Annotated in this window: 41 protein-coding genes; 20 read left to right on the forward strand and 21 right to left on the reverse strand. The window is 59.3% G+C overall.

Going from position 1 to position 43425, the window contains the following annotated elements; all coding sequences use genetic code 11:
* Nucleotides 1-415: 415 nt before the first annotated feature.
* The 7 genes from AC1D2P_RS15440 to AC1D2P_RS15470 all read left to right on the forward strand — a co-directional run bounded on the left by AC1D2P_RS15440 (nucleotide 416) and on the right by AC1D2P_RS15470 (nucleotide 8332).
* Nucleotides 416-2074 (forward strand): Na/Pi cotransporter family protein, encoded by a 1659-nt coding sequence (locus tag AC1D2P_RS15440; RefSeq protein WP_046031036.1) that lies wholly within the window; start codon nucleotides 416-418, stop codon nucleotides 2072-2074.
* A gap of 55 nt (nucleotides 2075-2129) precedes the next feature.
* A complete protein-coding gene (locus tag AC1D2P_RS15445) occupies nucleotides 2130-3518 on the forward strand; it encodes a M16 family metallopeptidase (protein ID WP_109786882.1) in 1389 nt (462 codons plus the stop codon).
* Nucleotides 3519-3737: 219 nt separating this feature from the next.
* Nucleotides 3738-4766, forward strand: coding sequence for a DUF5924 family protein (locus tag AC1D2P_RS15450; protein WP_046031039.1), 1029 nt, complete (start codon nucleotides 3738-3740; stop codon nucleotides 4764-4766).
* Nucleotides 4767-4820: 54 nt separating this feature from the next.
* On the forward strand, nucleotides 4821-5969 hold the full coding sequence (locus AC1D2P_RS15455) for an ABC transporter permease (RefSeq protein WP_109786883.1): 1149 nt from the start codon (nucleotides 4821-4823) through the stop codon (nucleotides 5967-5969).
* Entirely contained in the window at nucleotides 5966-6769 is an 804-nt protein-coding gene (locus AC1D2P_RS15460; RefSeq protein WP_109786884.1) for an ABC transporter ATP-binding protein, read from the forward strand. The genes AC1D2P_RS15455 and AC1D2P_RS15460 overlap by 4 nt, the downstream gene beginning before the upstream one ends.
* 1 nt (nucleotide 6770) lies before the next feature.
* On the forward strand, nucleotides 6771-7709 hold the full coding sequence (locus AC1D2P_RS15465) for an MlaD family protein (RefSeq protein ID WP_109786885.1): 939 nt from the start codon (nucleotides 6771-6773) through the stop codon (nucleotides 7707-7709).
* Complete coding sequence (locus AC1D2P_RS15470; protein ID WP_109786886.1) at nucleotides 7706-8332, forward strand: ABC-type transport auxiliary lipoprotein family protein; 627 nt, start codon at nucleotides 7706-7708, stop codon at nucleotides 8330-8332. The genes AC1D2P_RS15465 and AC1D2P_RS15470 overlap by 4 nt, the downstream gene beginning before the upstream one ends.
* Before the next feature lie 56 nt (nucleotides 8333-8388).
* Here AC1D2P_RS15470 and AC1D2P_RS15475 read toward each other — a convergent pair whose 3' ends face one another.
* The 4 genes from AC1D2P_RS15475 to AC1D2P_RS15490 form a co-directional block, all read right to left on the reverse strand.
* The gene (locus tag AC1D2P_RS15475; protein ID WP_046031044.1) at nucleotides 8389-9618 is read right to left on the reverse strand and encodes a nucleoside recognition domain-containing protein; all 1230 of its coding nucleotides are present in this window, start codon (nucleotides 9616-9618) and stop codon (nucleotides 8389-8391) included.
* 199 nt (nucleotides 9619-9817) lie between these two features.
* Nucleotides 9818-11149, reverse strand: coding sequence for a glutamate/aspartate:proton symporter GltP (gene gltP / locus AC1D2P_RS15480; protein WP_046031045.1), 1332 nt, complete (start codon nucleotides 11147-11149; stop codon nucleotides 9818-9820).
* 859 nt (nucleotides 11150-12008) lie between these two features.
* Nucleotides 12009-12173 carry a DUF1328 domain-containing protein gene (locus tag AC1D2P_RS15485; protein WP_003177151.1) on the reverse strand — a complete coding sequence of 55 codons (165 nt, stop codon included), beginning with the start codon at nucleotides 12171-12173 and terminating at the stop codon, nucleotides 12009-12011.
* A gap of 83 nt (nucleotides 12174-12256) precedes the next feature.
* A complete protein-coding gene (locus tag AC1D2P_RS15490; RefSeq protein ID WP_109786887.1) occupies nucleotides 12257-12544 on the reverse strand; it encodes a hypothetical protein in 288 nt (95 codons plus the stop codon).
* Nucleotides 12545-12978: 434 nt separating this feature from the next.
* Between AC1D2P_RS15490 and algB the strand changes: the two genes are divergently transcribed.
* Nucleotides 12979-14325 carry a sigma-54-dependent response regulator transcription factor AlgB gene (gene algB, locus AC1D2P_RS15495; RefSeq protein WP_046031047.1) on the forward strand — a complete coding sequence of 449 codons (1347 nt, stop codon included), beginning with the start codon at nucleotides 12979-12981 and terminating at the stop codon, nucleotides 14323-14325.
* Between the two features lie 11 nt (nucleotides 14326-14336).
* Nucleotides 14337-16127 carry an ATP-binding protein gene (locus AC1D2P_RS15500; RefSeq protein ID WP_046031048.1) on the forward strand — a complete coding sequence of 597 codons (1791 nt, stop codon included), beginning with the start codon at nucleotides 14337-14339 and terminating at the stop codon, nucleotides 16125-16127.
* A gap of 7 nt (nucleotides 16128-16134) precedes the next feature.
* On the opposite strand, the gene AC1D2P_RS15505 is transcribed toward AC1D2P_RS15500, so the two are convergent.
* The 7 genes from AC1D2P_RS15505 to AC1D2P_RS15535 all read right to left on the reverse strand — a co-directional run bounded on the left by AC1D2P_RS15505 (nucleotide 16135) and on the right by AC1D2P_RS15535 (nucleotide 23396).
* Nucleotides 16135-17748 carry an EAL domain-containing protein gene (locus AC1D2P_RS15505; RefSeq protein WP_109786888.1) on the reverse strand — a complete coding sequence of 538 codons (1614 nt, stop codon included), beginning with the start codon at nucleotides 17746-17748 and terminating at the stop codon, nucleotides 16135-16137.
* Nucleotides 17749-17823: 75 nt separating this feature from the next.
* Entirely contained in the window at nucleotides 17824-18600 is a 777-nt protein-coding gene (locus AC1D2P_RS15510) for an N-acetylmuramoyl-L-alanine amidase (protein ID WP_046031050.1), read from the reverse strand.
* A gap of 103 nt (nucleotides 18601-18703) precedes the next feature.
* Nucleotides 18704-20698, reverse strand: coding sequence for a GGDEF domain-containing protein (locus AC1D2P_RS15515; RefSeq protein WP_477811494.1), 1995 nt, complete (start codon nucleotides 20696-20698; stop codon nucleotides 18704-18706).
* Entirely contained in the window at nucleotides 20695-21573 is an 879-nt protein-coding gene (locus AC1D2P_RS15520; protein ID WP_477811495.1) for an endonuclease/exonuclease/phosphatase family protein, read from the reverse strand. The genes AC1D2P_RS15515 and AC1D2P_RS15520 overlap by 4 nt, the downstream gene beginning before the upstream one ends.
* A gap of 14 nt (nucleotides 21574-21587) precedes the next feature.
* Entirely contained in the window at nucleotides 21588-22229 is a 642-nt protein-coding gene (locus AC1D2P_RS15525) for a thiol:disulfide interchange protein DsbA/DsbL (protein WP_109786890.1), read from the reverse strand.
* Between the two features lie 200 nt (nucleotides 22230-22429).
* The gene (locus tag AC1D2P_RS15530; RefSeq protein WP_109786891.1) at nucleotides 22430-23059 is read right to left on the reverse strand and encodes a c-type cytochrome; all 630 of its coding nucleotides are present in this window, start codon (nucleotides 23057-23059) and stop codon (nucleotides 22430-22432) included.
* A gap of 46 nt (nucleotides 23060-23105) precedes the next feature.
* The gene (locus tag AC1D2P_RS15535) at nucleotides 23106-23396 is read right to left on the reverse strand and encodes a c-type cytochrome (RefSeq protein WP_046031055.1); all 291 of its coding nucleotides are present in this window, start codon (nucleotides 23394-23396) and stop codon (nucleotides 23106-23108) included.
* 191 nt (nucleotides 23397-23587) lie between these two features.
* On the opposite strand from AC1D2P_RS15535, the gene yihA reads away from it, so the two are divergent.
* Nucleotides 23588-24229: a ribosome biogenesis GTP-binding protein YihA/YsxC gene (yihA, locus tag AC1D2P_RS15540; RefSeq protein WP_033049579.1), complete on the forward strand. Its 642-nt coding sequence runs from the start codon at nucleotides 23588-23590 to the stop codon at nucleotides 24227-24229.
* A gap of 297 nt (nucleotides 24230-24526) precedes the next feature.
* Here the strand turns inward: yihA and polA are convergent, their stop codons facing one another.
* Entirely contained in the window at nucleotides 24527-27298 is a 2772-nt protein-coding gene (gene polA / locus AC1D2P_RS15545; protein ID WP_477811496.1) for a DNA polymerase I, read from the reverse strand.
* A 74-nt stretch (nucleotides 27299-27372) separates the two neighbouring features.
* On the opposite strand from polA, the gene AC1D2P_RS15550 reads away from it, so the two are divergent.
* Together AC1D2P_RS15550 and AC1D2P_RS15555 are read left to right on the forward strand one after the other, a co-directional pair.
* Nucleotides 27373-27663, forward strand: a complete 291-nt coding sequence (locus AC1D2P_RS15550; protein WP_046031057.1) for a DUF2782 domain-containing protein — start codon at nucleotides 27373-27375, stop codon at nucleotides 27661-27663.
* Nucleotides 27664-27720: 57 nt separating this feature from the next.
* The gene (locus tag AC1D2P_RS15555) at nucleotides 27721-28671 is read left to right on the forward strand and encodes a homoserine kinase (RefSeq protein WP_046031058.1); all 951 of its coding nucleotides are present in this window, start codon (nucleotides 27721-27723) and stop codon (nucleotides 28669-28671) included.
* Between the two features lie 119 nt (nucleotides 28672-28790).
* Here AC1D2P_RS15555 and AC1D2P_RS15560 read toward each other — a convergent pair whose 3' ends face one another.
* Nucleotides 28791-29711: a zinc ABC transporter substrate-binding protein gene (locus tag AC1D2P_RS15560; RefSeq protein ID WP_109786893.1), complete on the reverse strand. Its 921-nt coding sequence runs from the start codon at nucleotides 29709-29711 to the stop codon at nucleotides 28791-28793.
* A 66-nt stretch (nucleotides 29712-29777) separates the two neighbouring features.
* On the opposite strand from AC1D2P_RS15560, the gene zur reads away from it, so the two are divergent.
* From zur to AC1D2P_RS15580, 4 genes are read left to right on the forward strand one after another with little or no spacing between them, the layout of a single operon-like run.
* Nucleotides 29778-30260 (forward strand): zinc uptake transcriptional repressor Zur, encoded by a 483-nt coding sequence (zur, locus tag AC1D2P_RS15565; protein WP_046031059.1) that lies wholly within the window; start codon nucleotides 29778-29780, stop codon nucleotides 30258-30260.
* Nucleotides 30260-31045: a zinc ABC transporter ATP-binding protein ZnuC gene (znuC, locus tag AC1D2P_RS15570; protein ID WP_477811497.1), complete on the forward strand. Its 786-nt coding sequence runs from the start codon at nucleotides 30260-30262 to the stop codon at nucleotides 31043-31045. Before zur ends, znuC begins: the two co-directional genes overlap by 1 nt.
* Nucleotides 31038-31826, forward strand: coding sequence for a zinc ABC transporter permease subunit ZnuB (znuB, locus tag AC1D2P_RS15575; RefSeq protein ID WP_046031061.1), 789 nt, complete (start codon nucleotides 31038-31040; stop codon nucleotides 31824-31826). The genes znuC and znuB overlap by 8 nt, the downstream gene beginning before the upstream one ends.
* Nucleotides 31827-31863: 37 nt before the next feature.
* Complete coding sequence (locus AC1D2P_RS15580; RefSeq protein ID WP_109786895.1) at nucleotides 31864-32580, forward strand: PA5502 family lipoprotein; 717 nt, start codon at nucleotides 31864-31866, stop codon at nucleotides 32578-32580.
* Between the two features lie 80 nt (nucleotides 32581-32660).
* Here AC1D2P_RS15580 and katE read toward each other — a convergent pair whose 3' ends face one another.
* On the reverse strand, nucleotides 32661-34799 hold the full coding sequence (katE, locus tag AC1D2P_RS15585; RefSeq protein WP_109786896.1) for a catalase HPII: 2139 nt from the start codon (nucleotides 34797-34799) through the stop codon (nucleotides 32661-32663).
* Nucleotides 34800-35061: 262 nt separating this feature from the next.
* On the opposite strand from katE, the gene AC1D2P_RS15590 reads away from it, so the two are divergent.
* From AC1D2P_RS15590 to AC1D2P_RS15600, 3 genes are all read left to right on the forward strand, one after another.
* Nucleotides 35062-36069 (forward strand): methionine ABC transporter ATP-binding protein, encoded by a 1008-nt coding sequence (locus AC1D2P_RS15590; protein WP_109786897.1) that lies wholly within the window; start codon nucleotides 35062-35064, stop codon nucleotides 36067-36069.
* Complete coding sequence (locus tag AC1D2P_RS15595) at nucleotides 36069-36743, forward strand: methionine ABC transporter permease (RefSeq protein WP_046031065.1); 675 nt, start codon at nucleotides 36069-36071, stop codon at nucleotides 36741-36743. The genes AC1D2P_RS15590 and AC1D2P_RS15595 overlap by 1 nt, the downstream gene beginning before the upstream one ends.
* A gap of 77 nt (nucleotides 36744-36820) precedes the next feature.
* Entirely contained in the window at nucleotides 36821-37591 is a 771-nt protein-coding gene (locus tag AC1D2P_RS15600; protein ID WP_046031066.1) for a MetQ/NlpA family ABC transporter substrate-binding protein, read from the forward strand.
* Between the two features lie 150 nt (nucleotides 37592-37741).
* On the opposite strand, the gene AC1D2P_RS15605 is transcribed toward AC1D2P_RS15600, so the two are convergent.
* Genes AC1D2P_RS15605 through AC1D2P_RS15625 form a run of 5 tightly spaced genes read right to left on the reverse strand, consistent with a single transcriptional unit; the run spans nucleotide 37742 to nucleotide 41650 of the window.
* On the reverse strand, nucleotides 37742-38377 hold the full coding sequence (locus AC1D2P_RS15605; RefSeq protein ID WP_046031067.1) for an SCO family protein: 636 nt from the start codon (nucleotides 38375-38377) through the stop codon (nucleotides 37742-37744).
* Nucleotides 38374-39273, reverse strand: coding sequence for a heme o synthase (gene cyoE / locus AC1D2P_RS15610; RefSeq protein ID WP_046031068.1), 900 nt, complete (start codon nucleotides 39271-39273; stop codon nucleotides 38374-38376). Before cyoE ends, AC1D2P_RS15605 begins: the two co-directional genes overlap by 4 nt.
* The gene (locus AC1D2P_RS15615; RefSeq protein ID WP_046031069.1) at nucleotides 39261-40340 is read right to left on the reverse strand and encodes a COX15/CtaA family protein; all 1080 of its coding nucleotides are present in this window, start codon (nucleotides 40338-40340) and stop codon (nucleotides 39261-39263) included. The genes cyoE and AC1D2P_RS15615 overlap by 13 nt, the downstream gene beginning before the upstream one ends.
* Nucleotides 40341-40350: 10 nt before the next feature.
* Nucleotides 40351-40944 (reverse strand): hypothetical protein, encoded by a 594-nt coding sequence (locus AC1D2P_RS15620; protein ID WP_109786898.1) that lies wholly within the window; start codon nucleotides 40942-40944, stop codon nucleotides 40351-40353.
* Nucleotides 40910-41650, reverse strand: a complete 741-nt coding sequence (locus AC1D2P_RS15625; RefSeq protein WP_046031121.1) for an SURF1 family protein — start codon at nucleotides 41648-41650, stop codon at nucleotides 40910-40912. The genes AC1D2P_RS15620 and AC1D2P_RS15625 overlap by 35 nt, the downstream gene beginning before the upstream one ends.
* Nucleotides 41651-41720: 70 nt before the next feature.
* Between AC1D2P_RS15625 and AC1D2P_RS15630 the strand changes: the two genes are divergently transcribed.
* Nucleotides 41721-41924, forward strand: coding sequence for a twin transmembrane helix small protein (locus tag AC1D2P_RS15630; RefSeq protein WP_046031071.1), 204 nt, complete (start codon nucleotides 41721-41723; stop codon nucleotides 41922-41924).
* A gap of 3 nt (nucleotides 41925-41927) precedes the next feature.
* Here the strand turns inward: AC1D2P_RS15630 and AC1D2P_RS15635 are convergent, their stop codons facing one another.
* Entirely contained in the window at nucleotides 41928-42815 is an 888-nt protein-coding gene (locus AC1D2P_RS15635; protein WP_109786899.1) for a cytochrome c oxidase subunit 3, read from the reverse strand.
* A gap of 25 nt (nucleotides 42816-42840) precedes the next feature.
* Complete coding sequence (locus tag AC1D2P_RS15640; protein WP_477811498.1) at nucleotides 42841-43392, reverse strand: cytochrome c oxidase assembly protein; 552 nt, start codon at nucleotides 43390-43392, stop codon at nucleotides 42841-42843.
* Nucleotides 43393-43425: the final 33 nt, after the last annotated feature.

A 43425-nucleotide genomic window follows, 5' to 3' on the forward strand; every position in this document is an offset into this window, starting at 1 on the left:
AATGCTAATGCTCGCTTCCTGTTGCGTCAACTGGAGGGCGCGAGAGCGGAAATGGCCTTGGCAGTGAGTGCCTACAACCTAAAACGCGCAATTAGTGTGCTCGGGGCCCGCCAATTGATGGCGTTAATGGGCTGAAAGGCTTTTTTCGCCTGTCGCCCGCACCAAAACAAACGCCCCGAACAAGTCGGGGCGTTTGTTGGGCCGGCCTTCAGCGCGTTTTCACACAGTCTGTTCGGGCCCCTTTTTCACGCCTGCATAAAACCGTTTTCATGACACTTTTGTTTCAATCACTTCCTTGGCTATGTAATGCTGGCGCTCAGACCGTTAGCCAACTACAGCTTAAGTACAGAACGTAGAAAAACGCGCGGTACCGTCAACTTGCCCCGCTGGGGCGCGACCATCACAGGGGGCCTTTATGCTCACCCTGCTCAATTTGTTATCGGCCGTGGCCTTGTTGATCTGGGGCACGCACATTGTCCGAACCGGCATTTTGCGGGTCTACGGGTCCAACCTGCGCCATGTGATTGGCCAGAACATGTCCAAGCGCTGGCTGGCGTTTCTCTCCGGGATCGCGGTGACCGCGATGGTCCAGAGCAGTAACGCCACCGCCATGCTGGTCACCTCGTTTGTCGGCCAGGGCCTGATGGCGCTGACTCCGGCACTGGTAACCATGCTCGGGGCGGATGTTGGTACGGCGCTGATGGCGCGGGTGCTGACCCTGGACCTGTCGTGGCTGTCGCCGCTGCTGATCTTTGTCGGGGTGATTTTATTTCTGTCGCGCAAACAGACCCGACTCGGGCAGATGGGGCGCGTGGCGATTGGCCTTGGGCTGATCATTCTGGCGTTGCAACTGATTGTGGAGGCTGCTGCGCCGATCACCCACGCCAAAGGGGTAAAAGTGATCTTCGCCTCGCTGACCGGCGACATTTTGGTCGATGCCCTGGTCGGCGCATTGTTCGCGATGATCTCCTACTCGAGCCTGGCCGCCGTGCTGCTGACCGCGACCCTGGCCGGTGCCAAGGTGATCAGCTTGCCGGTGGCCATCGGCCTGGTGATTGGCGCCAACATTGGCAGCGGCGTCCTCGCGTTCCTCAGTACCAGCATGCAGAACCCCGCCGGGCGCCAAGTGGCGCTGGGCAGCCTGTTGTACAAACTGATCGGCCTGTTGTTGATCATTCCGGTGCTGAACCCATTGGTACACTGGCTCGATAGCCTGGACTTCAGTCCCCAGGAAACAGTCATTGGCTTTCACTTGCTCTACAACAGCGTCCGCTGCTTGATCCTGCTGCCGACCGTCGGTCCGATGGCCAGGCTGTGCGCCTGGCTGTTGCCGGAGCGGCCGGAAGTCAACGGAACCGCCAAACCCCGCCATCTCGATCTCACCGCGCTGGTCACACCGAGCCTGGCGCTGGCCAATGCGGCCCGGGAAACCCTGCGCATGGGCGATCTGATCGACAACATGCTGGAAGCGATGCTCGATGTGTTGAATGGCAAGCAAACGGCCGTTACCCAGGAAGTGCGTCGTCTGACCGATGATGTCGACGCACTCTACAGCGCGATCAAGCTCTATCTGGCGCAAATGCCCCGCGAAGACCTCAGCGACCAGGACAGCCGGCGCTGGGCAGAAATCATTGAGTTGACGATCAACCTCAAGCTCGCCAGCGACCTGATTGAACGCATGCTGCGCAAGGTTCAGCAGCAGAAAACCTCACACCGCCGGTCCTTTTCCGAGGTCGGGCTGGAGGAGTTGTCAGGATTGCAACGTCAGTTGATCTCCAATTTGCGGCTAGGATTGTCGGTGTTCCTGAGCGCTGACAAGGAAAGTGCTCGCCAGTTACTGCGTGAGAAACGCCGTTTTCGCGCACAGGAGCGGCGTCTGGCCCATGCCCATGTCAGCCGGTTGCAGCTTAAGATTGTGCAAAGTATCGAGACCAGCTCGTTGCATCTGGAGCTGATCGCCGACATGAAACGTTTGAATTCGCTGTTCTGCAGCAGTGCGTACGTGGTGCTTGAAACGTCCGACACCGGCGCGCTGGCGGTCGATGATTTGGCTGACATCACGCATTCACCCTGAACGTCCACCGTTGTCTGAAGTCTGTTGAACTGCGCTCGCCGTATGGAAGCTCGTTATGCGTTGCCTGTTGTTTGCCTGTTTGTTGCTTGGCTCACTCCCTTCGTTTGCCCTGGATCGCTTTCAGGTCGAGGGTTATACGCTGCCCAATGGCCTGCAATTGCTGCTCAAGCCGGGCACCGAGCGCGGGCATGTGGCGATTCGTCTGGTCGTCGGCGTCGGTCTGGATGATTTCAGCTGCGATGACAAAGAACTGCCCCACCTGCTGGAGCACTTGCTGTTCAGTGGTATCGATGCCACCGGCGAAGGCGGCCTGGAAGAGCGCATGCAAGCGCTGGGGGGTGAGTGGAACGCGTTCACCAGTAACGCCGACACGACATTCGTCATCGAGGCACCGGCGAAAAACCAGCGCAAGGTCCTCGACCTGTTGCTGGCGCTGTTGACCCAGACCCGAATCGACGACAACGCCATCAACGCTGCCAAGCAAGTGGTCGAGCGCGAAGATGGCGGTCATTACACACACCTGCAACGCTGGCTCGATCGACAGGACCTCGGTCACACGGCCAGTAATCAACTGGCGGTGGAGCTGGGCCTCAAATGCCCGCAGCGCGCCGAAGTCGATCACCTGACCCGCGAGCAACTGGAGAAAGTCCGCAAGCTTTGGTACGCGCCCAACAACATGACCCTGATCATGGTCGGCGACCTCGACCGATTGCTGCCGGCCTATCTGGAGCGGGCATGGGGTGAGTTGAAAGCGGTCGACCCGAGCGAACACCTGCCCCTGCCGGAAATTCGCGCCAGTGCCGCTCACGAGCGCACGCTGAGTAGCGGTTTCCTTGGCGGCGCGGCCAAGCTGCACTGGCTGGTGCCGGAGCCTGTACTGGACGATCAGCAAGACGAAACGTTAGACCTGCTCAAGGACTATCTGGACTGGGCGCTGTATCGCCAGATGCGCCTGGTCCACAGTTTGTCCTACGGGCCTTCCGCCGAGCGCGAGCTGTTTGGCGGTGTGGGCTTCATGAGCCTGAACGCCGACCTTGAACGTGACAATGTGCCGGAGGCTGAACAAGTCCTCGATGAGTTGAAAGCCCGGTTGCTCAAGGACGGCCTCGACAGCGACACATTCAACCGCCTCAAACAGGCGGCTATTGCCCGCCAGGCCTGGGCCGTGCAGGGCAATAGCGCGTTGGCCGATTATTACTGGAGTGCCCTTGGAGATTACGAGGACGGACGCTTCGCTGACCCGGCCAAAGAACTGCAAGGCGTAACACTGGAGGAAGCCAACAAGGCGTTGCGCGAGTTGTTGCTGCAACCGGGGTATTTGCGGATCGAGAAGCCACTGATGAGTGATGACCAGTTGGTTTTGGTGATTGGCGGGGTGTTGGCGCTGATTGCGCTGATACTGCTGAGCTGGCGCTTGCACCGAAAATCGCCGCCGCCGGTGTAGCAGCTGCCGAAGGCTGCGTTCGGCTGCGAAGCAGTCGTTAAACCCTTCACCACGGTGTATCAGGAACATTTGACACAATAGATTTGCGACTGCTGCGCAGCCGAACGCAGCCTTCGGCAGCTGCTACACGGGTTCCGGCTCCGGCCGCGGGCCTCGCCACACCGCCCCCCGGCGGGTAACCTGTCGAGGATTTTTCCTACGACGAATGTGAACCGCCAAATGCCGACCCTGACCCTTTTCGTCCAGCGCATCCTGGAATTGATGAAGCGCTATCCTGGGGTCATTGCGCTCGGCGGGTTCATTTCCGGTGTCGGCAGCTTCATCCTGGTGGATCGCCAGCAAGGCCTGGCGACCTGGATCACCATCATTATGGTGCTCAGTTGGGTCTGGCTGATGCTGGAAAACAGCCTGACCAAGCTGTTCGCCAAAATCTTCAAACGCGAAATTCCCCAGCCGCTGCTGCGTTACGCCACGCAGATGATCCACCAGGAAAGCCTGTTCTTTGTCCTGCCGTTCTTCTTCATCACCACCACCTGGAACAGCGGCCAACTGTTCTTCACCGGCCTGCTGGGTATTGCGGCGCTGATTTCCATCACCGACCCGCTCTACTACAAATGGCTGGCCCCCCGGCGCTGGGCGTTCCTGGCGCTGCACACGCTGACCCTGTTTGCCGCGTTGCTGACCGCCCTGCCCGTCATCATGCACCTCACCACGTCCCAGAGTTTCAAGTGGGCGCTGGGTATCGCCGTGCTGCTGTCGTTCCCGAGCCTGGCGTCGATCTTCCCGATCCGTACCGTGCGCAACGCCTTGGCGATTCTGAGTATCACGCTGGGCATCGGTGGCCTCGGCTGGGTCATGCGTTCATGGGTGCCGCCGGCGACCCTGTGGATGACCGACGTGGCGATCAGCACGCAAATGCAGGACCGCACCCCCGGCAAGAGTCTGGATCAAGTCAGCGCCGAGCAGATCCGTGGTGACGGGTTGTACGCCTACACTGCGATCAACGCCCCGCGCGGCCTGGATGAGCGGATTTATCACGTGTGGCAGTTCAACGGTAAAGAAGTCGACCGCATCCCGCTGGATATCCACGGTGGACGCAAGGAAGGCTACCGCGCCTGGACGCATAAGCAGAACTTCCCGGGCAACCCGGCAGGTAAATGGCAGGTCCGGGTGCTGACCGAAGACGGTCAGCTTATCGGTGTGCTGCGCTTCACCGTAACGGACAGCACACCGACCAAAGAAAAGTAACGCGGTTCGTGCTATTACGTAGCTCTACGCATTTACCGAACAAGCACGGAGTTTATGACCAGCAGCACAATGGCCGGCAATGCCCAACTGGACGCTTCTCACTCCCCTGCACAGCTGCGGGTTACGGGTGACTGGACGCTCGCCCATTACGCTGATCTCAAGCACCTGTGCGAAAAACTTCGCGACCAATACAACGACGACACCCACATCGACCTCAATCATCTGGGCGCCCTCGATACGGCCGGCGCCTCGTTGTTGGTGGAGTTGCTGGGGGCCGAGCGGCTCGGTCGCTCCGCCGAACATCCCGATTGCACGCTCTCCACTGCCGATCGCGCGTTGCTGCAAACCATCTACTGCTCAATGACCAATTTCTGCGTACCGATCAAGGAACCGGAAGTCAGCGTCAGTATTCAATTGTTGACCCGAATTGGCCGCGCCGTGGACACGGTCTGGCAGGACACCCTGCAACTGTTGGGCTTCGTCGGGCTGATTATCGAAACCATCGCCCGCGGCCTGTTTCAACCCAAGCGCTGGCGCATCACGCCGATGGTGGCGCACATCGAACAAACCGGTCTCGATGCCGCGCCCATCGTCGCCCTGCTGACGTTTCTCGTGGGCGCGGTGGTGGCGTTTCTCGGGGCGACCGTGTTGGCCAATTTCGGCGCGACGGTATTTACCGTGGACCTGGTGGCCTTTTCATTCCTGCGTGAGTTTGCCGTGTTGCTCACCGCCATCCTGATGGCCGGGCGCACTGCCAGTGCGTTCACCGCGCAGATCGGCTCGATGAAGGCCAACGAAGAAATCGACGCCATCCGTACCTTGGGCCTCGACCCGATGGAATTGTTGGTGGTGCCGCGCGTCCTGGCGTTGCTGGTGTCGTTGCCGATGCTGACCTTCCTGGCAATGGTCTCGGGGATTGTCGGCGGCGGCGTGGTGTGTGCGGTGGCGCTGGATATTTCACCGGCAATGTTTCTGTCGCTGCTGCAATCGGACATCGGCGTTCAGCACTTTCTGGTCGGGATCGTCAAAGCGCCGGTTTTCGCCTTTCTGATCGCCTCGATTGGCTGTCTCGAAGGCTTCAAAGTCAGCGGTAGCGCCGAGTCGGTGGGCGCTCACACCACGTCCAGTGTGGTCCAGTCGATTTTTGTGGTGATCGTGCTCGACGCCGTGGCAGCGCTGTTTTTCATGGAGATGGGCTGGTGAGTCGTTTACCCCGAGCGCCTTCTGAGGCGGTGATCGAAGTCCGTGGGCTGTGCAATCGCTTCGGCAGTCAGAGCGTGCACGAAAATCTCGACCTCGATTTATACAAAGGTGAAATTCTTGCCGTGGTCGGCGGCTCCGGCAGCGGCAAATCGGTGCTGCTGCGCAGCATTATCGGTTTGCGGCAGCCCAGTGAAGGGGTGGTGAGGGTTTTCGGGAAAAACCTGCCGACATTGTCCGAACATGAACGCTCGATGATTGAACGACGCTTCGGCGTACTGTTCCAGCAAGGCGCCCTGTTCACTTCGCTGACCGTGACCGAAAACGTCGCCCTGCCCCTGATCGAACACGCCGGCCTGAGTCGTGAAGATGCCGAACACTTGGCGGCGGTCAAACTGGCACTGGCCGGGCTGCCGCTGTCGGCAGCTGACAAGTACCCCGCTGCGCTGTCCGGCGGCATGATCAAGCGGGCGGCGCTGGCCCGTGCGCTGGCGCTGGACCCGGACATCCTGTTTCTCGACGAACCCACCGCCGGCCTCGACCCGATTGGCGCGGCGGCATTCGATCAGTTGATCCTGACCCTGCGTGACGCGCTTGGGCTGAGTGTTTTTCTGGTGACCCACGACCTCGACACGCTCTATACCATCACCGACCGCGTGGCGGTGCTGGCGCAGAAAAAAGTGCTGGTGGCGGACGCCATCGACAAGGTCTCGGAAACCGACGATCCGTGGATTCACGAATACTTCCATGGCCCTCGCGGCCGCGCGGCGCTGACAGCCGCTCAACAGTTGAACGAGGTCTGACATGGAAACCCGAGCCCATCATGTATTGATCGGCCTGTTCACCGTGATTGTGGTGGCGGGCGCCCTGCTCTTCGGCTTGTGGCTGGCCAAGTCCAGCGTCGACACCGAGTTCAAGGATTACGAAGTGGTCTTCAACGAGGCGGTCAGCGGCCTGTCCAAGGGCAGTTCCGTGCAGTACAGCGGGATCAAGGTTGGCGACGTGGTGACGTTGCGCCTGGACCCCAAAGACCCACGCCGGGTGCTGGCGCGAATTCGCCTGGGCGGTGACACTCCGGTCAAGGAAGACACCCAGGCCAAGCTCGCACTGACCGGCGTGACTGGCACTTCGATCATCCAGCTCAGCGGCGGTACGCCACAAAGCCCGGCGCTCAAGGGCAAGGACGGCAATCTGCCGACCATCGTAGCCTCCCCCTCGCCTATCGCGCGCCTGCTCAATGACAGCAATGACCTGATGTCTGGCGTAAATACATTGATGCAAAACGCCAACCTGCTGTTCTCCACGGAAAACGTCGAGCGCATCAGCAAGACGCTGGAGCATCTGGAACAGACCACCGGCACCATCGCCGATCAGCGTGGCGATATCCGTCAGGCGATGCAGCAACTGGCGTCGGTGGGCAAGCAAGCCAACACCATGCTGGATCAAACCACGGCGTTGATGCGCAACGCCAATGGCCTGCTCAATGACCATGGCAAGCAGGCCATCGGCAGCGCCGAACAGGCAATGAAGTCGCTGGAGCAGTCCACGGCGACGATCAACAAGTTGCTCGTCACCAATCAGGAGTCGCTCAACAACGGCATGCAGGGCCTCAACGGCCTGGCCCCGGCCGTTCGCGAGCTGCGCGAAACCCTGACTTCATTGCGCGCCATCTCTCAGCGCCTGGAGGCAAACCCCAGCGGTTACCTGCTGGGCAGCGACAAGAATAAGGAATTCACCCCATGAAACTGACTCGTATCGCCCTCCTCGCCGGCTTCACGCTGATCAGTTCGTGCTCGATTCTGCCCAAGCCAGAGCCGTTCGATGTGTATCGATTGCCTTCGGCCCAGAGCAACGTGTCAGCCAGTCATGGCACGCCGCAACGCTGGTCGTTGCGCTTGAATAAGCTCCACGCCAGTGATGCGTTGGACGGCCCGAACATTGCGGTAATTCCTCAAGGCGATCTGATCAGCACCTACAAAGGCTCACGCTGGAGTGACCCGGCACCGGTGCTACTGCGCAATCGTCTGCTGGACGGCTTCCAGCAGGACGGCCGGGTACCGCTGCTGAGCACCGATGACAGTATTTTCCACGCGGACCTGGAGTTGGGTGGCCATTTGCAGTCGTTTCAGACCGAATATCAGGGCACGACCGCTAGCGTGGTCGTGAGCCTGGATGCCGTGCTGGTGCGTGGCTACGATCAGCGAATCCTCGCCAGCCGGCGCTTCGAAGTGCGCCAGCCGTTGAGCGATGTGAAGGTGCCGGCGGTAGTGGTCGGGTTTGGCCAGGCGAGTGACCAATTGACGGTGCAGGTGGTGAATTGGGCGGTTGAGCAAGGGCAAAAATCCGCCCCGCCACCTAAACCCTGAAACCAACACGGACCCCTTGTAGGCGTGAGCAGGCTCACTCCTACAGGGGATCGTGGTTAACCGAAGAACCAGTAACAAACCCCGATGGCGCCAAGCACCCCGGCCAATTCAGCCAGCAACGCACACCCCACCGCATGCCGCGCGCGCTGGATGCCTACCGCGCCGAAGTACACCGCCAGCACATAGAACGTCGTCTCGGTGCTGCCCTGGACCGTGGCCGCCACCAGCGCCGGGAAGCTGTCTACGCCGGACGTCTTCATGGTTTCGATCAGCATCGCCCGCGCGGCGCTGCCGGAGAACGGTTTGACCATGGCAGTCGGCAAGGCATCGACGAATCGCGTGTCCCAACCGGCCCACTCCACCAGATGACGAATGCCATCCAGGCCAAAATCCAGCGCGCCGGACGCCCGTAGTACGCCCACCGCGCAGAGCATCGCCACCAGGTATGGCAGCAGATTCTTGGCCACGTCGAAGCCTTCTTTGGCGCCTTCGACGAACGCTTCGTAGACCTTCACTTTGCGTAACGCGCCAATCACCAGGAACAGCATGATCAGCCCGAATAGCGTCAGGTTGCCGAGGATGGACGACAAACCGGCCAGCGCCGTCGCCGACATCGTCGCCAGCAGCGCCATGAAGCCACCGAGGACGAGGGCGCCGGGAATCAGATACGCCAGCACCACCGGGTCCCAGATGCGCAGGCGTTGCATGAACGCGACTGAGAGGAAGCCGACAATGGTCGAACAACTGGTGGCCAGCAGGATGGGCAAGAACACCAGCGTCGGGTCCGGCGCACCTTGCTGGGCGCGGTACATGAAGATCGTTACCGGCAGCAGGGTCAGGGAGGAGGCGTTGAGCACCAGGAACAGGATCTGTGCGTTGCTGGCCACGGTGGCGCTGGGATTGAGCTCTTGCAGCGCCTTCATCGCCTTGAGGCCGATCGGTGTGGCGGCATTGTCCAGGCCCAGGCCGTTGGCGGCGAAGTTCAGGGTGATCAGGCCGATGGCCGGGTGACCGGGCGGCACTTCCGGCATCAATCGCAGGAACAACGGCCCCAGCGCCTTGGCCAGCCACTCGACAATCCCGGCTTTCTCGGCAATGCGCAGAAAACCGAGCCAGAGGGTGAGGGTGCCGAACAGCAATACCATCACTTCCACCGACAGCTTGGCCATGGCGAAAATGCTTTCCACCATCGCCGCGAAGATCCCGGCGTTACCGCCGATCAGCCATTGCGCCAGCGCCGAAACGGCCGCCACGATGAAAAAGCCAAGCCACAGGCCATTAAGCATCAGTCAAATCCCCCGGAAGATGCGGCGAATGATAGCGGGGTAGCCAGAAACGACAAACCCCGGATTTCTCCGGGGTTTGTTTAGACGCGTAACCGCACTTGTAGGAGCAAGGCTTGCCCGCGATCGGGGCGCCTCGGTTTATCAGATGCACCGCGTTATCGTTCATCGCGGGCAAGCCATGCTCCTACAGGGGGCGTGATCAGTTGCGGGTGGTTTCACCTGCCGGCAGCTTTTCCTTGCTGCGCCAGTGCGGCAGGGAGTTCCAGTAGCGCTGACCCTTGGCATCGTCATACATGCCTTCCCAACGTGCGATGACCAGCACGGCGAGGGCGTTGCCGATGACGTTCAGTGCGGTACGGGCCATGTCCATGATGCGGTCGACGCCGGCGATGAATGCCAGGCCTTCCAACGGAATCCCCACGCTGCCCAAGGTGGCCARCAACACCACGAAGGACACGCCTGGAACGCCGGCGATGCCTTTGGAGGTGACCATCAGGGTCAGTACCAGCAACAACTGCTGGCTGATCGACAGGTCGATGCCGTACAGCTGGGCAATGAAGATGGCCGCGATGCTTTGGTACAGAGTCGAGCCGTCGAGGTTGAACGAGTAGCCGGTTGGAACCACGAAGCTGCAAATGGCTTTCGGCGCGCCGTAGGCTTCCATTTTCTCGATCACACGCGGCAGCACGGTTTCGGAACTGGCGGTGGAGTAGGCCAGCACCAGCTCATCCTTGAAGATGCGGATCAGCTTGATCACCGAGAAGCCGAACAGGCGAGCGATCAGGCCCAGCACCACAAACGCGAAGAAGGCGATGGCGAAGTACACCAGCACCACCAGCTTGGCCAGCGGCAGCAGGGACGCGAAGCCAAAGTTGGCCACGGTCACCGCGATCAAGGCGAACACGCCGATCGGGGCGTAGTTCATGATCATGTGAGTGACCTTGAACATGCTTTCCGATACGCCCTGGAACATCTTCACCAGCGGCTCGCGCAGGTCCGATTGCAGGCTCGACAGACCGAGGCCGAACAACACGGAGAAGAAGATGATCGGCAGCATCTCGCCGCGCGCCATGGCCGCGAAGATGTTCGACGGGATCAGGTTGAGGATGGTTTCGACGAACGCGTGTTCATGCTGAACCTCGGCGGCCGTGGCCTGGTACTTGGAAATATCCACGGTACCCAGGGTGCTCATGTCGATGCCGGTGCCCGGATGGAACACGTTGGCCAGCACCAGACCCACCAGAATCGCGATGGTGGTGACGATTTCGAAGTAGACGATGGTCTTCAGGCCGATGCGCCCGAGCTTCTTCGCGTCGCCGACGCCAGCGATACCGACGATCAGCGAGGAAATCACGATCGGGATCACGATCATCTTGATCAGACGGATAAAGATATCGCCTGCCGGTTGCAGGACGTTGCTGATCCACCAGGCTTTTTCGGCACTGAAATGGTTGAGCAGCGCACCAATTGCAATCCCCAATACCAGACCGATGAGGATCTGCCAGGCGAGGCTAAGCTTTGCCTTCTTCATATCATTACCCTTACTTGCGTTTGACTCAGACAGACGCGGTCACTGGAACGCTTGTGGCGAAAAAGTGTTTGCATCTGCCCCCGTATAAGGAGCCCCGGAGCGCTTGTTATGGCTCTCTGGCAGGCGAAAAAAGGCGCAACTATTCCGATGCAAGGGGGCGACGTCTAATGCCGTAAACGCCTACCCTATGCCGAATCGGCATGAGCTTTTCTAAATGAAACTGGCGTCCCAACCGGTTCGAATACGACATTTCGGCAGCTATAAGTGCCGCGAACCGGCCATTTCAGAGGAGGTTGGGTATTTTTCGTGCGAAGGATCACGGGCTAAAAATTCAGAAAAAACCTACGTTTAGCCGCGAAAAATTAGTGTTATTTGTTCACAGCTTTCTCGATATACGGTCGCGAAGAACCATAAGAAACACTGCGTAATGTTTTTGCGGGGATTTAGCGGAAACAGCATAGGGATATAAAAGCCGTTGTCTGGGGGACAATGCGTGCAGCGAGTGAAGCTCTCCGCAAATTCGCCGAGTCCCGATGACCCGGCGAACTTGCGTCGCAGCTTTTGCCTGACCCGGCCCTTGCGCAGGTACTCCCTGTACCCGTAGGTCACTCCGACCCTGTAACAGTCAGAACGTCCCGGCCCCATGGTCATGCGTCTACCTTCTTCGGGTAGCGCAGTAGAAAGAAGCATGGTGCTTCTTTCATATGACGAATTCGCTACCAGTGCGGATTTTTTTGAGCCGTTCCATCAATCAGTCCTGCATGCCCTGATCGCACTTACTTCACCACGCCGCTTTTGCGACGGCACTACCGCCCAGAAGCTGGGCGGCTGCCCGTGTCTTTTGACATAACCCTAAAGTTCACCCTCGGCCGCGACGGCCAAAGAAGAAGGAGGCGATGAACATCACCAGGAACACGACAAAGAGAATCTTGGCGATACCCGTGGCGGTGCCCGCGATACCACCGAAGCCCAGTACTGCAGCGATGATGGCAATGATCAAGAATGTGATTGCCCAGCTCAACATGGTGATTCTCCTTACGCTTCATTATTTAGAAGTGTCGCTTGTGGTGCTTTTCCCGGCGCGCGGTGCACGCCAAGTTCGTTTACCTAGAACACCCAACGCTCCTGGCGCGGCAGCTCATCCAGCGGTTGAGGCTGGTCGACATCCATCATCCGCATGGGAGCGGTGTCAGCCAGGTTGCTGCTGGCGGCGCTGAAGTGGGTTTGAGCTGCATGTTGAATCGACACGTGCGGCGTCTCTGGCTGCTGGCTCTGTTCCCAACGAAGGAACTGTTGGCCGGTGATCAGCGTGATCAGCAATGCCAGCACAACAAACAAGCCTTGTTGGATGTGCAGTGGCGAGATACGCATTTGGGCGGCACGGTGGCTATTCATCCTGTAGCTCCTCCCACTTTGGTGGTGATCTGTCAGGCGGTTATTTAAATGCCCTGATTACCCAGACCATTGCAGTCGGCATGCCAGCTTTTTTTTGCACATAAAATTCAACAAAAACAATTAGTTATAAAGTTTGTGCAAATCGATTGCGACGCATCCTGCACGATGACCCCGGCAGGGTCGTGCGAATTGCACGATAGATTCACCGCCGCTTTGATTATTTTTGAATTGAGCGACCAGCGCAGATGTCAGAGAGGGAGGCGGGCATTCGCCTGGAACCCGATGTTTGGGTAAAAAACCAGACTATTCAGTGGATTAGGCAAGGTGACAGTAGATAGCTACCCTGCCAGTGCTGGAATGGATCAGAATCGACCATGCAACTTGCCCGATTTATCCGGGACTAACCAAGATAATCACTAAAGGAGCGTAGGAATATGGAATCAGCCACTGTGCATCAAGGCCGCATTCTGCTGGTGGACGATGAGTCCGCGATCCTGCGAACCTTCCGTTACTGCCTCGAAGATGAAGGCTATAGCGTCTCCACCGCGACCAGCGCGGCCCAGGCCGACGCCTTGTTGCAGCGTCAGGTGTTCGATCTTTGCTTCCTTGATTTGCGCCTCGGTGAGGACAATGGCCTGGATGTCCTGGCGCAAATGCGCATCCAGGCGCCATGGATGCGGGTGGTGATCGTCACTGCGCACTCAGCCGTGGACACGGCAGTCGATGCGATTCAGGCAGGGGCTGCCGACTACCTCGTCAAGCCGTGCAGCCCCGATCAATTGCGCCTGGCCACCGCCAAGCAATTGGAAGTGCGGCAGCTGTCCGCTCGCCTGGAGGCCCTTGAGGGGGAGGTGCGTAAACCCAAGGATGGTCTGGATTCCCACAGCCCGGCCATGAAGGTGGTGCTCGAAACCGCCCGCCAGGTCGCCAACACGGATGCCAACATTCTGATTCTGGGGGAGTCCGGCACCGGTAAGGGAGAACTGTCCCAGGCCATCCACGGCTGGAGCAAGCGTCAGAAAAAGTCCTGCATCACGATCAATTGCCCGTCCTTGACCGCCGAACTTATGGAAAGCGAACTTTTCGGTCACAGTCGTGGCGCCTTTACCGGTGCCAGCGAAAGCACGTTGGGGCGCGTCAATCAGGCTGACGGTGGCACGCTGTTTCTCGACGAGATCGGCGATTTTCCGTTGGTTTTACAACCCAAACTGTTGCGATTCATTCAGGACAAGGAATACGAGCGGGTGGGCGACCCGGTGACCCGCCGCGCCGATGTGCGCATTCTCGCGGCGACTAACCAGAACCTTGAAGACATGGTGCGCGACGGCCGATTCCGCGAAGACTTGCTCTATCGCCTGAACGTGATCACGTTGCACCTGCCGCCGCTGCGCGAACGCCGTGAAGACATCCTGACGCTGGCCGACCGTTTCCTGGCCCGTTTCGTCAAGGAATACGCGCGCCCGGCCCGGGCCTTCAGCGATGAGGCCCGCGAGGCGTTGCTGGGTTATCGCTGGCCCGGCAACATCCGCGAACTACGCAACGTGGTGGAGCGGGCAAGCATCATCTGTCCGCAAGAACGAGTCGAAATCAGCCATTTGGGCATGGCCGAAGCGCCGGTCAACAATGCGCCACGCATCGGTGCGGCGTTGAGCCTGGATGAACTGGAAAAAGCCCACATCGGTGCAGTGCTCGCCACGGCGGATACACTGGATCAGGCAGCCAAGACACTGGGTATTGATGCCTCGACCCTGTACCGCAAACGCAAGCAGTACAACTTGTGAGCTGCTGACCGATGAGACTGGCGATGAAGCTGCGTACTCGGCTGTTTTTGAGTATTTCTGCACTGATCACCGTGGCGCTGCTGGGGCTGTTGCTCGGACTGGTCAGCGTGATGCAGATGGCCGGCTCTCAGGAAGTGCTTGTTCGCGACAACTTCGTCACCCTGGACCTGGGACTCAAACTACGCCAGGCCTTGGGCGATCAATTGATGGTCATGGTCAGCGAGAAGCCTGATGCCGAAAAATTCGAGGCGGCCAGAAAGCACTATATGGAATTGCTCGAGGAAGGTATCGCGCTCGAGCAATCCGGTAATGGTAGTGAGTACGGGTTCAGGCAGGCCAAGGATGACTATCTCAGTTTTATTCAGGCCTACGACCACGTCACGGATCCCACCAAGGTATTGAATGGCAATGACGTCCTGACGGAAAAATTCAACACCCTGCGCAATGGTCTGCTCACTGAACACAAACGCGCACTGGATAACATCAATGACACCGAGCGCCAGTCCCGGGAGCGCGCGCTGCTGATCGCCGGGCTTCTCGGGTTGGTGGGATTGGCCGTGTTGATCATCGGGTTCGTGACAGCCCATGGGATTGCACGGCGATTCGGGACTCCGATCGAAGCCTTGGCCCAGGCCGCCGATAATATTGGCAGGGGCAATTTCGAGGTGACCCTGCCGATTTCATCCGCCGTGGAAATGAATCTGCTGACCAAGCGTTTCGGGATCATGGCCGAGGCATTGCGTGAACACCAGGCCACCAACGTCGACGAGTTGCTCGCCGGTCAACAACGCCTGCAAGCTGTACTCGACAGCATCGACGATGGCTTGTTGATGATCGATCGCGAAGGTCATCTTGAACACCTCAATCCGGTGGCTCAGCGCCAGTTGGGTTGGGAAACCGATCGTCTCGGCCAAGGGCTGGGCGCAGCCCTCGAACGTCCCGAGCTGGATGAACAGCTGCAACTGGTGCTGCGAGGTGGAACGCTGGAGCGTGCACCGGAAGACTTGAGCATCGAGGTCGATGGCGAGTCGAGGTTGCTGACCTACAGCCTGACGCCGGTCAGCCATACCCAAGGTCACATCCTTGGTGCGGTGATGGTGTTGCATGACGTGACCGAACAGCGTGCGTTTGAACGGGTGCGCAGCGAGTTTGTCCTGCGTGCGTCCCATGAGTTGCGAACGCCGGTCACCGGCATGCACATGGCCTTTGGTCTGTTTCGCGAGCGGGCGAAATTTGCGCAGGATTCGCGCGAAGCCGACTTGCTGGATACCGTGAATGAAGAAATGCAGCGCTTGATGCAATTGATCAACGACCTGCTGAATTTCTCTCGCTACCAGAACGGATTGCAGAAACTGACTTTGGCACCATGTTCCATCGAGGATCTACTGTCGCAGGCTCAGGCGCGTTTTGCCGAAGCCGCAGCAGAGCAGGGGATTGAATTGCGGGTTGAAGTACAGGGGCCGCTGCCCCGACTGCAGGCCGATCAACCGCAATTGGATCGGGTGCTCGACAACTTGATCGACAATGCTTTGCGCCATACCGCACGGGAAGGGCTGATTCGGTTGCAGGCCCGGCGCCACGGCGAGCGGGTGATTATCAGTGTCGAGGACAACGGCGAAGGAATCGCCTATGGCCAGCAAGGGCGGATTTTCGAGCCCTTTGTCCAGGTCGGCCGCAAGAAGGGCGGGGCCGGGTTGGGTTTGGCACTGTGCAAGGAAATCGTGCAGTTGCATGGTGGGCGGATGGGCGTCTATTCACGGCCGGGGCAGGGCACTCAGTTCTACATGGCGCTGGCGGTGTAAGTTGTTTTCACGGTTCGTCGTTCATGCGTCGGCCCGACATTCGGCGCCCACGGGTGATCAGTTCAATGAACTGCACGGCGCTCAAGGCATGAGCGAATAGCCAGCCCTGACCGAATTTCACCCCTTCGCTGCTTAGAAACGCCGCCTGGGCTTCATGCTCGATGCCTTCGGCGATCACCCTGAGTTGCAGCGCTTGTGCCATGTGAATGATATGCGGTGCCACGCCGCTGCTGGCGGCGTCATGGCCCAGGGCGTCGATAAACGCCTTGTCGATCTTCAGGCAGTCCACCGGCAGGGTTTGCAGGTACGCGAGGCTGCAATAGCCGGTGCCAAAGTCATCAATCARCACTTGATGCCCGACATCGCGCAACGCTTGCAGGTTTTCCCTGGCCACCACCACGTCAATCAAACCCCGTTCGGTCACCTCGAAGGCAATCTGTTTGGCAGCGACGCGGTGTAGCGACAGCAGGCGGGCCATCACCTGGCCGATACGTGGCACCATCACATCGCATGCCGCCAGGTTAACCGAGATGTACAACTGCGGGTTGGCGCGTAGCAATTGACCCAGTTGCTCGAGCAGGCGCTGCAGGACGAAATCGGTCATCTGCCGGATCTGGCCAGTGTTTTCCGCCATCGGAATAAACAGATCGGGGCTGGTCAGTGAGCCGTCGGGCCTTCGCCAGCGCAGCAACGCTTCGGCACCGACACAATTGCGGCTGTCGAGATCGAAGATCGGTTGGTACAACACCTGCAGCTCGCCCCGCCGTATGGCTCCGTGTAGCTCGGCGTCCAGCGACTGGCGCTGACGCACCAGTAGAAACACCAGAAAACCGACAATAATGCCCAACACGAGACTGGCAGGAAGAAGCCACCACCACACCGCCGGCACGTGCATGCCGGTGCGCGGTGTGATCAGGACCAATTGGTATTCCGGATTGTCGGTCGGCATGCGGTAAATCAAACGAGTTTGCGTGACTTGCAGTGCGTCGCGGCTTTTGGGGGTCCAGGATTCCGTCGGCGGCCAGACCTGGGCGGCACCCAGGACGGGAATGGCGCGAGTACCGTGGTCCAGCACCACCAGCAAACTGCTACCGGGCGACAAGTCGACCATGTCCGTCAAATGCCCGCGAGACGTCGCCACCCGGAAATTGCCCCTGCCAAGCATCAGCGCGGCCCGGTTTTCATCGGGCTCTGTCGTGGTATTCAGCCAGTAGCTGTAGGTGGGGCCTCTGATATCGGGAGGTCGCAGGCGCGAAAGGCCTTCCTGGCGAGGACGGTTGGAGCACAGGCGTGACGCATCGATGTAGGCCGCTTCGTAGACAAAGCGGTAATTGAAACTGACCTGTTGCAAGGTCGCGATCATTTCATCATCGCAGCCTCTCAGCGGCTGGGCTTCCAGGTCGTCGAGGCTTTCGCGCAGCTGCCCGAACAGCTGTTCCAGGCGGGCGAGGAAGCGTTCGCCCTGAGCATTCATTTCCTCGCTTTCGCTCTGTTCGACTTGATGCATCGCCACGAACAGGCTGCCGGCCATCAAAATAGCTGCACTCAGGACAGCAGCTAGCATCGCCAAAAACCAGGGGCGATAGAACCAGCTACGGAGTGTCTCTCGAGCTACAGCCATCATAGATATCCGAAGAATTACCAATGAGTTATAGCTGCTGATGGGGAAAAAGCTCTTACCGTCGGACGGGTGCCATTATTTTGTCTGATTCAAGACTTGCAGGAGCGCCGCGGTTTCAGCGTCCGGGGTGCCATCGAAACGGGAGGGGCGGAAATGCATCTGAAAAGCCGCCAGTACCTGACGCGTCGCTACGTCCAGCTCACCGGTTTGTGGCGTGGCATATCCCAGCGTTGCCAGTTGCCCCTGAAACCAGCTGATGCTCGGCAGTTGTGCGGCAAACCGTACTTGCTGGCGCGCAACGGCCTGTTGGTTTGGCCAGATACCAAGGCCTTCGGCGGCCAGGCGTTTCCAGGGGAACAGCGGACCGGGATCGAGCTTGCGCCCCGGCGCAATGTCGCTGTGGCCGATGATGGCGCGGGGATTGATGTGGTAACGCTTGCTGATGTCCTTGAGCAGGACGATCAACGATTGCACTTGATCTTCGCTGTAGGGGTACCACTGGCGCCCGGTGGGAGTGTCTTTGAAGCCAGGGTTGACGATCTCGATGCCGATGGAGCTGGAGTTCAGCCACGTCCGGCCTTGCCATTCGCTTTCACCCGCATGCCAGGCGCGATAATTTTCATCCATCAGCTTATAGATGGTGGCGCCCTTGTCGTCGCCAATCAGGTAATGACTGCTGACTTCACCATGGGTCAGCAACTGCAGTGAGCGCTCTAGCGAGGCGTTGGTGTAATGCACCACCACGAACTGGATACGGCTGTCGTAATTGGCCGAAGGATGGCTGGTGTCGATCCGGGGACCGCTGGCGCAACCGGCCAACAGCAACGACACAATGAGAGCTAGATATTTCATGGCAAGAGACAGTACACACAAGACAGTAATGCAACAGTGTAACGTACTGCCTTGTGTGCCGACGGCAAATGCTCGGTTTTAAACAAAATGGAACAATTGGCCGTTAGCCGGCCTCCACACGATTGCGCCCGGCGTTTTTCGCACGATACAGCGCCTGATCGGCTCTTTTCAGCGCCATATCGCTATGTTCGCCGGGTTTGAATGCTGTAAGCCCCATCGAAATAGTGATGGTGACTCGCTCACCTTTGAAGTGGAAAGGGCAGGCTTCGATCGCGGCGCGCAAGGTTTCCAACAGTTTTGCACCGACTGCTGGCACCGTGCCGGGCATCATGAGAACGAACTCCTCGCCGCCAAACCGTGCGATGAAATCAGTCCCGCGCAGTCGCTTGCGCAGCACGTTGGCGATGATTTTCAGCACCTTGTCGCCGGCCAGATGGCCATAGTTGTCGTTGATGCTTTTGAAATGATCGAGATCAAGCATGGCCAGCAGCAAGGTATTGCCGTGCCGCTGCCACTGGCCGATTTCGTGCTCCAGGCGTTCGCTCCAGGCGGCGCGATTGGGCRGGCCAGTGAGCGGGTCGATCAAGGCCTTCTGGCGCTGTTCTTCAAGGTGTTCACGGTAACCCAGCGCTTCCTGTTCCATGTGCGCCACCCGTTCGGCCAGGCTGTGTAACCGGGCCGCAACCTCCTGCTCACGCTCGTCGCGTTGTTTCTGGTGATGGTCCATGGTGCCGAGCAGGCCTTCAAGGTGACTCTCCAGTACCTGCTTGAGATCGTCCAGGTCCGCCGCTTCGTGCATGCTGCTTTGCAGGCCATCGACCTGTTCGCGGATTTGCGAATCCATCTGGCGCGCCGCTGAACGGCTGTCCGCGTGTCCTTCGCTAGCGGCCTGCAAGTTACTCTGGAAGGACTCCAGGCGTTCATTGAGTTGCTGTAAATAGACTTCGAATTCGTGTTGACCGCTGTCGTTGATCGCCAGCATCAAGGTCGCCAAATCGTCGAGGATCGGGATCAATTCGTACCAGTTCAAACCGTTTTGAAGGCGATCGCGCATCGCTTCAGCTTGTGGGCGGTGGCGTTCAGGTAACGTCAGGTCCTCGAGAAGACCCAGCAGCGTGTCTTCGATGTGCTTGGCGACGGAGCTATAGGACGGCTCTGGTGAGTCGGGCAAGGCGTAGAGGAAGTGCTCTGGTTCAGTGTGTTCCGTATGGATCAACTCGTCAGGATTGATTGCCGAAGTGGCTGGTGCAAGGACGGGAAGGGCGGGCACTTCCAGGACTTCAATGTCTGACGGCGTGTGTGGTTCTGAAGCGGACGCGCATGGGGTGCCTGGGTGAAGGACGGGCGGGACAAACGCCACCACTTCAGCAGTGACTACCGGTGATGCTTCAATTTCCAGTGGCTCAGGTGCAGCCGCGTCGGGGAGAGGAGCATGTATTGCCGGCTGCTGGGTTGATCGCGTGTCCTCGTTGGGTGTGGGAACGACGGGCGCAATTTCGGTAGCCRTTTCCACAGGCTGCGCAGCCGGTGTGTGCACGGCTTGAGCAACCACTCGCGGAATGTCCTCATCCGCTTCGCGACCGCCGAACAGTCGCTGCAGAAAACCGGGGCGTTCAGGCTCGGCAGGGTTCTCCAATTGGTTCAAGGCTTTGCCTTGCAGGCCGCTCAGTTCACTGAGCAGTAACGGAATCTCACGGGCCTGACTGACTCTTCCATCGAGCCTTTTGGCAAAGCTCTTGAGCGGTCGACTCACTTCCCGGGGCAGCGGCAATGATTGCAGCTGCGTGACCAGCGCGGTCAGTGCGGCGCTGGTTTGATTGACCCGGGTTGCCCGGCGCTGCTCGGAATCGAGTACGGCTTTTTCCAGGCGCGGCAGCAGGGCGGCCAAACCGGCGTCCATGTCATCGGTACGCACGACTTCGCGCATTTCCTTCATGCATTGGTCGACGGCACGGTCCGTACCTTCTGCCGCCAGCGTGCTACGCACCAGCCCACGGCGCAACAGGTCGAGCCGGGCGTCCCAGCGACGTTCGAGCTTTTCCTGTTGTTCGATGTTTTTAAGGTATTTCTCTTTCCAGCGCTGTGTTTCGTCGCTCATTCATGGGATCCGCGAAGGGCAGGACTCAACGCGGGCAATGCATCGGCCGTGAGCGAACCCGGCAGACGAATTTCTACCGCGACCGGCAGGTGATCGGAAATGGGCTGTGCCAAGACCTCGACCTTTTCAAGGGTCAGCGTGGGGCTTAGCAGAATATGGTCCAGGCAGCGCTGTGGGCGCCAGCTGGGGAAGGTCGCTTCCAGTTGCGGCGCGAGCAGGCCGAGGTCGCGCAACGGGGAGTTTTGCAGCAAGTCGCTGGCATGGGTGTTCATGTCGCCCATCAGCACCTGGTGTTTATAGCCGCCAATCAACTCGCGGATATAGGCCAGTTGCATGCTGCGGGCGCGGGCACCGAGCGCAAGGTGCATCATGACCACCACCAGCGCTTCCGGACCTTCGCCGAAACGTACCAGAATCGCCCCGCGACCCTTGGGCCCCGGCAGCGGATGGTCCTCGATCACCCATGGGCGCAGGCGGCTGAGCACGCCATTGCTGTGCTGGCCGAGGCGTCMGAGATTGCGGTTGAGTTGTTGATACCAGTAAGGAAAGGCGCCGAGTTGGGCCAGGTGTTCGACTTGATTGACGTAGCCTGAGCGCAGACTGCCGCCATCGGCTTCCTGCAAGGCGACCAGATCGAAGTCGCCCAGCAGGTTGCCGATTTTTTGCAGATTGTCGGCACGCCCGGTATGCGGCAACACGTGTTGCCAACCCCGGGTCAGATAATGCCGGTACCGCTCGGTACTGATGCCGACCTGGATATTAAAACTGAGCAAGCGCAGACGACTGTCTGCGGGCAAGCCCGTCGACTCCAGATGATGTTCGTTGACCCGTGGATCATGCAGGCCAACGATGCGTTCAGTACCCCATCGGCGCATGGCAGAGGCAGCCCTTAGTTGGCGGCAGCCTTGTTAGCCGCTCGCTCTTTGTCGATCAGTTTGTCGGCCAGTTGCAGGGCTTGCTCGGCACCGCCGGCAGAGCCCACGTCGAAGCGATACTTGCCGTTGACTATCATGGTCGGAACGCCGGAGATTTCGTACTTTTTGGCCAGGTCAGTGGCCTTGACGATCTGGCCCTTGATGGCGAAGGAGTCGAAGGTGGCCAGGAACTTGTCCTTGTCTACGCCCTGAGTGGCCAGGAAGTCTGCCATTTCATTCTTGTCGACCAGCTTCTTGTGTTCTTTCTGAATTGCGTTGAACACCGCAGCGTGAACCTTGTTTTCGACGCCCATGGCTTCAAGGGTCAGGAACATCTGGCCGTGTGCGTTCCACGGACCGCCGAACATGGCCGGAATGCGGACGAAGTTGACGTCGGAAGGCAACTTCTCGACCCATGGATTGATCACTGGCTCAAAAGCGTAGCAGTGCGGGCAGCCATACCAGAACAGCTCGACGACTTCGATCTTGCCAGGCACGGCGACCGGAACCGGATTGCTCAGTTCGACGTAAGGGGCGGCGGGGGCTTCGGCGGCTTGGGCAGTCATGCCGAACAGGCTGGCAGCGACGAATGCGGCGCTGATGATCAGATTACGCATGCTTTACTCCTGGACAATTTTAGTCGCCTCGCGCGACCTGTTTTAAGACAGGTCATGGCGGGCGTGAGTTCTGTAGTGTAACGGCAGCGGCCACAAAAAAGGGCGGCCAAAGCCACCCTTTTTATGCTTGCATCGACGGATTAATCGAGCGTTAACGTTGCAGGAGGTGTCCATCGCTCGCAACGCTCGATCAACCGGCCTTAGTGCAGGCCTTGAATGTAACTGGACACTGCCGCGATGTCTTCGTCGCTCAGCTTTTTGGAGATGCTCTGCATCGGCTTGGTGTCGCCATCGTTGGTGCGTCCGCCTTCTTCCTTGCGGAAGTCGGTCAGTTGCTTGGCGACGTATTGAGCGTGCTGACCGCCCAGGTGCGGGAAGCCGGCAGCGGCGTTACCCGCGCCATTTGGCGAGTGGCAACCGGTGCAGGATGGCATGCCCTTGGCCAGGTCGCCGCCACGGAACAGGGCTTCACCGCGAGAAACGACTTTCGGGTCGGCGGCGCCAACGCTGCCTTTCTGGCTGGCGAAGTAGGCGGCGATATCGGCCAGGTCCTGGTCGCTCAGGTTGGTCAGCAGGCCGGTCATTTCCAGAACGGTGCGCTTGCCCGACTTGATGTCGTGCAGTTGCTTGGTCAGGTAGCGTTCACCTTGCCCGGCCAGTTTTGGAAAGTTAGGCGCCATGCTGTTGCCATCCGGGCCGTGGCAGGCGCCACAGACGGCGGCTTTTGCCTGGCCGGCTTTTGCGTCACCGGGCTGTACTGCACCATCTGCAGCATGGGCAATGCCAGAGATCCCCACGGTCAACAGCAGACTCACGATCAGTTTGTTCATCAGCTAATCCAACTACGGCTAAGGGTTAAAGAGTTATGGACCGGGATCACTCGCTCATCCACTGGATGATGGCCTGGTAATCCTCGGCACTGCAGTCCATGCACAAACCACGCGGCGGCATCGCCTTGAAACCCTGGGTCACGTGTTGCACCAGCGTCTCCATACCTTTCGCCAACCTCGGCGTCCAAGCTTCCTGATCGCCTTTTTGGGGCGCCATGGGTAGTTGGCCGGAATGACAGGCACCACAAACACGGTTGTACACAGCTTCCGGATCCTGTGTAGCCTGAGCGCTGTAAAGCGGTATCAAGACACCGGCAGCTAGCAGCCATTTCGTCATAAAACGACCTTTTCAGGGTTGAGAGCGTGCTACGTTCTAGTGCGCAATCATGGTCAATCGCTCTCGTGAACTTCATCCTTCGCTGGGACAAAGCGCACACAAAATCTGCGGCATTATATACTGGCGTCACTGAAACGGAAACGACACCGCTTGCCGCGTCCATTCCCGGCGCCGCCCACATCGGAAATCCCATGCAACTCAAGAATCCCATCCTCGGCCTGTGCCAACAGTCCACCTTCATGCTCAGCGCTGCCAAAGTCGATCAATGCCCGGACGATGAAGGCTTTGAAGTGGCCTTTGCGGGCCGTTCCAACGCCGGCAAGTCCAGCGCGTTGAACACGCTGACGCACGCCAGTCTTGCGCGAACCTCGAAAACTCCGGGGCGCACGCAGCTCTTGAACTTCTTCAAGCTAGACGATGATCGTCGTCTGGTCGACCTGCCGGGTTACGGTTATGCAAAAGTACCTATCCCGTTGAAGCTGCACTGGCAGCGTCACCTGGAAGCCTATCTGGGTGGGCGCGAGAGTTTGAAAGGTCTGATTTTGATGATGGACATTCGTCATCCAATGACCGACTTCGACTTGTTGATGCTCGATTGGGCCGTCGCCAGCGGTATGCCAATGCACATTTTGCTGACCAAAGCCGACAAACTGACTTACGGAGCGGCAAAAAACGTCCTGCTCAAAGTGCAGGCAGATATTCGTAAGGGCTGGGGGGATGCGGTCAGTATTCAGCTTTTTTCCGCGCCAAAACGTCTGGGCCTGGAAGACGCCTACACTGTATTGGCAGGCTGGATGGAGCTGGCGGACAAGGGTTCCGAGGCCGCTGAATAAGGCTTTTAAGCAAATTCAGGGCAAAAAAAACCCCGGACTTCTATGGGGAGGGGGAAGTTCCGGGGTCCAAGTTCCGGACCGCTAGGGCGGGGTCCAGATATCTGCCAACACTTAACACAACATAGGAGCATCGAAGGGCTTCACCAGCCATTCAGTTACTCTGAGTGGTGGTTGATGGATAAGTTCCGAAGAAGTTCCAAACCCATTAGAAATAAACCCCAGCATTTTTCGAAATAAGGCTCCTGGCCTTTTTCTGCCGCGGCGCTATGCCGCAGCAGAAAACGCCTTTCAGACGGCTCAGTGAGCCTCATCCCAGTTATTTCCGACCCCAACCTCTACCAGTAGCGGCACATCCAGCTTCGCCGCGTCGCTCATGTGGATGCGAATTTCCTCACGCACCTGATCGACCAGATCTTCACGCACCTCCAGCACCAATTCATCGTGCACCTGCAAAATGACTTTGGCGTCGAGGCCTGACGAGGTCAGCCAGTTGTCCACGGCTACCATGGCTTTCTTGATGATGTCGGCCGCCGTGCCTTGCATCGGGGCATTGATCGCCGTGCGTTCGGCGCCTTTGCGCAGGGCCGGGTTTTTCGCGTTGATTTCCGGCAGGTACAGACGACGACCGAAGATCGTCTCCACGAAACCTTGCTCGGCCGCCTGGGCGCGAGTGCGTTCCATGTATTGCAGCACGCCTGGGTAACGGGCGAAGTAGCGATCGATGTACGCCTGAGACTGTTTGCGATCTACACCGATCTGCTTGGCCAGGCCAAACGCGCTCATGCCGTAGATCAAGCCGAAGTTGATCGCCTTGGCGCTGCGACGTTGATCAGTAGTCACGTCCGCCAGTTCAACGCCGAAGACTTCGGCCGCGGTGGCCTTGTGCACGTCCAGATTATTGCGGAAGGCATGCAGCAGGCCTTCGTCTTTGGCCAGGTGGGCCATGATTCGCAGTTCGATCTGCGAATAGTCCGCCGCCAGTAGCTTGTAGCCGGTTGGTGCAACAAACGCCTGACGAATTCGACGCCCTTCGGCGGTACGGATCGGAATGTTTTGCAGGTTGGGATCGCTGGACGACAAGCGCCCGGTCGCGGCCACGGCCTGGTGATAAGAGGTGTGAATCCGCCCTGTGCGCGGGTTGATCTGCTCCGGCAGACGATCGGTGTAGGTGCTTTTCAGCTTGCTCATCGAGCGGTATTGCATCAGCACTTTGGGCAGCGGGAAATCCTGCTCGGCCAGTTCTGCCAATACGGCTTCGGCGGTGGAGGCCTGGCCCTTGGCCGTTTTACTGAAGACCGGCAGGYCGAGTTTTTCGTACAGGATCACGCCCAATTGCTTCGGTGAACCGAGGTTGAATTCCTCGCCGGCGATGGCAAACGCCTCACGCTCGAGAGCGACCATTTTCTCGCCCAGTTCAACACTCTGGATACCCAGCAGGTTGGCGTCGACCAGCGCGCCCTGGCGCTCGATCCGTGCCAGCACGGGCACCAGCGGCATTTCGATTTCGCTCAGGACTTTGCTCAGGCTCGGGATGGCATTGAGTTTTTCTTGCAGGGTTTGATGCAGGCGCAGCGTCACATCGGCGTCTTCGGCGGCGTAAGGGCCGGCCAGTTCCAGAGAGATCTGGTCAAACGTCAGCTGCTTGGCACCTTTGCCGGCGATGTCCTGAAAACTGGTGGTGGTGTGATTCAGGTACTTGAGCGCCAGGCTGTCCATGTCGTGACGGGTCGCCGTGGAGTCCAGTACGTAGGATTCGAGCATGGTGTCGAACGCGATGCCCCGCACGGTAATGCCGCAGTCCTGATCGCCGCCGATGGCGCAGTTGGCGAGGATGTTCATGTCGAACTTGGCGTGCTGGCCAACCTTGAGCTTGTTCGGGTCTTCCAGAATCGGTTTCAGCGCGCGAAGCACGGTGTCGCGGTCCAGTTGATCCGGCACACCCATGTAGGAATGGGTCAACGGAATGTAGGCCGCTTCGTTGGGTTGTACAGCGAACGACAGGCCAACCAGTTGCGCCTGCTGCGCATCGATGCCGGTGGTTTCGGTGTCGAAGGCGATCAGCTTGGCGTCGTTGAGCTTTTTCAGCCACAGGTCGAAATCCGCCTGGGTGAGGATCGTCGTGTATTTGAGTTCTGTCTCGGCGGCAACTTCTTCAGCCACCGGAGCGGTGACTTCCTGCCCGGAACGCTTGGCGTCGCGCTGGTTGTCTTCGAACCAGCTCTTGAACTCCAGCAGGGTGTAGAGCTCGGCGAGTTTGTCGTGATCCGGTTTGCCCATTTGCAGGTCATCAAGGCCGATGTCCAGCGGTACGTCGATCTTGATGGTTGCCAGTTGATAGGAGAGGAACGCCATCTCCTTGTGCTCTTCGAGCTTGGCCGGCAGGGTTTTGGCCCCACGAATCGGTAGGGTCGGGACGATATCGAGCTGCGCATACAGCTCGGTCAGGCCGCCATTCACGCCCACCAACAGGCCGGAAGCGGTCTTCGGGCCAATACCCGGAACGCCCGGGATGTTGTCGGAAGAGTCGCCCATCAATGCCAGGTAATCGATGATCTGCTCGGGAGCGACGCCGAATTTCTCCTTCACGCCCTCCACGTCCATGCTGCTACCGGTCATGGTATTGACCAAGGTAATGTGGCCATCGACCAGTTGCGCCATGTCCTTGTCGCCGGTGGAGATGATCACCGGGCGATCGGCCGCTGCGCTGCTGCGCGCCAGGGTGCCGATCACGTCATCGGCCTCGACGCCTTCGACGCACAACAGTGGGAAGCCCAGGGCGATCACGCTCTGGTGCAGCGGCTCGATTTGCACGCGCATGTCGTCGGGCATGCTTGGACGATTAGCCTTGTATTCGGCGTACATGTCATCGCGAAACGTCCCACCCTTGGCATCGAACACCACGGCGAACGGACTGTCCGGGTATTGCTTGCGCAGGCTCTTGAGCATGTTCAATACGCCCTTGACCGCTCCGGTCGGCAGGCCTTTGGACGTGGTCAGCGGTGGCAGCGCGTGAAAGGCGCGGTACAGGTAAGAAGAACCGTCCACCAGGACGAGGGGGGCTTGGCTCATGAGCAGGATCAACCTTTTCGGCGGGTCCGGCGCTAGAATAGCGGGACCGTTGACGACAAAGGGACAAGGTTATCATGCGCACACTAAATCGCCTGTTGCTGGCTGGCTTGTTTGCAATCACACCGATAGCCGTCATGGCGGCGGACGATGCGCCGACACCGGAACCGGAAGTGACCATCCACACGGAAGGGGACAAGGTCATCCAGGAGTACCGTCAAAACGGTTTCCTGTACGCGATCAAGGTCACGCCGAAGGGCGCGCCGCCGTATTTTCTGGTACGCGCCGATGGAACAGATGCAAACTTCATCCGCTCGGATCAGCCGGATATGCTGATTCCGTCGTGGAAAATCTTTGAGTGGAAGTAGTTTCTTAATTTCAATCGGCGCTGGCTCACGAGCGGCGCCCGTACTGGCAGTTTAAACATGTCTGTGTTCACCCCCCTGGCTCGGCCCGAGCTGGAAGCTTTTCTCGCCCCTTATGGCCTCGGCCGCCTGCTTGATTTCCAGGGGATTGCTGCCGGTAGCGAAAACACCAATTTCTTTATCAGCCTGGAGCAGGGCGAGTTCGTCCTGACCCTGGTCGAGCGCGGTCCGGTTGATGAAATGCCGTTTTTCATCGAACTGCTCGACGTTCTGCATGAAGCTGATTTGCCGGTGCCTTACGCGCTGCGTACCACCGACGGCATTGCCTTGCGTGAATTGGCTGGCAAGCCTGCGCTGCTGCAGCCGCGCCTGGCCGGCAAGCACATCAAGCAAGCCAACGCACAACATTGCGCGCAGGTCGGTGAACTGCTCGGCCATCTGCACCTGGCCACCCAGGCCAACATGATCAAGCGCAAAACCGATCGTGGCCTGGACTGGATGCTAGAGGAGGGCACGCAGTTTCTCTCTCATCTGGATGCCGAACAGCGTGAACTGCTGCAGCGGGCGCTGGACGAAATCACACAGCAGAAAGAGAAAATTCTGGCGCTGCCGCGGGCCAATATCCATGCAGACCTGTTCCGCGACAACGCGATGTTCGAAGGCACGCACCTGACCGGGTTGATCGACTTCTACAACGCTTGTTCCGGGCCGATGCTCTACGACGTGGCGATTGCCTTGAACGACTGGTGTTCCAATGAGGGCGGTTTGATCGACGGGCCAAGGGCGAGGGCATTGCTGGGGGCTTATGCGGCGTTGCGCCCGTTTACAGCGGCCGAGGCCGAGTTGTGGCCGACGATGCTGCGCGTGGCGTGCGTGCGGTTCTGGTTGTCACGGTTGATTGCCGCAGAGTCTTTCGCCGGGCAGGACGTGCTGATTCACGATCCGATGGAGTTTCAATTGCGCTTGGCGCAGCGGCAGAAAGTCAGCACACCGCTTCCTTTCGCCCTTTAAAAGCTTCGCGAGCAAGCCCGCTCCCACATTGGAACTGCGCCAGCCACAGAATTTGTGTGCACAGGAATCCAATGTGGGAGCGGGCTTGCTCGCGAATGGGGGCGACACAAATGTCCGGGTTACAACGACTCCAGGCACCCCGCCAAATCATTCCCCAACTTCTCCAGCACCTGCTCATATCCTTGTGCAGTCGCGGGTGTGTATCCGCCCAGCGCATCCAGTTCCGCCAGCTTCACTGGCAACCCGGCCACCAACGTTTCCGCCAGGCGCGGACGCAACGGCGGTTCACTGAACACGCAAGTCTTGCCGACTTCCTGCAATCGCGCGCGCATTGTCGCGACGTGCTGGGCGCCCGGCTGTACTTCGGCAGCGACGCTGAATACGCCAGTGTGCTTGAGGCCGTAAGCGTCTTCGAAGTAGTCGAACGCTTCATGGAATACGAAATACGGCTTGCCCGCGATCCCCGCCAGTCGCGCCTTCAAGCGCAGGTCCAGCGCATCCAGTCGCTCGTCGAACGCTTTCAGGTTGCTTTGATAACGCGCCGCATTGGCCGGATCGGCAGCACTCAGGTCGGCGGCCATTTTTGTGGCGATCACGCGAGCATTGACCGGTGATAACCACAAATGCGCATCCAGCGTGCCTGGGCGGTGATCGTGGTCATGTTCGTCGGCATCTTCGGCGTGAGATTGGCTATCTTCGGCGAAATGTCGAAGATTAAGCCCAGGCAAATCCTGCACGGCGACGCTCGGCAGCGTACGACCGTTAAGCACGCGCGGCAGGAAGCCTTCCATGTCCGGCCCGATCCAGTAAAGCAGATCGACCGATTGCACCTTCCGTACGTCGGAAGGACGCAAGGCATAGTTGTGCGGCGAAGCCCCTGGCGGTAGCAACACTTCCGGAATCGCCACGCCATCCTGCACCGCAGCGGCAATCAGCTGCAGGGGTTTGATGCTGGTGAGGACTTTGACCTCGGCGTGCGCCGAACCGATCAGCAAAAAACTTGCGACAAATGCGACAAAGATAGAAAAAAGTCGGGACACGATGACCACTCGAAGAGGCGAGAACGGGTAACATAATAACGTCTCTCACAAAACTCGTCGCCGCTCATGCCTAAAACACCGATTGCCAGCCGTCCCCACGACCACTCTCATTGCGTGCATAGCGCATTGTCTGAGGCCGATGCCTTGTGCGCTCGTCAGGGATTGCGCCTGACCGCGTTGCGCCGCCGGGTGCTGGAACTGGTGTGGCAAAGCCACAAGCCGCTGGGTGCGTACGACATTCTCGCGGTGCTCAGTGAGCAGGACGGCCGTCGTGCCGCGCCGCCGACCGTGTATCGCGCGCTGGATTTTCTCCTGGACAACGGCCTCGTACACCGCATTTCCTCGCTGAACGCCTTCGTCGGCTGCAATCATCCGGGGCACGCTCACCAAGGGCAGTTCCTGATTTGCCGCGAATGCCACGCCGCCATTGAACTCGAACAGCAGTCCATCAGTGACGCCATCATTGGTAGCGCCAAGGATGTGGGATTTATTGTCGAAGGCCAGACCGTAGAAGTGGTCGGCCTCTGCTCGGGCTGCCAGGGGGCTTGATGAGCAATGCGCTGATCCGTCTTAAGCAAGTTGCCGTCACGTTTGCCGGGCAACCTGTGCTGGATAACATCGAGTTGAGTGTCGAGCCAGGGCAGATCGTCACCCTGATCGGCCCTAACGGTGCCGGCAAGACTACGTTGGTGCGCGCGGTGCTCGGCCTGTTGAAACCGGACAGTGGCAGCGTCTGGCGCAAGCCGAAACTGCGCGTTGGCTACATGCCGCAAAAACTTCATGTCGACCCGACGCTGCCGCTTTCAGTGCTGCGCTTCTTGCGCCTTGTACCGGGCGTGGATCGTGTCATGGCCTTGGCGGCACTGCAGGAAGTCGGCGCCGAGCAGGTCATCGACAGTCCGGTGCAAAGCGTTTCCGGCGGTGAAATGCAGYGCGTGCTGCTGGCCCGAGCCCTGTTGCGCGAGCCGGAATTGCTGGTGCTCGACGAACCGGTGCAAGGTGTCGACGTCGCTGGCCAGGCCGAACTCTATAGCCTGATCACGCGACTGCGCGACCGTCATGGCTGCGGTGTGTTGATGGTTTCCCACGATTTGCACCTGGTAATGAGCACCACCGACCAAGTGGTTTGCCTCAATCGCCACGTCTGCTGCTCCGGCCATCCTGAACAAGTCAGTGGTGATCCGGCGTTCGTCGAGCTGTTCGGCAAGAACGCACAAAGCCTGGCGATTTATCACCACCACCACGACCACGCCCATGATCTGCATGGTTCGGTGGTCACCGCCGCTTCGGCAGCCCAACCCCACGTTCATGGAGATAGCTGCAAGCATGGCTGATTTTCTGCTCTACGCCCTGCTTGCAGGTTTGGCCTTGGCACTGGTGGCGGGCCCGCTGGGTTCGTTCGTGGTCTGGCGGCGCATGGCCTATTTCGGCGACACCTTGTCCCATGCCGCTCTGCTGGGCGTAGCGCTGGGCTTTCTGCTGGATGTCAGCCCGGCCGTTGCGGTCACCGTCGGCTGTCTGCTACTGGCGGTGTTGCTGGTGACGTTGCAACAACGCCAGCCGCTGGCGTCTGACACGCTTTTGGGAATACTCGCACCGAGCACCCTCTCTTTGGGCCTGGTGGTACTAAGCTTCATGCACGAAGTGCGGATCGACCTGATGGCGTATCTGTTCGGCGACTTGCTGGCGATCAGCCCGACCGATCTGGCCTGGATCCTTGGCGGCAGCGCAGCCGTGTTGGCCCTGTTGGTGACGTTGTGGCGGCCGTTGCTGGCAATCACGGTGCATGAAGAACTGGCCAAGGTCGAAGGTTTGCCAGTGGCCTCGCTACGATTGGCCCTGATGCTGCTGATCGCCGTGGTGATCGCGGTGGCGATGAAAATCGTCGGYGTTTTGCTGATTACGTCGCTGTTGATCATCCCGGCGGCTGCGGCACAACGTCACGCCCGGTCGCCGGAGCAGATGGCACTGGGCGCGAGCCTGCTGGGCATGCTCGCGGTCTGTGGCGGGCTGGCGCTGTCGTGGTTCAAGGACACACCGGCAGGCCCATCGATTGTTGTGACGGCTGCCGCACTGTTTCTGCTGAGTTTTGTCCTGCCCCGTCGAGGGGTGTAGACTTGCTCGTTTTTTGCGCAAATAGAGAGTCGCAGGAATGAAGTCGTTCGCCTCCCGTTATCTGCTCCTTGTCGCATTTTCTTTGCTGCTGGGTGCCTGCCAAAGCACGCCACCGGCGGCCCAAGGGGCCACTGATGCGCGGGCTACGGCCATCGCGCAGCTGGAACAAAACATCGCCAGTGATGAATTGGCCACCGCCGAAGACCAGCTGGCGACGTTGCAAGCCGAATCGCCCAACGATCCGTCCCTTGAGCCCTACCAGCGACAACTGGCCGAGGCTTATCTTCGTCGCAGCCAGATCGTGCTGCAAAAAGGCGACGTGAATGCCGCCGCCACCGCTCTGAGCCGTGCCCGTGCCCTGATGCCCAAGGCGCCAGCGCTGACCGGTGGAGTCAACGGCGCAATCACTCAGGCCCGCAAGGCTGAGCTGGATAAAGCCGAAGCGGCTCTCAAGGCTGCCGAATCCCAGCCAAAGGCCAAAGTCATCGATCCGACGGCTGAAAGCACCACGGTTGCGTTGAATATCTCCGATATGAGCCAGTTACGTCGCCAACTGGATGCTATTGCCGCCGATGTGGTGCATTTTCAATGCGATGTGAGCATTCAGGCGCCGCGCACCGATGATTACCCCTGGCTGGCCACACTGCTGACCAAACGAGTGAAGAAACTGGATTCGGACTTCGATTTGAAGCTGGAAAAACAGATCCTGCGTAACATTCCGGCGCAAATGGTCTTGAGCCCTCGTAAACCTTAGAGGTTTCGCGAGCAGGCTCGCTCCCTCAGGATGATCATCGCTGATCTATGTGGGAGCGAGCCTCCCTGTAACACAAGTCTTCAGGCCGGAATTCCCTTGGCCTTAGGCTCTCGATCCCACACCCGATGCTGCCCGATTGCCGCAAAAAACGGCTTGATCAGCTTAGCGTCCGTCCCGACGACCAACCCCGCATCAACCTTCAGCTTCAAGACATCCAGCAACTGTTTGGCCTCGCCTTGCAGAGCGATCGCCTTCAGGTGCTTGTACGCCTCCAGCAGGTAATGCAGCGCCACGCCATCGCTGCTCAATGCCTTGATCGACGCCGCGCCACCGGGCACGAACACTGCGTCGAACGCCACTGAAGGCAAGCCTTCCATCGAAGCATCCACCGGCAACGTTTTGCCATCGGCGGTGCTCACCGGGGCTGAGCTTGGGCCGAGCAATTTGGCGTGCGCCCCTTCCGCTTTCAATGCCCTCTTCATCGCTTCAATGGCTGCACCATCGACACCATTCGCTGCGAGTATCGCCACTTTCCGGGTTTTTATATGCCCCGGCAGGAGGTTGGCCTGGCTCAATGCCGGCGAGCGCTCCAGGGTGATTTTCGGCACGTCGACGGTCCCGGTCTTCGGCGCTGGCAGCCCTAGATTGGCGGCTACTCGCCTGGCCAGTTCCAGATCGATATTGGCCAGGATTTCATTCACCTCCCGCGCCCGGATGACCTCCCGCTCCACCTTGCCGAGTTCAAAGCTGTAAGCCGCAATGATGTGTTCTTGTTCGTGCTTGCTCATGCTGTGAAAGAACAGGCGCGCCTGGGAGAAGTGGTCGCTGAACGACTCGCTGCGCTGACGGATCTTGTTGGCGTCGATGCGCTCCGGATAGCTCTCGAAACCGCCATCCTGCGCGGCGGGCGGTGTTTCTTTCGGCCAGCCACCGTCGATCGAGTTCGGTTCGTAAGCTGCGCGGCCCTTGTCGATGGTGGTGCGGTGCATCGCATCGCGCTGACCGTTATGGAACGGCGCCACCGGCCGGTTGATCGGGATCTCATGAAAGTTCGGCCCGCCGAGTCGGCTGATTTGCGTGTCGGTGTAGGAAAACAGTCGACCTTGCAGCAGCGGATCGTTGGAGAAATCGATCCCCGGCACGATATGGCCCGGGCAGAACGCGACCTGTTCGGTCTCGGCGAAGAAGTTGTCCGGGTTGCGGTTGAGTACCATCTTGCCCAACGGCGTAATCGGCACCAGTTCCTCTGGAATCAGCTTGGTCGGATCAAGAATGTCGAAGTCAAAACTGTGCTCGTTTTCCTCTTCGATGATCTGCACACCCAATTCCCACTCTGGGTAATCGCCCCTCTCGATGGCTTCCCAGAGGTCGCGACGATGGTAATCGGTGTCTTTGCCGGCAAGCTTTTGCGCCTCATCCCACACCAGCGAGCAGGTGCCGGCGGTGGGGCGCCAGTGAAATTTGACGAAGCGCGATTTGCCTTCGGCGTTGATCATCCGGAACGTGTGAACACCGAAGCCTTGCATGCTGCGCAGGCTTTTCGGGATCGCCCGGTCGGACATGGCCCAGATCACCATGTGCGCCGACTCCGGCACCAGGGAGACGAAGTCCCAGAACGTGTCATGTGCCGAGCCGCCCGTAGGCATTTCGTTGTGTGGCTCGGGTTTTACCGCATGCACGAAGTCAGGAAACTTGATCGCGTCCTGTATGAAAAACACCGGCATGTTGTTGCCCACCAGGTCGAAGTTGCCTTCTTCGGTGAAGAACTTCACGGCGAAACCTCGAACATCCCGCACGGTATCGCCTGACCCGCGTGGCCCCTGTACCGTGGAAAAACGCGTGAATACTGGCGTCTTCTTACCCGGATCCTGCAGGAAACCAGCCTTGGTCAACACAGAATGGTTTTCGTATGCCTGGAAGTAACCATGAGCGCCGGTTCCGCGAGCATGGACGATGCGTTCGGGAATGCGTTCATGGTCAAAGTGCGTGATTTTCTCACGCATGATGAAGTCTTCCAGCAGCGAAGGCCCGCGGGCGCCGGCTTTCAGGGTGTTCTGGTTGTCCGATACCTTCACGCCCTGATTGGTGCGCAGGGCCTGGTCGGTGGCGTCGGAGCGAAATTTTTCCAGGCTGTCGAGCTTGGCATTGGTGTTGCCCCGGTCCGGGGCATCGGTACCGGCCATTGCGCTTTTGTTAGCTGCAGGCTTCTTGATGCTCATCAGGCTAAACTCCTCGTTCGATTCCCGCCGAAGCCAGGACTCTGTGCATTCCCCAGGCACGGCACCGGGGGCGTTTTCGAGTTGCCTTATTAGTGACTGATGAGGTTTTTAGCCGTTCCTTTTTTATGACCTTTGATCGCGTTATTGCCAAATCGAAGGATGAATGCGGAATAAATGCTAATAACCTCTATACGGACAGGCTAAAATGCGCGCCCGRCTAACCGCTGATCCTTTTTCTAACGCGCCCCACAAGGTTCGCTACGTGATCGAGTTTCAAAACGTCCACAAAACCTACCGCGTCGCCGGTAAGGATATTCCCGCCCTGCATCCGACCAGTCTGACGATTGAGAACGGTCAGGTTTTCGGCCTGATCGGTCATTCCGGTGCGGGAAAAAGTACCCTGCTGCGTCTGATCAATCGCCTGGAGAACTCCAGTGGCGGCAAGATCATCGTCGACGGCGAAGAAGTCACCGCGCTGGATGCCAACAGCCTGCGACGCTTCCGTCAGCAAGTCGGGATGATTTTCCAGCACTTCAACCTGCTGGCGTCCAAGACAGTGGCCGACAATGTCGCGTTGCCGTTGACCCTGGCCGGCGAACTGTCGCGCAGTGAGATCGACCTGCGGGTGGCCGAATTGCTGGCGCGGGTGGGTTTGTCCGACCACGCCAAAAAGTACCCGGCTCAGTTGTCCGGTGGCCAGAAGCAGCGCGTCGGCATTGCCCGTGCCCTGGCGACCAAGCCGAAAATCCTGCTGTGCGATGAAGCCACCAGCGCCCTGGACCCACAGACCACGGCGTCGGTCCTGCATTTGCTGGCCGAGATCAACCGCGAGCTGAAGCTGACCATCGTGTTGATCACTCACGAAATGGACGTGATTCGCCGAGTCTGCGACCAGGTCGCGGTGATGGACGCCGGTGTGATCGTCGAGCAAGGTTCGGTGGCCGAGGTGTTCCTGCATCCGAAGCACCCGACCACCAAGCGTTTTGTGCAAGAAGACGAGCAGATCGACGAAAGCGAACAGCGCGACGACTTCGCTCATGTGCCGGGCCGCATCGTACGCCTGACCTTCCAGGGCGAAGCGACCTACGCGCCACTGCTGGGCACCGTCGCCCGCGAAACGGGTGTGGACTACAGCATCCTGGCCGGTCGTATCGACCGCATCAAAGACATCCCCTACGGGCAACTGACCCTGGCCGTCACCGGTGGCGACATGGAGGCGGCGTTTGCCCGCTTCACCGCGGCTGACGTTCACATGGAGGTGCTGCGCTGATGGAAGTCCTGACAAGTTTCTTCGTTAATATCGATTGGTACGAAATCTGGCTGGCCACCGGCGACACGTTGATGATGCTCGGCGGTTCCTTACTGTTCACTGTATTGCTCGGCTTGCCGCTGGGCGTGCTGCTGTTCTTGTGCAGCCCGCGCCAGTTGCTGGAAGCCAAAGGCGTCTACGCGATACTGTCGCTGATGGTGAACGTGCTGCGTTCGCTGCCCTTCATCATTCTGCTGATCGTGATGATCCCGTTCACCGTGTTGATCACCGGCACATCGCTGGGCGTCGCGGGTGCGATCCCACCGCTGGTGGTGGGCGCCACGCCGTTCTTTGCGCGACTGGTGGAAACCGCATTGCGTGAAGTGGATCGCGGCATCATCGAAGCCACCCAGGCCATGGGCGCGACGACGCGTCAGATCATCACCAATGCCTTGCTGCCAGAAGCCCGTCCCGGCATCTTCGCCGCGATTACGGTGACAGCGATTACGCTGGTGTCCTATACGGCAATGGCCGGTGTAGTCGGCGCTGGTGGCCTGGGCGACCTGGCGATCCGTTTTGGTTATCAGCGTTTCCAGCCCGACGTGATGGTTGTGACGGTGTTGCTGCTGCTGGTGCTGGTTCAGGTGCTGCAAACCTTTGGCGACAAGTTGGTTGTCCATTTTTCCAGAAAATAAAGAATTCTCGTCAATAACAAATGAGCCGGCCATTCGCTGGCAGGCGCCAGACGGGCGCCTTATATGGAGTTAGCTGAATGAAAAAACTACTCGTCGCGTTCGCTGCTGTTGCGGCCTTCTCCGCCCACGCAGACACCCTGACTGTCGCTGCCACCCCGGTCCCGCACGCAGAAATCCTCGAATTCGTGAAGCCGGCCCTGGCCAAAGAAGGCGTGGACCTGAAGGTCAAAGTCTTCACCGACTACATTCAGCCGAACGTGCAGGTAGCGGAAAAACGTCTGGACGCCAACTTCTTCCAGCACCAGCCGTACCTCGATGAGTTCAACAAGGCCAAGGGCACCAACCTGGTTTCCGTGGTCGGTGTGCACCTGGAGCCGCTGGGCGCGTACTCCAGCAAGTACAAAACCCTCGCCGAGGTGCCGGGTGGTGCCAACGTGGTGATCCCGAATGACGCCACCAATGGCGGCCGTGCGCTGTTGCTGTTGGAGAAGGCTGGCCTGATCAAGTTGAAGGACTCGAACAACATCCTGTCGACCGTGAAGGACATCACCGAGAACTCCAAGGACCTGAAATTCCGTGAACTGGAAGCCGCGACCATCCCACGCGTGCTGACCCAGGTCGACCTGGCGCTGATCAACACCAACTACGCGCTGGAAGCCAAGCTCGATCCAGCCAAGGACGCGCTGGTCATCGAAGGCAGCGACTCGCCATACGTGAACATCCTCGTGGCCCGTCCGGACGACAAGGACAGCGACGCGATGAAGAAACTGGTTGCCGCGCTGCACAGCCCGGAAGTCAAAGCCTTCATCCTCGAGAAGTACAAAGGCGCGGTAGTGCCGGCGTTCTGATTGTCTGAACGCAACGAAAAAGGGGACGCCATGTGCGTCCCCTTTTTTTGTGCCAAAACACCGCTCCCTGTAGGAGCACGGCTTGCCGGCGATGGCATCCTTGAGACCGCCATCGCCGGCAAGCCGTGCTCCTACAGAAAAGCGTGGTGATTATTTGCGGTTAAGCATCACCGGCAACTGCGCCACCAGCTTCGCATTGTTCAGCGGCGCCCGAATAAACCCTCGCTGTGTGCCATCCGGGCCGATTACCGCCAGGTTGCCACTGTGATCAACCGTGTAGTTCGGTTTGCTGGTGTCGGCCGGAATAAACGGAATGCTCACGGCGTTGGCCAGCTTCTGAATGTCATCCACCGAGGAAGCGGTCAGGCCTTTGAACTGTGGATCGAAGTAGCCCAGGTACTGCTTGAGCTGAGGCGGGGTATCGCGGTTCGGGTCGACGCTGACCAGGATGATCTGCAGTTTGGCCACCGCCTCGGGTGGCAGCTCGCTTTTGATCTGACGCAACTGGGCGAGGGTGGTCGGGCAGATATCCGGGCAGAAGGTGTAGCCGAAGAACAGCAGGCTCCATTTGTCTTTCAGCTGATTGACCGTCACTGGATTGCCGTCCTGATCGGTCATTTTCACGTCAGGCAAGTTGCGACTTTGCGGCAGCAGGATGATCCCCGCATCGATCAGTGCCGTCGGGTCGCCCTGGCCTTTACCAGACAGCACTTTGTTGATGGTCAGGCCCAGAACCAGTGCGATCAGGGCGACGAGAATGAAGACGGTTTTCTGGGTTCGAGTCATAGGTTCAACAGTAAGTAGTGGTCTACGAGCAGCGCGATAAACAGCAGGAACAAGTAGTAAATAGAATACTTGAACGTGTTGATCGCCGCGTGCGGCCGGGTGCCACGGTACAGCACCACGGCCCATTGCAGAAACCTTGCGCCCAGCACCACGGCGCAAACCAGGTAGAGCAGGCCGCTCATGTGGATCACGTAGGGCATCAGGCTGACGGCCAGCAACGCAAAGGTATAAAGCAGGATGTGCACCTTGGTGTAGTGCTCGCCATGGGTGACCGGCAGCATTGGAATGTCGGCCTTGGCGTATTCCTCTTTGCGGTGAATCGCCAGCGCCCAGAAGTGCGGCGGGGTCCAGGCGAAAATGATCAGCACCAGCAGCAGCGGTTCGGCGCTGACGTGTCCGGTGGCAGCGGTCCAGCCAAGCAACGGCGGGGCTGCCCCGGCCAGGCCGCCGATGACGATGTTCTGCGGGGTCGCACGTTTCAGGAAACCGGTGTAGACCACTGCATACCCGAGCAGCGATGCGAGGGTCAGCCAGGCGGTCAGCGGATTGGTGAACGCCAGCAACAAGGCCTGACCCAGCACGGCCAGCACCAGGGCAAACGTCAGCGCAGAGGCCGGTGACACCCGGCCTTGCGCCAACGGACGTTTGTGCGTGCGGGCCATGATCGTATCGATGCGCCGGTCCACCACATGGTTGACGGCCGCGGCGCCACCGGCACACAAGGCGATCCCCAGATTGCCGAACACCAGCACCGTCCATGGCACCCCGGCACGGGTCGCGAGGAACATGCCGACCAGCGAGGTGATGAGCATCAGCACCACCACTTTCGGCTTGGTCAGCTCCAGGTAGTCACGCCAGATCGCCTGACTGTGACGTTCGCCGATCAATGTCGCCATGGCATCTCTCCTTTTATTGTTATGGGCCCGGCTGAGTGTTTACGCGGGCTGAAGTGCCAACGCGCGAGGGATTGCTGCTTGACCCGAACCAGACTGGTCCGTGCGTGATAATTGACCAGCACCATCGTCAGCAGGAGTGCCGCGCCGCCCGCGTTGTGGGCGACGGCCACCGGTAGCGGCAGATGGAACAGCACGTTGCTGATTCCAAGGGTGATTTGTGCAGTGAGTGCGATCAGCACCATCCCTGCAAGACGCGTCATGCCGACGGCTTTCAGTTGCCAGGCGAGCCCGAGCAGCACCAGCGTGACCAGCAACGCGCCAATTCGGTGGGTCAGATGAATCGCGGTACGGGCATCGCTGTCCAGTTGTCCACCAAGGTAATTGGGGCCGATGTGTTGAGTCAGATGAAAGCCGTTGGCGAAATCGGCCGGTGGCATCCATTGTCCATGACAGGTCGGGAAATCGATGCAGGCCACGGCGGCATAGTTGGAACTGACCCAGCCACCGAGGGCAATTTGCAGGATCACCAGCAGCAACCCTGCCGTCGCCCAATACTGCAAACGCCGTGGCACGGTCAGCGCCGGCAATACGCCCGACAGGCGCAACGTCAGTAAAAACAACAAACTCAGCGTCGCAAACCCGCCGAGCAAATGCCCGGTGACCACTTGCGGCCAGAGCTTGAGCGTCACCGTCCACATGCCGAACGCGGCTTGGGCGAACACCACCGCCAGCAAGAACAATGGCAACTTCACCGGTTGCCCCGGATGACGACGGTGCACCCAGGCCCGGCCCGCCAGGATCGAAATCAACAGCCCCAACGTACCGGCGAAGTAGCGGTGGACCATCTCGTTCCAGCCTTTATGGGCTTCGACCGGAGCATCGGGAAAGTGCAATTCGGCATGCGCCAGTTGGGCTTCGCTTTTCGGCACGCTGATAAAACCGTAGCAACCGGGCCAGTCCGGGCAGCCGAGGCCGGCGTGGGTCAGGCGGGTGTAGGCGCCGAGCAACACCACAATCAGTGCCAGCAAGGTGGCAAACAGCGCGAGGCGAAATCCAGGTTTGGCCATGACGATGCCCTTATCCGATGTTCGACAGTTTCAGCAGATGACGCAGGTCGTTAAGCAGATCCTTGCCCTTCACCGTCGGGTCATAAAGCAGCACCAGGTTGCCGTGCGGGTCGATGATCCACAGTTGCGGTGCAGTTTTATCCCCTGTCGTCTTGCTGAAAGTGGTCAGGTCCATGGGGTAGCGTTGTAGTTGAGGATACTCGCGGGTCAGCTTGGCGTCGTACTCGCTGCTCAGCGGTTGCGCGGCAGCCAAGGCGTGGCTGGCGCGGGAGGCATCGCGGCCAAGGCCGATCTGGATTTGTCGCGCCAGGTACACCAGTTGCTGGCAGTCGACCGAGCAATCCTTGGGCGCCGTTACCAGCAACTGCCAGCGATCCTCTTGTGCCTGCACACCCAGATCGGCGCGTGTCTGGCCGTTACCGATCAGCTCGCCGTGATAGCTGCGACCCTCCGGCACCCAGAACTGCAGTTTGTACATGCCGGTGGCGAGGATCATCGGACCGATCACCCCGAGCAAAATCAGCAGCAGCTGAAAGCGGCCCTTGCGTCGACTCGCCGGTGTTTTCGCCTCAGACATGTTGGGTGGATTCATGGCCGCTCCCATGGTGTTTCTCCTTTGCGTTGTGCCAGCCGAGATAGAGATAAAGGCCGAACAGGGCGAGCGACATGGCGAACCACTGCACGGCATAAGCGAGGTGTTTTTCCGGCCCCATGGCCACTACTGGCCAATCGGCCTGGTAGGACGCGGGGCCGGTTTCTTCACGTAATTCGTAGGCGAACCCTGCACGGTTCAGCGCCGTCCACAGCTTGGCCGGCTCAACGGCGGTCACCAGTTGTGGCCAGGTCGTGGTGCTCGGATCGGCATGCAACTGGAAGGTCGCGCCGGGGGACACGTAGACCGAGGCGTCAAGACTCAAGGCCTCTTCAGGTGTAGTGAACTGCGGCGGTATGCGCCGGTCCGGCCAGGGCAGCCAGCCGCGATTGACCAGCAACCAGAGCCCGGACGCCTGGTCCTGAAACGGTTGCAATAGCTCAACGCCGACCTTGCCGTTACGCTGGCGGTTGTCCAGCAGCAGGCTGTGCGCGGCATCGAATTGGCCGTGCAAGTGAACCCGGCGGAAGGCCGGGTCTTCGGTGTGTTGCAACTCGGTGCTGGCCATCGGTTCGGCGGCGCGGCGCTCGGCATAGCTTTGCAGCAACGCGCTTTTCTCCGCGCCTCGGCCCAGTTGCCAGAACCCGAGCGACACCAGCAGCGGCAGCAATGCTGCCACCACCAGGGTCGGCACGATGCCCGGCCGGAAGCGCTTCATGGCGAGGCCAAAAAGTCGCTGGTCGCGATAGCTATACTCAAGTGCATCGCCTTTCCCCCGGAGTCTCACCATGCTCAAAGCAGCCATCGTCCTGATGCTGATTGCCACGGTTGTCAGCCTGTTCAGCGGCCTGTTTTTTCTGGTCAAGGACGACAGCAGCTCAAACCGCCTCGTCATTGCCTTGAGTGTTCGTGTGGCCTTGGCCGCTGTCACCGTCGGCTTGATCGCCTGGGGCTTCTTCAGTGGCCAGTTGGTGTCGCACGCGCCTTGGTAAGCCTCATAGCACGTAGACGAAAACGAACAGGCCGATCCACACCACGTCCACGAAGTGCCAATACCAACTCGCCGCTTCAAAGCCGAACTGGTGATCGGCATCAAAGTGCCCGCGCATGACCCGCATCAGCATCACAAACAGAATGATCGTGCCGATGGTCACGTGGGCGCCGTGGAAACCGGTGAGCATGAAGAACGTCGCACCGTAGATGCCGGAGCCGAGGGTCAGACCCAGCTCGTGGTAGGCGTGCATGTATTCTTCAGCCTGAAAGGTGAGGAACGCACAGCCCAGCAACACGGTGATCGCCAGCCAGAGTTTCAGTGCGCCGCGATGACCCTTTTTCAGCGCGTGGTGGGCGATGGTCACGGTCACGCTGGAACTCACCAGCAGCACGGTGTTGAGCAGCGGCAAGCCCCAGGGGCTGATGACTTCCTTGGGCGGTGGAAACAGTTTCGAGTCAGGGTTGTTGAGCAGCGGCCAGGTCCACTCGAAAGTCGGCCACAGCATGTGCGCGATGCCCTTGGCACCTTCACCGCCGAGGGCCGGGCCGGAGACGTGACGTACATAAAACAGCGCGCCGAAGAAAGCGATGAAAAACATCACCTCGGAGAAGATGAACCAGCTCATGCCCCAGCGAAACGAGCGGTCCATCTGAGCGCTATATAAGCCGCTACGACTTTCCTTGATCACCGTCCCGAACCAGCCGAACAGCATGTAGGCCAGCAATAGGCCGCCGACGAAAAAGATCAGCGGGCCGTGGGATTCCGGCCGCGCGGCCTTCAGATCGTTGAACCAGGTACCCAGGCCAAACACCGTGGTGACCATGCCGAACGTGGCGATGATCGGCCATTTGCTCTGGGCCGGTACGTAATAGTGTTCATGAGTTGCCATTTATTGTTCTCCTTATCGGGCACGCTCAGCCGCCAGTGTTTACAGCTACCGGTGGATGTCGGGCGGTGATATCGAACAGCGTGTAGGACAGCGTCAGGTGCTTCACATCCTTGGGCATGTCACGGTCAACGATGAAACGTACCGGCATCTCGATCCGTTGACCGGGCTGCAGCACTTGCTGGGTAAAGCAAAAACATTCGGTCTTGTGGAAGTACGCCGCGGCTGTGCTGGGCGCGATGCTCGGCACGGCCTGGGCGCTCATCGGCCGATCGGTGGGGTTGTGCGCGATGAAAATCATCTCGTTCACAGCGCCCGGATTGGCGGTCAACTCCTCAGCCTTGGGATAGAAATCCCATGGCATGTCGGCAGTGTTGGTCGACAGGAACTGCACGCGAACCTGCCGCGAGGTGTCCACGGTTTGCTCGCCTTCGTATTGCCCGGCGRTCTTGCCGTTAATGCCGAAGGCCTTGCACATCACGTCGTAGATCGGCACCAGGGCAAACCCGAAGACAAACATGGCCACCACCACCAGCAGCAGGCGGGTGACCAGTTTTTTCATCGAAATCGAATCAGCCATGGTTTCCAACCTCCACGCCAAACCCTGTAGGAG

Source organism: Pseudomonas sp. P1_F1_2 (assembly GCF_056405815.1).

Bases quoted from the DNA above. Each gene is read 5' to 3' on its own strand.
- AC1D2P_RS15440 (WP_046031036.1), top strand. From the start codon at position 416: ATGCTCACCCTGCTCAATTTGTTATCGGCCGTGGCCTTGTTGATCTGG.
- AC1D2P_RS15445 (WP_109786882.1), top strand. From the start codon at position 2,130: ATGCGTTGCCTGTTGTTTGCCTGTTTGTTGCTTGGCTCACTCCCTTCG.
- AC1D2P_RS15450 (WP_046031039.1), top strand. From the start codon at position 3,738: ATGCCGACCCTGACCCTTTTCGTCCAGCGCATCCTGGAATTGATGAAG.
- AC1D2P_RS15455 (WP_109786883.1), top strand. From the start codon at position 4,821: ATGACCAGCAGCACAATGGCCGGCAATGCCCAACTGGACGCTTCTCAC.
- AC1D2P_RS15465 (WP_109786885.1), top strand. From the start codon at position 6,771: ATGGAAACCCGAGCCCATCATGTATTGATCGGCCTGTTCACCGTGATT.
- AC1D2P_RS15470 (WP_109786886.1), top strand. From the start codon at position 7,706: ATGAAACTGACTCGTATCGCCCTCCTCGCCGGCTTCACGCTGATCAGT.
- AC1D2P_RS15475 (WP_046031044.1), bottom strand. From the start codon at position 9,618: ATGCTTAATGGCCTGTGGCTTGGCTTTTTCATCGTGGCGGCCGTTTCG.
- AC1D2P_RS15485 (WP_003177151.1), bottom strand. From the start codon at position 12,173: ATGTTGAGCTGGGCAATCACATTCTTGATCATTGCCATCATCGCTGCA.
- AC1D2P_RS15490 (WP_109786887.1), bottom strand. From the start codon at position 12,544: ATGAATAGCCACCGTGCCGCCCAAATGCGTATCTCGCCACTGCACATC.
- algB (WP_046031047.1), top strand. From the start codon at position 12,979: ATGGAATCAGCCACTGTGCATCAAGGCCGCATTCTGCTGGTGGACGAT.
- AC1D2P_RS15500 (WP_046031048.1), top strand. From the start codon at position 14,337: ATGAGACTGGCGATGAAGCTGCGTACTCGGCTGTTTTTGAGTATTTCT.
- AC1D2P_RS15510 (WP_046031050.1), bottom strand. From the start codon at position 18,600: ATGAAATATCTAGCTCTCATTGTGTCGTTGCTGTTGGCCGGTTGCGCC.
- AC1D2P_RS15525 (WP_109786890.1), bottom strand. From the start codon at position 22,229: ATGCGTAATCTGATCATCAGCGCCGCATTCGTCGCTGCCAGCCTGTTC.
- AC1D2P_RS15530 (WP_109786891.1), bottom strand. From the start codon at position 23,059: ATGAACAAACTGATCGTGAGTCTGCTGTTGACCGTGGGGATCTCTGGC.
- AC1D2P_RS15535 (WP_046031055.1), bottom strand. From the start codon at position 23,396: ATGACGAAATGGCTGCTAGCTGCCGGTGTCTTGATACCGCTTTACAGC.
- yihA (WP_033049579.1), top strand. From the start codon at position 23,588: ATGCAACTCAAGAATCCCATCCTCGGCCTGTGCCAACAGTCCACCTTC.
- AC1D2P_RS15550 (WP_046031057.1), top strand. From the start codon at position 27,373: ATGCGCACACTAAATCGCCTGTTGCTGGCTGGCTTGTTTGCAATCACA.
- AC1D2P_RS15555 (WP_046031058.1), top strand. From the start codon at position 27,721: ATGTCTGTGTTCACCCCCCTGGCTCGGCCCGAGCTGGAAGCTTTTCTC.
- zur (WP_046031059.1), top strand. From the start codon at position 29,778: ATGCCTAAAACACCGATTGCCAGCCGTCCCCACGACCACTCTCATTGC.
- AC1D2P_RS15580 (WP_109786895.1), top strand. From the start codon at position 31,864: ATGAAGTCGTTCGCCTCCCGTTATCTGCTCCTTGTCGCATTTTCTTTG.
- katE (WP_109786896.1), bottom strand. From the start codon at position 34,799: ATGAGCATCAAGAAGCCTGCAGCTAACAAAAGCGCAATGGCCGGTACC.
- AC1D2P_RS15595 (WP_046031065.1), top strand. From the start codon at position 36,069: ATGGAAGTCCTGACAAGTTTCTTCGTTAATATCGATTGGTACGAAATC.
- AC1D2P_RS15600 (WP_046031066.1), top strand. From the start codon at position 36,821: ATGAAAAAACTACTCGTCGCGTTCGCTGCTGTTGCGGCCTTCTCCGCC.
- AC1D2P_RS15605 (WP_046031067.1), bottom strand. From the start codon at position 38,377: ATGACTCGAACCCAGAAAACCGTCTTCATTCTCGTCGCCCTGATCGCA.
- cyoE (WP_046031068.1), bottom strand. From the start codon at position 39,273: ATGGCGACATTGATCGGCGAACGTCACAGTCAGGCGATCTGGCGTGAC.
- AC1D2P_RS15615 (WP_046031069.1), bottom strand. From the start codon at position 40,340: ATGGCCAAACCTGGATTTCGCCTCGCGCTGTTTGCCACCTTGCTGGCA.
- AC1D2P_RS15620 (WP_109786898.1), bottom strand. From the start codon at position 40,944: ATGGGAGCGGCCATGAATCCACCCAACATGTCTGAGGCGAAAACACCG.
- AC1D2P_RS15625 (WP_046031121.1), bottom strand. From the start codon at position 41,650: ATGAAGCGCTTCCGGCCGGGCATCGTGCCGACCCTGGTGGTGGCAGCA.
- AC1D2P_RS15630 (WP_046031071.1), top strand. From the start codon at position 41,721: ATGCTCAAAGCAGCCATCGTCCTGATGCTGATTGCCACGGTTGTCAGC.
- AC1D2P_RS15635 (WP_109786899.1), bottom strand. From the start codon at position 42,815: ATGGCAACTCATGAACACTATTACGTACCGGCCCAGAGCAAATGGCCG.